Here is a 56636-nt window from a genome sequence, read left to right on the forward strand (position 1 = left end):
GCGCGTGGTGCTGCGGCACCTGCCGGAGGGCGAAGAGCCGGCGCAGGTGCAGGACTTGACGGAGATTCCGGAGATGATCGGCGAGCGAATGGAGCGGTGGAAGCAGCAATTGCTGCAGCAAGGCATCGAGCAGGGCATCGAACGCGGCATCGAGCGCGGCATCGAGCGCGCCCAGGCAGAGATGCTGAGCCGGCTCCTGAAAGGCCGCTTCGGCGAGCTGTCGGAGGCCGTGCAAGCGCAGATCGCCGGCGCGCATCCGCAGCAACTGAGGCAATGGTTCGACCGGGCGATCGACGCCCCCACTCTCGAGGCGGTGTTCGGACTGCACTGACGCCTCTGGACTGGCAGTCACTCTGCCGGATAGAGCCCGCCTGGCCAGGCTCGTCCGATCCGTCGAGCGACGCGAGGGCGTCTGGGCCGAGCGCGATTCGATGGTCGCATGCCCGATCGGCAAAGGCGCGCGGCCTACAATCGGCCGCTATGCACGAAGACCGGCCCGAGTCCACTCCGCAACAGGGCATCGTCCTGCGCAAGCGCAGGAAGGGGATCTACATCCTGCCCAATCTCTTCACGCTGGCTGCGCTCTTCGGCGGCTTCTATGCGGTGGTGATGGCGATGAACCAGCGCTTCGACCTTGCGGCGGGCGGCGTCTTCGTCGCGATGGTGCTCGACAGCCTGGATGGCCGCGTCGCGCGCATGACGAATACGCAAAGCGCTTTCGGCGAGCAGATGGATTCGCTCTCGGACATGGTCTCCTTCGGGGCGGCGCCCGCTCTCATCTCCTACGAATGGGCGCTCAGGCCGCTTGGTCGCTGGGGATGGATTGCGGCTTTCGTCTACTGTGCTTGCGCGGCACTGCGGCTCGCGCGCTTCAATGTGAATACCGGCGTCGTCGACAAACGCTATTTCCAGGGCCTGCCGTCGCCGGCCGCGGCAGCGCTCGTGACCGGCTTCATCTGGCTCATGAACGACATGGGCTTGAAGGGCTACGACAACAGCTGGATCATGTTCTGCGTGGCGCTCTACGCGGGGCTCACGATGGTGACGAACGTGCCGTTCTACAGCTTCAAGGACGTGCAGATGAAAAAGAGCGTCCCCTTCGCGGTGATCGTGCTCATCGCCCTCATCATCGCCGTCATCAACATCCACCCGCAGATCGTCCTCTTCGCGATCTTCGTGATCTACGGTGTCTCCGGCTATGCGGTCTACGGCTGGCGGCGCTTCAAGGGACAGCAGACGAGCGTGATCAGCACGTCGACCGACGAACCCGACGAGCGGGGTCTGCACCGGTAGGCATCCGCAGGGAGGGAACCAAAGCGCGGCGGGCGTTACTGATGAGCTGGACTCATCGGAGGAACGCTCATGCCGCCTGGCGACCTTGCACTGGCGAACAGTACCCCATCGTGGACCGTGTCAGATGCGCCGCATGCGGCGCGTCCCGCCGTCGATGGATCGCACACCGTCCGGCGTTCGCAGCCCGAGGACCCGAGCGTTCATGCTCCGCGCAAGCCGCGAAGCTTTCGCGTCGCGAACCCGCAGGAATCCGCGGCTGCATTCGCGTCGGCCGTGGATGCCGTGAAGGCATCGAAGGCAGACCCGTCGAAGCTCGTCGCAACCGTGCTCGCGGCCGAGAGTGCTTTCAGGACGCACGAAGCGGACTGCCGGACGAGTCGAGTCGCTCTCCAAAGAGATGTGACGGACAGGATGGACGAATTGAGGAGGTGGCTGGAAGCCCACGTCGCCGCCGGTGCGCCCCCGTTGAACAAGCAAGGGCAAACGAGCCTCACGACACTGCAAGGCGCATTCACGTCCCTGCGGTGCGGCTCCGGCGTCCGGGCGATCGGCGAGGAGCGGACTCTGTTGCAAGAGTCCTTTGACCGGAGCTGGCGGATATTCGACAAGGTGGGGCTGGACGGCATGGACTTCGCGCAGCTGAGGGAATTCCAGGAGACCCTCCAGAGGATGGAAATCACACCGGGAATTCTGGTGCAACTCGATCGGGAACTTCGAGACCCCGGCTGCCAGCCCGGCTGACGTTGCGGGCCGCCGATCCTGTGCTACATTCGCACCCATGACCTCCATTTCGCTGGCGCTACTGCTAATCCCCCACGGGCGGAGACGGTAGCGCACGCGCGAAATTCCCGGATCACGGCCCGTATGCACCCGCAGCGGGCCGTTTTGTTTTGGGGCTGCGGGTTCACCACCCACCTGGAAGACTAGAGATGCCGATGTTGAAGAACCCCGCCGCCAAGTACCGCACCTTCGCGCCGGTCGGCCTGAAGGATCGCACCTGGCCCGACGCCGTTCTCTCGAAGCCCCCCGTCTGGTGCAGCGTCGACCTGCGCGACGGCAACCAGGCGCTCATCGAGCCGATGGACATCCCCCGCAAGCTGCGGATGTTCGAGGAGCTGGTGGCGATCGGCTTCAAGGAGATCGAGGTCGGCTTTCCCTCGGCGTCGCAGGTCGAGTGGGACTTCGTGCGCAAGCTGATCGAGGAAGACCTGGTCCCGCGCGACGTCACGATCCAGGTCCTCACGCAGGCGCGCGAGGAGCTGATCCGCCGCACGTTCGAATCCCTGCGAGGCGCGCGCCGCGCGATCGTGCACCTGTACAACGCGACCGCACCCGTCATGCGGCGAGTCGTGCTCGGACTCGACGAAGACGGCATCGTCGAACTCGCGACCTCGCAGGCGCGCCTGTTCCAGGACCTCGCGGCCAGGCAACCCGGGACCGAGTGGGTCTTCCAGTACTCGCCCGAGATGTTTTCCGGCACCGAACTCGCGTTTTCCAAGCGAGTCGTCGATGCCGTGACCGGCGTGTGGCAACCCACGCCCGAGCGCAAGTGCATCGTGAACCTGCCCTCGACCGTGGAGCATTCCACGCCGAACGTATTCGCGGACATGATCGAGTGGATGCACCGCAATCTCGCGCGGCGCGATTCGATCGTGCTTTCCGTGCATCCGCACAACGACCGCGGCACCGGCACCGCCGCCGGCGAGTTCGCGGTGATGGCGGGGGCCGACCGGCTCGAAGGATGCCTCTTCGGCAACGGCGAACGCACGGGCAACCTCGACCTCGTGAACGTTGCGCTGAACCTGTACAGCCAGGGTGTGGACCCGGGCCTCGACTTCTCGGACATCGATGACATCCGCCGCACCGTCGAACACTGCAACCAGATCCCGGTGCATCCGCGGCACCCGTACGTGGGCGACCTCGTGTACACGTCGTTCTCCGGCTCGCACCAGGACGCGATCAGGAAGGCGTTCGCCGCGCGCAAGGACGACGACCACTGGGACATGCCGTACCTCCCGCTCGATCCCAAGGACCTGGGCCGCAGCTACGAAGCGGTGATTCGCGTGAACAGCCAGTCGGGCAAGGGCGGCATCTCGTACCTGCTGGAATCCGAATTCGGGCTGGAGCTGCCGCGGCGCCTGCAGATCGAGTTCAGCCAGGTCGTGCAAGGCGTGATGGACGCGAACGGCAAGGAACTCACGGCGCTGGACCTCTGGCAGATCTTCGAACAGGAGTACGAGCTGAAGACGACCGCCGTGCCGCAGCATCAGGTGATCGAGGAGCAGCAGGGCGTTCAGGACGCGGGCGTCGTCCTCGCCGCGCAGGTGCGCATGGGCGGTCGCGCATTCGGCGTGCGCGGCGTGGGCAACGGTCCGATCGACGCCTTCGTGGAAGGCCTGCAGCAGGCCACGGGCCAGGCGATCCGCGTGCTCGACTACCATGAGCACGCGATCGCGTCCGGCGCCGATGCGCGCGCGGTCGCCTATCTGGAACTGCGCGTGGGCGAGCGAACGCTCTTCGGCGTCGGCATGGACTCGAACATCGTGTCGGCCTCGCTGAAGGCGATCGTCTCGGGTGTGCAGCGCGCGATGGCCGGCAACAAGGAGCGCCAATGGCAGACAAGCTGATCATCTTCGACACGACCCTGCGCGACGGCGAACAGTCGCCCGGCGCCTCCATGACGAAGGACGAGAAGCTGCGCATCGCGCGCCAGCTCGAACGCCTGAAGGTGGACGTGATCGAGGCGGGATTCGCGGCGAGCTCCAACGGCGACTTCGATGCGGTCCACGCGATCGCGCAGGCGGTGAAGGATTCGACGGTGTGCTCGCTCGCGCGCGCGAACGACCGCGACATCTCGCGCGCGGCCGAGGCGCTGAAGGGCGCGAACCGCGCGCGCATCCACACCTTCATCGCGACGTCGCCGCTGCACATGGAAAAGAAGCTGCGCATGTCGCCCGAACAGGTGCTGGAGCAGTCGAGACTTTCGGTGCGGTTCGCGCGCAACCTGTGCGGCGACATCGAGTTCTCGCCGGAGGACGGCTATCGCAGCGAAATGGACTTTCTCTGCCGCGTGCTGGAGACGGTCATCGCGGAAGGCGCCACGACGATCAACGTGCCCGACACGGTGGGCTATGCGGTGCCGGAGCTGTACGGCAATTTCATCCGCGAACTGCGCGAACGCGTGCCCAATTCCGACAAGGCGATCTGGTCCGTGCATTGCCACAACGACCTCGGCATGGCGGTGGCCAATTCGCTGGCCGGGGTGAAGATCGGAGGCGCGCGCCAGGTGGAGTGCACGATCAACGGCCTCGGCGAGCGCGCGGGCAACTGCTCGCTCGAGGAGATCGTGATGGCGGTGAAGACGCGCCGCGACTACTTCGGCCTGGACGTCGCGGTCGACACGAAGCATATCGTGCCCGCTTCGCGCATGGTGAGCCAGACGACCGGCTTCGTCGTGCAGCCGAACAAGGCCGTGGTGGGTGCGAACGCGTTCGCGCACGCGAGCGGCATCCACCAGGACGGCGTGCTGAAGGCACGCGACACGTACGAGATCATGCGCGCCGAAGACGTGGGCTGGAGCGCGAACAAGATCGTGCTCGGCAAGCTCTCGGGCCGCAACGCGTTCAAGCAGCGGCTGCAGGAACTGGGCGTGCAGATGGAAAGCGAAGCGGACGTCAACGCCGCGTTCGCGAAGTTCAAGGAACTCGCCGACCGCAAGAGCGACATCTTCGACGAGGACATCCTCGCGCTCGTGAGCGACGAGAGCCTCGCGCACGAGCCCGACACCTACCACCTGGTCTCGCTCAAGCAGCAGAGCGAAACGGGCGAGCGGCCGCACGCGGTGGTCGTCTTCACCGCCGACGGACGCGAAGTGCGCGGCGAATCCGACGGCAACGGCCCGGTCGATGCGTCGCTGAAGGCCATCGAAGGCCAGGTGAGAAGCGGCGCGGAGATGGTGCTGTATTCGGTGAACGCGATCAGCGGCTCCACCGAAAGCCAGGGGGAGGTGACTGTCCGGCTGCAGAACTCGGGCCGGGTCGTGAACGGCGTCGGCGCCGATCCCGACATCGTCGTCGCGTCGGCCAAGGCATATTTGAGTGCCCTCAACAAGTTGCAAAGCAAATCTGATCGCGTGGCCGCACAAGGCTAGGGTTATCACCTACTTTGGTATGTAGGGATTCAGGTTACTTCCCTAAGTGTTTGAAATCGTGTAACTTTCAGACCCAGCAGTGCACGGGCGAGCGGGGTGCCGCGTTCTGTGGTTCTCCCCGAACCTGGCTGGCCGTTGGAGTTAGACGAGCTTGAACCGATTCCTACACACTGTTGCAGTGGGCGCCCTCATTGTCGGGCTGCTGCCGGCTGCGCCCGCCTTCGCCGCAGGCCACAAGCAAGTGGCCAAGCGCCACACGCATTCGAGTGTGGGCAAGCCCACGCGCGTGAGCCGCACCTTCCTTGCGAAGCACCGTTCCGTCATCCGATCCGCGCCGCCCAAGCCGTCGTTCGGCGAACTGGCGGGGCTGCACGGCCTGTCGGACCCGCTGGACCTGAAGTCGAGCGTCGCCCTCGTGGTGGATCAGGACACGCGTGAAGTGCTGTTCAGCAAGAACGATTCGGCCGTGCTGCCGATCGCTTCGCTCACCAAGCTGATGACCGGCACGATCATCAGCGAGGCGAAGCTCGCGATGGACGAGCCGATCACGATCACCGAAGAAGACATCGATACCGAGAAGCACTCGAGCTCGCGCCTGAAGCCCGGCACCACGCTGCCGCGCAGCGAGATGCTGCACCTCGCCCTGATGTCGAGCGAAAACCGCGCGGCGCATGCGCTCGGCCGCACCTACCCCGGCGGCATGAATGCCTTCGTCGAGGCAATGAACGCGAAAGCGCGCCTGCTCGGGATGATGGACACGCGCTACGTGGAGCCCACGGGCCTCTCGAGCCGCAACCAGTCGAGCGCGCAGGACCTCGCGAAGCTCGTGAGCGCGGCGTCGCGCGACCCGCTGCTGCGCGAGCTCACCACCTCTCCCGGCTACGAGGTGGAAGTCGGCAACCGACTGCTGAAATACAACAACACGAACCGCCTGGTGAAGAACCCCGAATGGGATATCGGCGTGCAAAAGACCGGCTTCATCAACGAAGCGGGTCAGTGCCTCGTGATGCAGGCGAAGATCGCCGGGCGCAAGCTCATCATGGTGTTCCTCGATTCCGCGGGCAAGTTGAGCCGCATCGGCGATGCGGAACGCGTGCGCAAATGGGTCGAGAACCTGCGCGAGACGGGAACCACCCCGCAGGGCAATACCGTCATTCGGCAAGTGAACGGCTGAGGCGAGCCCCTCAGGCCGCGAGCCGTTGCGGCGGCGGCTTGTGACCCAGGGCGGTCGAGATTTCGTTGGCGGTCGCCTGCAGCTTCGCAAGCCAGCTCTCGTCCAGCCGGTCGGCCGGCGCGGAAATCGACAGACCCGCCACGAGCTTGCTCTGGTCGTCGTAGATGCCGGCTGCCATGCAGCGCACGCCCAGCTCCAGTTCCTCGTTGTCGCGCGCGATGCCGTACTGCCTTGCCTTGGCCAGTTCGCGTTCGAGCACCGGCAGTTGCGTGATGCTGTTGCGCGTGTGGCCCGCGAGGCCTGTGCGCGTGGCGTAGGCGCGCACCCGCTGCGGGTCGTCGGCGGCGAGGAACAGCTTGCCCGTGGAGGTGAGGTGAAGCGGGGCGCGGCCGCCGATGGCCCGCACCACCTGCATGCCCGAGCGCTCGCTGTAGGCGCGTTCGACGTACACGATCTCGTCGCCTTGACGCACGCTCAGGTTCACGGGCTGCTGAATCTGCTTGTGCAGTTCGCGCATGGGCACGAGAGCCGCGTCGCGCACGTTCAGCCGGGCCTTCACGAGGTTGCCGAGTTCGAGGAGCCGCATGCCGAGCCGATAGCTGCCGGCCTCCGGCCGGTCGACGAAGCGGCCGGTGGCGAGGTCGTTCAGGATGCGGTGCGTGGTCGAGGGGTGCAGACCGGTCTTTTCGCTGATTTCCTTCAGCGACACGGCGTCCTCGCGGGAGGCCAGGACATCGATCAGCGCGAACATGCGCTCGATCACCTGGATGGTGGGCGTGGGGGTGACGTTCGGGTCCGACTTTCTCATGGCGCTCTGTTCGATCCAGGCGCCATTTTACCTTGTGAAAAGAAAACCGGGGCGCGCTTCAGGGCAGGGCGCAGTTGCCGGCCCGCCATTCGCCGTCGATCAGGATCTCGTGCGGATTGAAGCGGGCTTTGTAGCTCATCTTGGGGCTCTCGCCGATCCAGTAGCCGAGGTAGACGTGGGGCAGCTTCAGCTTTCGCGCCTGTTCGATCTGCCACAGGACGCTGTAGGTGCCGTAGCTTGCCACGGGGTCGGGCTCGTAGAACGTGTAGACCGCGGAGATGCCGTCGTTCAGCACGTCGAGGATCGAGACCATGCGCAGAGCTCCGGCGCTGCCGCCCGGCAGCGTCTCGCGGAATTCCACGAGACGCGAGTTCACGCGGCTTTGCAGCAGGAACTGCGTGTACTGGTCGATGCTGTCGTGATCCATGCCGCCGCCCGCGTGGCGGCCGTTCTGGTAGCGAAGGTAGAGGTGGTAGTGCTCCGGCACGAAGCAAAGCTTGAGCACCCGGGCCTGCAGGTTCGCGTGCTGAGCCCAGGCACGTCGCTGGCTGCGATTCGGCTTGTGGCGCTCCGCCATGACGCGCAGGGGCACGCAGGCGCGGCAGCCGTCGCAATACGGCCGGTAGGTGAACATGCCGCTTCTGCGAAAGCCGCTCGTCACCAGGTCGGAGTACGCGTCGTTGTGGATCAAGTGGCTGGGCGTGGCAACCTGCGAGCGCGCCTGCCTGCCCGGCAGGTAGCTGCACGGATACGGTGCCGTCGCATAGAACTGCAGCGTCTGGAGCGGTAGATCCTTGAGGTGCGTCACGCCGTGGTCCTGGGGCGCAGAAGTGCGTTCCAGTATACGGGGTCGAATCGCCAGTGCGCAGCGGCTTCGCGCGACTCGCGTGCGACTTGTTGCACGAAAACCGAGCGCGGAATCTCGCGCGCGCCGAGCGAGGCGAGGTGGCGCGTGTTCTGCTGGCAGTCGATCAGTGCGATTCCGTTGGCAAGGCAGAACGAAACCAGGCCGGCCAGGGCGATCTTGGAGGCATCCGGGGTCCGGGTGAACATCGACTCGCCGAAAACCGCGCGCCCGATGCCGACGCAGTACAGGCCGCCCGCGAGATCGCCGTCGATCCAGGTCTCGAAGCTGTGGGCGTATCCCGCGCGATGGAACGCCTGGTAGGCGCGCACCATCGCCGGCACGATCCAGGTGCCCGATTGGCCGGCACGCGGTGTGGCCGCACAGGCGCGGATCACGGTGTCGAAGTGGGAGTCCACGCGCAGTTCGCAGTGCGGGTCGGCTGCGAACTTCCGCAGCGTCTTGCGCAGGGACCTGTGCAGCTTGAATGCGGCCGTGGGCAGCACCATGCGCGGGTCCGTGCTCCACCAGAGGATCGGCTGGCCTTCGCTGAACCAGGGGAAGATGCCGGCCGAATAGGCGCGGTAAAGCGTTTCCACGTCGAGTGCGCCGCCCGCGGCGAGGAGGCCCGGCGCAGGCTGCGATTCGTCCCAGGCCTGCGACGCGTCGGGGAACGGGTCACCGGGGTGGAGCCAGGGGAGATGCATCGAGCGCATTGCGGCAGGAGAAAGCTCTGGGGAAATGCCAGCCCTGACTTTAGCGCGATCACCTTGAAGCGTCGGCCGGGAACGGAGCCGGGCAGTGTTCGCGTGAGCGACCAGAGGCCTTTGGCCGAGTCGCAGTGATCCAGATGTCCAGCAGAGTTTCGCCTCGGCGATGCTCAGTGTTTCGCGGCGAGTCCGCGAAGAGGACGGATGAAGGATCTGGCTCCCCAACCTGGGCTCGAACCAGGGACCTACGGATTAACAGTCCGGCGCTCTACCAACTGAGCTATTGGGGAACAGCCCACGATTATATCGTCATTCCTCGCGTGCTCAGAGCGCGGCCGTGAGCCCGATTCGGAAAGTCCGCGGCTGTCCGGGGTACAGATACACGTGCCCGAACTCGAAGGGCGACTCGCGCCAATACCGGCTGTCGAAGACGTTCGTCACGCCCACGGTCCACGTCGTGTCCACCGCGCCGATGCGACGCTTGTAGCGCAGCGCGGCGTCCATCCTCGTCCATGACGGGATCGACAGCGACCCGTCCGACAGCACGTTGCGCTCGCCCTCGTGCGAGACATGCCCCTCGAGCTCCAGCGGCAACGCGGGCACACGATAGGTCGCCGTCGCGCGCAGCGTGTGGTCGGGCACGTTCGGCGGATGCTGTCCATTGGCCGCGGGCTCGTACACACTGTCCCTGCGCTTCGCATCGAGCAGCGTCGCACTCGCCGAAATCTTCCATGGCCCATGCGTCCACTGCCCGCTGGCTTCGATGCCGCGATGCACGGCTCGGCCGTCGTACTCGCCGACGGTGCAAGCGAACGTGCGCAGGCAGTAGTCGAAGTTGGTCATCGGACGGATGATCTGGAACACCGCCACGTCCCAGGCCAGTTCCGCATTCGAGCCCTTCACGCCGAGCTCCACCTGCCGCGACTTCGCCGAGGGCAACACCTGGCCCGCATTCGCAAGCGCATAGACCGGGTCCGTCGTCACCTGCCATGACTCGACGCCTTCCCCCCAGCTCGCATACGCGAGCGCGTCGCCGAGCTTGTAGCTCAACGCGGCCCAGGGCGTGGTGAGCGATTGCGTGTAGGCGCGGTGGATGCGCGTGTGGCGCAGCCCGAGCCACGCCGTGAAGCGCGGCGTGACATGCATCGCATCGTTCACCGACAGTTCGACCGAGCGTTCGTGCTTGTCCGGCACGATCGTCGCCTGGGTCGGGTCCGGGGGCAACACGGCGGTGCCCGCGATGTTGCCGGTGCCCACATAGTTGTACGCCTGCGGCTGGAAGCGATCGCTCGCGCGGCTCATGAGCCAACCCAGCGACACATCGTGCCGGATCGAACCCGTGTCGAGCCGCCCGTGCAGGTCGAGCAACGCGGCGTCCCGCCTGCGGCGCTCGTCCTCGCTGCGATAGTCGTACAGGTCGAACGTGCCGTCGCTGCAGAACCGGTCGTAGTTGCCTTCCGCGCCGCAGCCGAAGGGGAACGCGGTGTAGTCGTTGCTCTTCAGCTGCTGCGTGCCCAGCCGCATCGACGCATACCAGTCGCGGCTGAATGCATGCGAATAGCGCAGGGTCCCCGTCGCGGCATCGAACCTCGACGGCTGCGACCACGGCTGGTTGTTGAGGTTCAGCCGCGGATCGGGCTCGGGCGGCAGCACGGGGCCGAGCAGGCTGAAGCCCACTGCACTCGGCTGGCGGTGCGTGCTCCACTCGAACTCGCCTTCGAGCAAGTCGTCGCTCGTGAAGCGCCAGTCGGCGGCAAAGGCGAGCAGGCTCCGGTCGCCGTCGAGGTTGTGGATTTGGGGCCTCAGGGATTCGTGGGCCGCGTTGATCCGCCAGCCGATCGCGCCATCGCTGCCGAAGCGGCCGCCCAGGTCCACGGCCGCGAGCATGCTCGCGCGTTGCGTGAACTCGAGCTTCACTTCGCGCAGCTCGCTCAGGGGCGGCCGCTTCACGACGTAGTTCACGAGTCCTCCAGGCGCGCTCGTGCCGGCCTGGATGCCGCTCGTGCCGCGCAGGATCTCGACGCGTTCCTTGTTGTCCAGGGGAATCGTCGTCTCCGCGCTGATCGGCAATCCTTCGCGCCGGAAGTTGAAGCGGTTGTCCAGGATGAAGCCGCGGATCGTGAGGAAGTCCCAATAGCCCGGCGCGTTGTACGCGTCGCTCACCGACGCATCGAACCGCGCGAGGTCCGCGAGGCGCCGCGCGCCCGCGGCATCGATGTCGCGGCTCGTGACGACGTTTGCCGAAGCCGGCACTTCCCTCAGCGGGATGTCACCGAATCCGGTGACATCGGCCGCCGGCGGGAAGGGCTTCTCGGTGACGGTGACGGGGGGCAGCGCGCCGCTGGTCTGCGCATGCGCGAGGCCAGCCGCGAACAAGGCGGCTGCAAGATACGTTGGCTTCGATGGCGCCACGATTTTTCCTTTCGGGAAAGTTCATGGCAGGAAAGGCACGCCTGGGCAATGCTTGCTTCCCTGCGCGAGGATTACCTCAGTCAGGTTCAAAGGGACTTTCTCAGTCGCCGCGCGAACCGCGCGCGGCAACACCCCTAGCGGAAGTGCCCGGATGGGCACGCGTGCATTGTACGTTGCGGCCTTCCGGGCCGCGCCGAGCTCAGTCGAACACCGGCGATTCGACCCCGAGCACCTTGTGCAGCTTCGGCGACGTCGTCGTGTACTGCAGCATGACGCGCTTTTCGGGGAAGACGAAGGGCGCCGCACCGAAAGCGGCGAGGGCGCATTCGTGGAAGCCGGAGAGGATCAGTTTCTTCTTGCCCGGATAGGTGTTGATGTCGCCCACGGCGAAGATGCCCGGCACGCTCGTGGAGAATTTCTCGGTGTCCACCTTCAGCTGCTTGCGCTCGATGTCGAGCCCCCACTGCGCGATCGGCCCGAGCTTGGGCGACAGGCCGAAGAAGACGAGCAGCACGTCCAGCGGAACGACGCGCGTGATGGCATCCGACCCCGTCACCTTCACGGCCGTGAGGCGGCCCGCAGTCTCCTCGAACCCCGTGATCTGTCCGACCACGAACTGCATCTCCTGCGCATCGCAAAGTTCCTGCATCTTCGCGACCGACGCCGGCGCACCGCGAAAGCCGTCGCGGCGGTGCAGCAGGATCACGCTTTCGGCCTTGTGCGGGCTGCCGTCCGCGTTGCCCGCGCAGAAGTTGAGCGCCCAGTCGAGCGCGGAGTCGCCGCCGCCCACGACGACGAGGTTCCTGCCCGCGAAGTCCGCGGGATTGCGCACGCGGTAGAAAAGCTGTGTGCCCTCGAATTTCTCGATGCCCTCGACCTTGAGCGGGCGTGGCTGGAACGCGCCGACACCGGCTGCGATGAAGATCGTCTTCGCAAGGAACTGCGTGCCCTTGGAGGTCGCGACGAAGAAGCGGCCGTCGTCGCGTTTTTGCACCGTGGTCACTTCCTGACCGAAGTGGAACGTGGCGCCGAACGGTTCGATCTGCTTCAGCAGGTTGTCCGTGAGTTCCTGGCCCGTGCAGACGGGCACGGCGGGGATGTCGTAGATCGGCTTGTCGGGGTACAGCTCCACGCACTGGCCGCCCGGGTAGGGCAGCGAATCCACCACGTGCGCCTTGATTTCCAGCAGGCCCAGCTCGAACACCTGGAAAAGGCCCACCGGCCCCGCGCCGACGACGACCGCATCGGTCTCGATGGGGCCTTCGTGCGCCGCCGCCGTCCTGAGCACCTCCGAATTCAGCTGCGGATCCATTCCCCTGCTCAGCGGATCAGCTCGTCGAGCTTGTTCGGCTTGTCCTTCCACTCGTCGGCGTCGGGCAGCGCGGGCTTGCGCTTGGTGATGCTCTTCCACCCCGGCGCCTTGGAGAGGTCGGCGTTGAGCTTGATGAACTGCACCTGTTCGGCGGGAACGTCTTCCTCGGCGTAGATCGCGTTCACCGGGCACTCGGGGATGCAGACGGCGCAGTCGATGCACTCGTCGGGATCGATGGCGAGGAAGTTCGGGCCTTCGCGAAAGCAGTCGACGGGACACACGTCCACGCAGTCGGTGTACTTGCAGCGGATACAGGATTCGGTGACGACGTGGGTCATTTTTCGGCAGTCGGCCATCGGGGGCCGGTCCAGGGCAGAGCCCTCGATTCTATTGAACAATCATTGTGGCCCCTGCGCCGTAGCCGTACAGCCGCCGGGGCCTTGACACGCTTGACCGGCGTCAACGAACGAGCACGGCGCCCGAGGTCTTGTGCGTGGCCGTATCGACGAGGACGAGCGAGCCGAGCGTGCGCGAGCGCGCGAAGGGCAGCGTCGCCAGAGGCTCCTGCAGCGCGAGCTCCACGTGGCCGATGCCGTTGGGCTCGATCTGGCGAGCCGGCTCTTCGGCAAGCGTATTCACGTCCAGCTTGTGCACGATGGCGCGGACCTTCGCCTTGACCCAGCGGTGGCCGTGCAGCGCCCAGTACACCCGGCCGGCCTCGAGCGGCTCGTCGTCCAGCCACGCGACGGTCGCCGAGAGCTCGCGGCTCGGCTCGAAGGCGTCCGCCGCGAGCAGCCAGTCGCCGCGCGAGACATCCACTTCGCGGTCGAGGACGATGCCCGCGCTGTGCCGCGCGGGCACGGCCTGCGGCTCGCGCACGTGGTTCAGGACCCGCGCGACGGTTGCCGTCTGTCCGCCCGGAAGCACCCGGACGGTGTCGCCCGGCTCGATCGTGCCCGTGGCCACCCGGCCCCAGAAGACGCGGCGTCCCTGCGACGTATCGGAGGAAGACGAGAACTTCTCGACCCACTGCACCGGAAAGGCGAAGGCCTCTTGCGTCTCGGCGGGCGTCACGTCGAGCTGCTCCAGCACCTGCAGCAGCGACAGGCCGTGGTAGTCGCACCAGCCCGGCTGCGCCTCCACGACGTTGTGGCCCTTCAGCGCCGAGATCGGGACGATGGCCCGGGCCTCGATCTTCGCGGCGGCCGTGAACGCCTGCAGCGCCACGCGGATGTTGCGAAAGGCCGCCACCGGGTCTTCCACGGCGTCGAGCTTGTTCACCGCGAACACGATCGAGGGCACGCGCAGCAGGTTCGCGAGCAGCGTGTGCCGGCGTGTCTGGGGCAGCAGTTCGACCCGCGCGTCGCGCCACCCGAGCTTGGTCGCGTCGACCAGCACCACCGCCGCGTCGGCGGACGAGGCCGCGGTCACCATGTTGCGCGTGTACTGCTCGTGGCCCGGTGCGTCGCCGATGATGAACTTGCGAGCGGGCGTGGCGAAGTAGCGGTACGCGACGTCGATCGTGATGCCCTGTTCGCGTTCGGCGGACAGACCGTCGGTGAGCAGCGCGAGGTCGGTCTGCCCGGACTTCGACACGCTCGCGAGCTGGTCGGCCAGCACCGCGCGGCTGTCCACGAGGAGCCGCCCGATCAGCGTGCTCTTGCCGTCGTCCACCGAGCCGCAGGTGATGAAGCGCAGGGCCGCGGCGTGGTCATGCTGCGCGGCGGCGCAGAGGGCCAGGGTTTCAGCCGTGGTCATCAGAAATATCCGTCCTTCTTGCGCTTTTCCATCGATGCGTCCGACGTCTTGTCGTCCATGCGGGTCGCCCCGCGCTCGCTCACTTCGGCTCGCAGCGTCTCGGCCACCACTTCGCTCGCGTTCGACGCGGGGCTTTCCACCGGGCACGTGCAGGTGATGTCGCCCACCGTGCGAAAGCGCACGGTGCGGGTCACGGCTTCTTCGTTCTCCTTCGGCGGCGTGAGCTCGGTCACGGGGACCAGCAGGCCGCGGCGCTCGATCACCTGGCGGCGATGCGCGTAGTAGAGCGCGGGCAGCTCGATGTTCTCGCGCTCGATGTACTGCCACACGTCGAGCTCGGTCCAGTTGGAAATCGGGAACACGCGGAAGTGTTCCCCGGGCGCGAGGCGCGTGTTGAAGAGCGTCCAGAGTTCAGGCCGCTGCGCCTTCGGCTGCCATTGGCCGAAGCCGTCGCGGTGGGAGAAGATGCGTTCCTTCGCGCGGGCTTTTTCCTCGTCGCGGCGCGCGCCGCCGATGAGCGCATCGAAGCGGAATTCCTCGATCGCTTCGAGGAGCGTCACCGACTGGTGGGCGTTGCGGCTTTCGTCGGGGCGCGCGAGGCGCACCGTGCCGCGCTTCATCGAATCCTCCACGCTGCGCACGATCAGTTCGGCGCCGAGCTGCTTCGCGCGGAAGTCGCGAAACGCCGTGACCTCGGGGAAGTTGTGCCCCGTGTCGATCATGAGGAGCGGGTAAGGGATGCGTCCCGTGCCGAAGGCTTTCTCGGCGCACTTGAGCAGCACGAGCGAGTCCTTCCCGCCGGAAAAAAGCAGCGTGGGGCGCTCGAAGGCGCCGGCCACTTCGCGCAGGACGAAGATCGCTTCTTCCTCGAGCGCGTCGAGGTGGCGGTTGCTGATCTGCGCGAGCAGCCGCGGTTCGGTCCTTGCGTTCATGCGGAAATCTCTTCGCCCTTCTGTTCGTTGTCTTCTTCGTCGCCCGATTCGCGGGCGGCGTCTTCGCTCTTCACGTGCAGCCCGCATTCCTTCGCGGACTCGTCCTCCCACCACCAGCGGCCCGCGCGGAAGTCCTCGCCGAGCGCGATCGCTCGCGTGCAGGGCGCGCAGCCGATGCTCGGGTAGAACTTGTCGTGCAGCGGGTTGTAGTCCACGCCATTCAGCCGGATGTAGTGCCACACGTCGCCCCACGTCCAGTCGGCGAGCGGGTTGAACTTCACGCGCTCGGCGCTCGCGTCCAGCAGCGGCACTTCCGCTCGCGCCGCCGACTGCTCGCGGCGCAGCCCGGTGATCCAGGCCTTCTTGCCCGCGAGCGCGCGTTCCAGCGGCTCCACCTTGCGGATGTGGCAGCAGCCCTTGCGCAGTTCGATGCTGCGGTACATCGCGTCCTTGCCTTCGCTCGCGACGAAATGGATCACGGATTCCTGCACGGGCCGGTACACGTTCACCGGCGCGCGCGACGATGCCCGGGTGCGCTCCAGAAGCGCCAGCGTCTCCTCGTGCAGCATGCCGGTGTCGAGCACGAACACGGGGATGTCGAGCCCGAGGGAGTTGATGAGGTGCGTGATCACCACGTCTTCCGCGCCGAGGCTGGAGGCCTGCGTCACCGGCGAGAATTCGTGCGCCGCGCGGCGCAGCACCTCCTGGGTCGCGGCAAGCTTCGATTCGAAATCCTTCGAGGCGCGGGCGTGCAGCTGGATCGCGTTCATCACGCCGTCCTCCGGTAGCGGGGCATCTGCTTCACCGCGTCGCCCTGGTAGAAGTCGGCGAAGCGCACGAACTGGCGCGGGACGTCCGCGGGGTCCTGGCCCTCGGCGAGCACCGCGCTCGAGAAGCCGCAGCGCTCCATGTGCACGAGCTGGTCCACGAGCACGTTGCCCGTGGCGCGGATGTCGCCTGCGAACCCGCGGCGCTGGCGCAGGAGCACGGCCTGCGTGTAGGCACGCCCGTCGGTGAACTTCGGAAAATTCAGCTCGATGCGGTCCACGCCTTCGAGCGGCACGTCGTGCACGTCCGCGTCGTTCGCGAGCACGAGCACGTTCGCGTCCTCCCCGTCACCGTTCGCGGCCGGGGTGGCGATCAACTGCAGCGTCATGCGATCTCCCTTTCGTTCTTCTCGGTGAAGCGCGCGCCGTTGGCCGCGGCCTTGAACGGCTCGATGCCCACGCGCCGCAGCGTGGCGATGAAGGGTTCCACCTTGCCCTCCACCGTCGTGCGCTCGGCCCGGTACGTGCGCAGCACGGCCTCGATCACCTCGGGCACTTCGGCCGCGCTGAAAGAGGGGCCGACCACCTTGCCCGGCGTCGCGGGGCCCGACAGATGGGAGCCATCCGCGCCACCGAGCGTGACCTGGTACCACTCCTTGCCGTCCTTGTCGACGCCGAGGATACCGATGTGGCCCGCGTGGTGGTGGCCGCACGAATTGATGCAGCCGGAGATGTTGAGGTCGATTTCGCCGATGTCCCATTCCTCGTCGAGGTCCTGGTAGCGCTGCGTGATCGCCTCGGCGATCGGCAGCGACCGCGCGTTGGCGAGCGAGCAGAAGTCGCCGCCCGGGCAGGCGATCATGTCCGTGAGCAGGCCGATGTTCGGGCGCGCGAGCCCGAGCTTGCGCGCCGCCGCGAAGAGTTCGGGCAGGTCGTCGCGATGCACCCAGGGCAGCAGGAGGTTCTGTTCGTGCGTGACGCGGGCCTCGCCGCATGAGAAGCGGTCCGCGAGTTCGGCCGCCGCTTCCAGCTGTTGCGCATCCGCGTCACCGGGCGCCTGGCCCAGGCGCTTGAAGGACAGCGTGACCGCGCGCAGCTGCGGGTTGCGGTGCGCGAGCACGTTGCGCTGCAGCCAGCGGTGATAGCTCGGGTCCGCTTCGGCGTCGGCGCGCACGATCTCGTGCAGCCGCTGGTCGGCGCCGGTGCGCACGCGCGAGACCGATGGCGCGACGAAGTGGGCCGCGACGCGGTCGTACTCGGCCTGCGTGATGGTGTGCGGCCCGCCGTCGCGCTCGACGATCGCCTTGAATTCTTCCTCCACGCGGTCGATGTAGCGCTGGCCCTCGCTCTTCACGAGAATCTTGATGCGCGCCTTCCACGCGTTGTCGCGGCGGCCGTAGCTGTTGTACACGCGGATGCACGCCGTGATGTAGTTGAGCATCTGGTTCCACGGCAGGAACTCGCGCACCACGGTGCCGATGATGGGCGTGCGGCCCATGCCGCCGCCCACCTGCACGCGAAAGCCCAGCTCTGCCGCCTCGCCCCGCACGATCTGCAGCGCGATGTCGTACCAGCCGAGCGCGGCGCGGTCTTCCTTCGCGCCGTTGAGGGCGATCTTGAACTTGCGCGGAAGGAAGGCGAATTCGGGGTGCAGCGCGCCCCACTGGCGCAGGATTTCCGCGAAGGGGCGGGGGTCCGCGATCTCGTCGGGCGCGATGCCGGCGAGCGCATCGGTCGTGATGTTGCGCACGCAGTTGCCGCTCGTCTGGATCCCGTGCATGTCGACGCCGGCGAGCAGCTCCATCACGTCCGCGCTCTTTGCGAGCGGCACCCAGTTGAACTGCACGTTGGTGCGCGTGGTGAAGTGGCCGTAGCCGAATTTCAGGCGGGTTGCGACCGGCTGGCCGCCGGGCACCGGCACTTCGCCCAGGGCGAGCTGCTTTTCCTGCGCCTCGCGCAGCAGCTCGGGGTCGGGCTGGTCGTACTGGCGCGCGATGGTCGCGAGCGCGCGCAGCTGCGTGCCGGAAATCTCGCCGTAGGGCACGGAAATGCGCAGCATCGGCGCGTAGCGCTGGATGTACCAGCCGTTTTGCAGCCGAAGCGGCCGGAACTCCTCCTCGCTCAGCTTGCCGGCGAGATGGCGCTCGAGCTGGTCGCGGTACTGCGCGGCGCGCGCGTGGACGAAATGCCTGTCGAATTCTGTGTATTGGTACATGGCTTGGCGCGGCCGGCCCTCGAAAAGGGGCGCTGGCGCATGCCCGCACTTTAGGGAGCACCCTTATGGATCCAAACGATTTTTTCGTCCGGGTCATATCCGGATAAGCTTATGCGCCAAGGCTGGCAAGGCCTGCCGGCTCATTTGAGGGGCGACGCGGATAAGGGAGAAAAAGCGCTCGCTGCCGCGATAATCGCTGCCAAACGGCAAAAGAGAACCACGAGCATGCCGCAACAGGTCTTCGTCAAGGTCGTCGGCTTCAGCGATGTGGAGCGCCATGCGCTCGACGCGGTGCTTCGCCTGTCGCGCGAGCGGCCGACGAACTATCTGTTGTGGGCCGAGGGCGCGACGGCGATGCCTGCGCTCGCGTTGCTGGATGGCCAGAGCAACGAGGCCCGGCTCGAAGCCGGGAAGCCGAACGGCGGCATGAAGCTCGTCTGGGTCGGCGAAGACCCGCCCGCGGGCGTCTGGCGGACGTTTTCACGGCCGGTCTCCTGGGCCGACGTGGTGTCCGCGATGGACGAGGAGTTCGCATCCCACGCGTCCGTCGAATTCGACCTGGACCTGACGGGCGTGCAGGACGAGCCCGCGACCCTGCCGCCCGACGAAGTGCCCGAGGAGCCCGTGCCGCGGCGGGCCCTGATCGCCAATGCCGATCTCGCCGAACGCCTGTACCTGCGGGCGAAGCTCGCGCTGAATCACATGACCATCGCCGACGAGGCCGAGACGGCGGCGCAAGCTCTGGAGCTCGTGCGCGCGCGCAAGTACATGCTGGCGCTCGTGGACATGGGCCTGCCGGGGGGCGACGGCTGGGAGTTCGTGCGCCGGCTCACGAAGGGCGATGCGCCGATCCCGCACGTGATCGTCACGCAACAGCAGCCGTCGCTCGGCGAACGGCTTCGCGCGAGGTTCGCGGGCGTCGATGCCTTGATGCGCAAGCCCCCCGACCCCGAACGTCTGCAGGAACTGCTTCAGAAGCTTCACTAAAGCGCCCCCCGCGGACGGGTTGCGGCGCTTGCTCCCTCTCCCGCTTGCGGGAGAGGGTTGGGGTGAGGGTTCCGCGCAAGATCGAGCGCATCGGCCAGCTTGCGCTCCAGCGGCAGCGGCTCCCCATGCAGTCGCGCCGCCAGCAGCTGCGCGCACAGGCTTGCAAAGGTGAGCCCGCGCGACCCCATCGCGGTGCTGACCCACAAGCCTTCCTCGATGCGCCCCACGAGCGGCCTGCGGTCAGTAGACGTGCAACGGACGCCCGCCCAGGCGCGGACTTCGCCTCGCTCGAACCGGGGCGCGAGCGATTCGGCGATGCGGGGTGCGAGCACGCGCAGGCGCTGCAGGTTGGCCGCGTGGTCTGCCTGTCGTTCGCTGCAGTCGTTCTCGCCGCGGCCGTAGGTCGACCCGGTGAGCCACGCGAGCTTCCCCCCGATCGGCACGCGCGGCAGAAAGTGCCCGTTGCCGTTCAGCGGGAAGGGCGGCAGGCCCGGCGCTTCGGCGTCCGACCATGAAACCTGGCCGCGCACCGGATGAAGCGCAAGTCGGCCGGAAAGCAACGCCGCGCTCGCATGCGCCGCCGCGACGACCACGCAGTCGAAGGGGCCGGTGTCGTCGAGCCACCACACGTCGTCCTGCCTGCGGATCGCCTGGACCCCGACGCCGCCACGCCATTCGATGCCCGGTTCGCCCAGCCACGCCCGCACGAGCGCGGCGGGACGAATCCAGGCCGCGGCTTCGTGCCACCATGCGTTCGCGGACGCGTCGAGCAATGCTTCGGACTTGAGCGCCGCCGGCGCGGGGCGGCTCCAGATCGCCGCGGCCTCGTCGCTATGCGGGGGCGCGCGCGAGTCGTCGATGCGCAACTCCAGCGCGCCGCAGCGTGCCCAGTCCTCGCCTTCGCCGAGGAGGCGCGCCGCTTCCTGCAGCGTGTGGCGAATGCCCGCGCGCGTGAGACGCGAGAGCAGGTTGTCGTCCGGCGATTGATGCGGCGCCATGAGGCCTGCCGGCAGCGCGGAGGCGCCGGCCGCGGGCTGCGCAGCGGCATCGTGGACTGCCACGCTCCAGCCGCGTTGCGCGAGCGCCGCCGCCACGGCTGCCCCCGACAGGCCCCCGCCGATCACGGCGCAGCGCCCGGGGCGCACTGGCACGGGCTTGATCGAGCCCTTCGGTTGCCAAGGCGGGTCGTAAGTGCCGTGCAGGCAGTGGCGCTTCGGCGGCAGACCGTCGCGCTTTTCCACCTGGAAGCCCGCCTCGGCCAAGGCTCGGCGCACGTCGCCCGCGACCGTCCAGGTCGCGACGCGCGCGCCGCGCCGGGCATGGCGCGCCAGTGCCTTCATCACCTTCGCATCCCACATCGCCGGATTGCGCTGCGGCTCGAAGCCGTCGAGGAACACGGCGTCCGCGTGAAAGGGCGCAAGCCTGCCCAGCACGTCGTGAACGTCGCCGACGGCGAGTGTGAGCAGCACACGGCCGTGCTCGAAGGAGAATCGATGCACTCCCGCAAGCAGTCCGAACCACTGCGCGGCCAGTTGCCGCGCAAGCGGTGGCAGGCCGTCGTGGTCCGCCGCGCTGCGCAGCAGGTCCTCCGCGCTCACGGGCCATGCTTCCACGGAGACGAAGTGCAGCATGCGCGGACGCTTCGTGTCGTCCAGCCAGGCGCGCCACGCGGCCAGAAAATTCAGCCCGAGTCCGAAGCCTGTTTCCAGGATCGTCCACGCCGGCGCTGCGGCCCACGCATGAGGCAGGCCGCATCCGCCGAGGAACACGTGTCGCGCCTGCCCGAGGCCGTGCCCCGCGGGGCGGTAGATGTCGTCGAATCGCGGGCTGCGCGGCGTGCCGTCGGCGCCCCACTCGACGGTGGCCATGGGTGCCGGGTCTACTTCTTCTCGTCGGCGGGCGGCACGTAGCCTGTCGCGACGTCGGCGCCCTGGCCGAAGAAGTGCTGCTCCATCTGGCGCTTCAGGTATTCGCGAGCGCGTTGATCGGCGAGGTTCAGGCGGTTCTCGTTCACGAGCATCGTCTGGTGCTTCAGCCACTGCGCCCAGGCTTCCTTGCTCACCTGTTCGTAGATGCGCTTGCCGAGCTCGCCGGGGTAGGGCGGGAAGTCGAGGCCTTCGGCTTCACGGCCGAGCTTGATGCAGTGGATGGTGCGGGCCATGGGGCGAGACCTCTTGTCTGAGCTTATGCGGATTTGCTGATGAAAACTCTGTCGTTCCGTTCGTGCGGGCCGGTCCGCAGAATGCCTTCACCCAACGAACCGAGAAACGAATGAAATGAACCTTCGCCGCGACTTTATCAAGATTCCCCTGGCCGCCGGCCTCGGCGCCGCTTTGTCCCTTGCTTTCGGCGGCACGGCAACGGCCCAGCCGCCCGTGCAACTGCTGAACGTCTCCTACGACCCGACGCGCGAGCTCTACGTCGACTTCAACCAGGCGTTCGCGAAGTACTGGAAGGCGAAGACGGGGCAGGACGTGACGATCAAGCAATCGCATGGCGGCTCGGGCAAGCAGGCGCGCTCCATCGTCGATGGCCTGGAAGCCGACGTCGCCACGCTCGCGCTCGCGGCAGACACCGATGCGCTCGTGAAGAACGGCGGCTGGGTGGCTCCCGACTGGCAAAAGCGCCTGCCGCACAACGCGTCTCCATACGTCTCCACGATCGTCCTGGTCGTGCGCAAGGGCAATCCGAAGGGCATCCGGGATTGGGACGATCTCGTGAAGCCCGGCGTCGGCGTGATCACGCCGAATCCCAAGACTTCCGGCGGCGCGCGCTGGAACTACCTGGCGGCCTGGGAATTCGCGAGACGCAAGTACGGCGGCGATGCGAAGGCGAAGGAATTCGTCGCAAAGCTCTACGGCAACGTGCCCGTGCTCGACACGGGCGCGCGCGGCTCGACCATCACCTTCGCGCAGCGGGCGCAGGGCGACGTGCTGATCGCATGGGAGAACGAGGCCTTCCTGCTCGAAAAGGAATTCGGCGCGAATTTCGAAGTGATCGCGCCGTCGCTCAGCATTCTGGCCGAGCCGGCCGTGGCGGTGGTCGACCGCAACGTCGACCGCAAGGGCACGCGCGCGGTCGCGGAGGAATACCTGAAGTACCTCTACACCGAGGAAGGGCAGGACATCATCGGGCGCAATTTCTACCGCCCCGCGGTCTCGCAGAAGGCGCAGGCGAAGTATGCGAAGCAGTTCCCGAAGATCGAACTCTTCACCATCGACAAGGCCTTCGGCGGCTGGACCGTTGCCGACAAGGCGCACTTCGCCGATGGCGGGACGTTCGATCAGATCTACGCGCGCAAGTAAGCCGAGCCTTCGCCGCCGGCGGTAGTCCGTCTCCCACACCGTGTCGCGCCCGCGCCTCGTGCTGCGGCAGCGGACTCTTTCCTCAAGATGGGTGGATTCCAGAAAAAGGAGATCGGACATGAGCTATCGCATCGCCGTCGTCGTGGGCAGCCTTCGCCGCGACTCGTACAACAAGCGGCTGGCCCAGGCGCTGAAGGGTCTCGCGCCGGACGAATTCGAGTTCGAGATGGTCCGCATCGACGACCTGCCGCTTTACAACCAGGACGATGACGCCCACCCGGCGCCGCAGGTGAAGCGGCTGAAGGGCGAGATCGCCAATGCGCAGGGCGTGATCTTCGTGACGCCCGAGTACAACCGGTCGATCCCGGGCGTGCTGAAGAACGCGATCGATCACGCGTCACGTCCTTACGGACAGAGCGCGTGGGCGGGCAAGCCGGCGGGTGTGATCGGGATGTCGGGCGGCGCGATCGGCACGGCGCTGGCCCAGCAGCACCTGCGCAACATCCTCGCCTATCTCGACGTGCCCACGCTCGGCCAGCCGGAAGCATTCGTGCAATACAAGGAAGGCTTCTTCAACGCGGACGGCAGCGTGGGCGAGGCGAGCCGCAAGTTCCTGCAGACCTGGATGGACCGGTTCGCGGACTTCGTGAAGCACCACGCGGACGCTGTAGCGACCGCGTAGTGCCGTCTGCTCTGCGGTACCGTTGTCAGGAAATTCCGAGCCTGGACTTTTCAGCCGTGATTTCGGATTGGGTGCGCTCGATGCACTCGTCGACTTCGCGCAAGTCTGCGTAGGCGTAGTGCTCCCCGGGCTTCCTATCCTTGTAGTCCAGCAGTTCCAGTTGATAGCGCTCGAGCTTGACCAGCAGCCTGCGCAAGTTTGCAGCTTCATGCGTCAAGTAAGCCTCGGGCTCGACGCGATGGTCCGTCGCGATGGCGGTCTGAAGTGCGGTTCTCTCGCTTTGCAAAGCGTTGATCCGGCGCTGGATGAACGGCTTGTCCCCGACCACGCTGAGTAGTCCGGCGATTTGTGCCTCGACCCCCGCCAGAAGGTCTCTCCTGGGATTCCAATTCCGCGCGACAGCGAGGGCCGAGTTCTGGCCGGTAACTTCCTGAGCTGCTGGAGCTGCTGGAGCTGCTGGAGTGGCCTGTGTCGGAAGTTCGCCGGCATCGATCGAGCGGCGTCGCTGAGACTGCTCGACGGAAGGCGTCCTGGGTCTGTGGGTCACGCCAGGCTCGACGGGGGCGGGGCTCACCGCCCTCGACGGGTTGGGCGGTGGCGGGGCCACCGCACCGCCCGAAGCCGGGGGCACCGGCGCATACGCCTGCAAGGGGTTGACTGATGCCGCTGCTTCCATCATTTCTGCTCTGTGAATCCAAGTCACCGCAAAATTGCGGCAACCTGCTCAGTAACGGGAAGCGAAGGCGAGTTCCGCGCGCCGCTTCATGCGGCGATCAAGGCGGACGCCTGGTTCGCGGCCGGCGTCGCAGGTGAAGCGGCTGAAGAGCGAAATCGCCAACGGCGACGCGAGCCGCAAGTTCCTGCAGACCTGGATGCACCGATTCGCGAAATTCGTGAAGCACCCGCGGACGCCGTAGCGACCGCGTAGTGCGTGTGGTGCCCTTTACGGAGCGGGTCGCGAGGAAATCCCGAGCCTCGAGATTTCAGCCCAGATTTCCGCTTTGGTTTCCCGGATGTTCTCGTTGATTCGGCGCAGCTCTTCGTACGCGTAGTGACCCTCGTCCCGCTTGGGTGGGTCCTCATACCCCAAGAGTTCCAATTGATACCCCTCGAGCCTTACCAGCAGTTCACGCAATGCTCCGGCGTGCGTTGTCCGGCAAGCAGGCGGTGCGGTGAAGGGGGCACTCTCTATGGCTTGTGAGAGTGCGTGTATCTTGCGTATCTCGAGCTGGATCAGACTTGGCACCGACGGAGCCGGGATCGCAGAGTATCTGGCGATGGCATCGATCGCACGCGTAAGTTGCTCTTTCCTGGGATCCCAATCCGGCGGGACAACGAACTGCGAGTCGGCGCAGAAGCCTTCCTGGGCTGGTTGAGCTTCCGGCGCCCGGGTTTCGCCAGCTTCGCCCGAACGAGGATGCGGAGGCTGATCGACCGAAGGCGTCCGGGGTCTCCGGGGAATGGCCGGTTCCATGGAGGCGGAGCTCGTCGACCTTCGCGGGCTGGGCGGTTGGGCGGCGGGCTCCGCACCGTTCGGCGCCGCGGTTTGCGTCGTGTACGCCTCCAAGGAGTTGGCCGTCATTCCTGCTTCTATCATTTCGCCTCTGTGAATCCGGGTCACCGCAAAATTGCGGCAACCTGCTCAGTAACGGGAAGCGAAGGCGAGTTCCAGGCGTAGGTTCATGCGGCGATCGAGGCGGACGCCTGGTTCGCCGCCGGCGTCGCATGCGCGCGGATGTCCGCGGCGGCGGACTCGAGCGCACGGCCGCGCGCCTCGTCGCCCATGGCCAGCCCTTCGGCTCGGACAAAGCGAACGTCCGTGACGCCGAAGAAGCCGAGCACCACTTTCAGGTAGCTTTCCTGATGGTCGAGCGCGGGCATCGCCGCGTAGCTGCCGCCGCGCGTGGAAGCCACGATCACCGTCTTGCCGCCCGCGAGCCCTTGCGGTCCCTTCTCCGTGTACTTGAACGTGCGTCCCGCCTGCGCCACGCGGTCGATCCAGGCCTTCAGTTGCGTCGGTACCGAGAAGTTGTACATCGGCGCGCCGATCACGACCACGTCGGCCGCGAGGAACTGACTCACCAGCCGCTCGGAAACTTCGTTCTGCCGGCGTTGCGAGTCCGTGAGGTCCGCCGCGTCGATGCCCAGCCGGAATCCGAGCGAGTCCATGTCGAGGTGCGAGGGCGCATTCCGCGCGAGGTCGAGATACTCGACCGTGGTGCCGGCGTGGTTGGCCGTCCATTGTTCGACGATGCGCCGGGTGAGCTGGCGCGAAACCGAGTTGGCGGCAAGCGGGCTGGAATCGATGTGAAGCAGCTTCATGATGGACCTTTCTCCTGTGTGGGTCGGAGGGCAACCTCCTCGCAACTAATTCTGGGGATGGGTCGATCGTTTGATAAGTCGCCGATTTCGGGATAGATTGTCCTGCCGATAGGTCGAATCACGCCCCGCCATGCAGGATCTCAACGACATGCTCTACTTCGCCGAAGTGGTGGACGCGGGCGGCTTCGCGGCGGCGAGCCGGGCGCTCGCGATTCCGAAGTCGAAGCTCTCGCGGCGCGTGGCGGAGCTCGAATCGCGCCTGGGCGTGCGGCTTCTGCAGCGCACGACGCGCAAGCTGTCTCTCACGCAGGCCGGCGAGCTCTATCACCGTTACTGCGTGGCGATGCGCGAGCAGGCCGAAGCGGCGAACGAAGCGGTGCTGCGCGTGCAAAGCGAGCCGCGCGGCACGGTGCGCGTCTCATGCCCCGTGACGCTCGCGCAGACTTCCATCGGCGCGCTCGTGCCGCGCTTTCTCGCGCAGCATCCGCAGGTGCGCATCGAAATGCTCGTGACCAACCGGGTGATCGATCTCGTGCAGGAAGGCATCGACGTGGCGCTGCGGGTGCGCGCCACGCTGGACGACAGCGGCACGCTCGTCATCAAGAACCTGGGTCCGACCTACGGCATCCTCGTCGCGAGTCCGCAGTTGTTGCAGCGCCAGGGCGCGCCGCAGGGGCCGGAGGCGTTGAAGCATCTGCCGACCGTGGCGATGAATTCCGCCGACGGACGCTCGACGTGGCGATTGCGCGGCCCCGACGGGCGCGAGTTCGAGTGGCAGCATCACCCGGTGCTCACGGCGGACGATCTGCTCACGCTCAAGTTCGCGGTGATGCATGGCGTGGGCGCGTGCATGCTGCCGGACTATCTGTGCACGGAGGAATTGCGTGAAGGCACGCTCGCTCCGGTGCTCCCCGGCTGGTCGCCCGCGCCCGCGATGGTGCTGGCCGTGTTCCCTTCGCGCCGCGGGATGGTGCCCGCGGTGCGGCGCTTCCTCGATTTCCTCGGGGACAACCTCGTGGGCGAGCGGATCGTGCGGACGCAATGAGTGGGCCCGGGGGCGTCTTCGCGGTCTGTGCCGCGAAGGTCCCTGGGTCTCATGCTCCTCGAGGAGTGCGCGCAGTTCAGGTCGCAGATGCGCGCCGGGTCAGTTCCTGGACCGCGAGTTGGTGAAACGTATGGATCAAAGCCCAGGTGTTTCTCTCAGACTGGAAAACGGTGTCGCTGCCGCCAGGGACTTCGTGCGAGGCTTGAAAAAGATAGTGGACCAATCGGGCGATATCGGACGGCGTCATTTTCCTCAGTTCCTCACTGGCCGTCTCCATACGCACGTCCCAGGGACGAGGCTCGTCACTGGCAAGTGGCTGCCAGGAAGCTGCAAAGTAAAGCAGGCGCGCTGCGGCTGCGGGATCGTGTTTTTCCTTGGCAGCCGTCACGAATCCGCGAAACGCTTCCGACATTTTCTCGCGCTCGGTTTGGAGCTGTTCAGCTCGCCACGCTGGAATCGTGGTCGGAGCGCTCGATCGTTCCTCGAAGTCATGCTTTCCCTCCCGGGAGCGGGCTTCGTCGGCCCGTACTTGTGTCACGCCCTTTTTCGTGGTGGGCGTCACGCCTTGTTCAGGGGCGAGCACGCCTTGTTCAGGGACGAGCACGCCTGCATCTCTTTGAGCGGTTGCCAATGATGCGCTTTCCATAACATTCTCCTTTTAAGTGGGGGCGAGGGTGAGTAACACCGCTCGGCGTTCGGTTCCCGATGTCTTGGCCCGGCCACGCCATCCCACTGGATACTTCGAGGTTCCGGTGCGGCGGGGTGCCTTGCCTGCCCCATCGCACCGTGCGGAGGAACCGAAGTCAATGCGTGTGGCGATCCGGTGCCGTGCCCGTCGTGACCCCGATGGATCGCATCGCGCGCTCGTAGACCTCCGCATACTGCGCCGCGCTCTCGTCCCACCCGAAGTGCCGTGCCATGCCGTTGCCCTGGATGCGCCGCCACCGCGCCGGCTCGCGCCAAGCCGCGACCGCACGCCGCAACGCGTCGTCGAACCCCGCCGCATCCACGCTTCGCATGACGAACCCCGTGCCGTGCGCCGGGTCGCGCGTCGCATCGGTCACCGAATCGGCGAGTCCTCCCACCGCCGTCACGATGGGTGGCGTGCCGTACGCCTGGCTGTACATCTGGTTCAGCCCGCAAGGCTCGAAGCGCGAAGGCATGAGGAACACGTCCGCGCCGGCTTCGATCCGATGCGCGAGCGCTTCGTCGAAGCCGAACGTCACCGACACCTGCGACGGATGCGCGCGCGCGAGCTCCGCGAGCGACGCATGCAACCCCGCCTCCCCCTGGCCCAGCACCGCGAGCTGCGCGCCCTGCGCCAACAGGCCGGGCAACCCTTGCAGCACGAGGTCGATCCCCTTTTGCGACGTGAGCCGGCTCACCACGCCGAAGAGCATCGCCCGCGGGTCGGGCTTCAGCCCGCACTGCGATTGCAGCGCCCCCTTGTCGAGCGTCTTGCCCGCGAGGTCCGCCCGCGAGTAGCGATGCGCGATGAGCTTGTCGTGCGCCGGGTTCCATGCACGCGTATCGATGCCGTTGAGGATACCCGTGAGCTTGTGCGATTGCGCGCGCAGCACGCCGTCCAGCCCCGCGCCGAATTCCGGCGTCTGGATTTCGCGCGCATAACTCGGGCTCACGGTGGTGATGCGATCGGCGAACTGCAAGCCCGCCTTCAGCATCGAAAGCTGCCCCCAGAATTCGACGCCGTCGATCCCGCGCCAGTGCGGCGCGATACCCAGGAGATCAGCCGTCTCCATCGGAAACACGCCCTGGAACGCGAGGTTGTGAATCGTGAGCACGCTCGCTGCGATGCTCGCGAACGGTTGCGCGGCGCGCGCCTGCGCGAGGTAGAGCGGCGCGAGCGCGCACGGCCAGTCGTTCGCATGCACGACGTCGGCTCGCCACGGCGCGCAAGGCGACGCGGGCGTGCCCAGCTGCGCGGCGACGCGCGCGAGAAATCCGAAACGCAAGGGGTTGTCGCCGTAGTCGTGCCCGGACTGATCCACGTACGGTCCCCCCGCGCGTTGATAGAGGCCGGGGCATGCGAGCAAGAAGAGCGTGAGGCCGCTTTCCGTGCGCACGGGCAGCAGCTGCGCCGCGGGCCAGGGGCCTTGCGGCGGCAGGTCCACCGAATCGCCCACGACACCCGCGACCTTCATGCCGCGATACGCGGGCAGCAGCACGCGCACGTCGTGGCCCATCGATGCGAGCATCGCGGGCAGCGCGGCGCTCACGTCGCCCAGGCCGCCCGTCTTCACGTACGGCGCGCATTCGGGCGTGGCGAAGAGGATGTTCACGAGCGGCCGTCCTCGGCGAGGAGCACGACGAAGGGGAGGGCACCCGCATCGGCGAAGAGCGCTTCGAGCTCGAGTCCGCCTTCCTCCGCGTCGGCGGCCATCACGCGCGCGCCGGTCATCCAGTTGCGCCAGGCGCGAGCGCGGCGAAGGCTCGCCGTGTCCGCATTCCACCGCGCGCGCGTCCCGCGCCAGAGCACCGGTGCCCAGTGGCGAGCCTCGCCTCCGCACAGCGTGTAAAGAAGGCGCGCCGCGACCACGAGCACCACCGGCTCGTCTTCGTGCACGCGGGCGAACGCAACGGCATGGTCCGCCGCCGGTCCTTCGAGCGTGACGATCGCGTAGTGGCCATCGCGGAAGAGCCGTTCGTGATCCCGCCGCAGCCGCAGCAGCCGCCAGGTGACGAGCTGCTTGATGCGGCCGTCGGCGATGCTTTCGTGCAGCTCGTGCCATTGCTCGGGCGACGGGTGCGCGCCGGCCTGCATCGCTTCGAGCGATTGCAGGTCGCGCGCGAGGCGTTCGAAATCGGCGCCGCGCCGGTTGTCCGGGTCGACCAGACTGAAGCTCCACTGCTCGCAGCCCTGGTAGATGTCGGGGACGCCCGGCACGGTGAACTTGAGCGCGAGCTGCGCGAGGCTCGTCATGAAGCCGAACGGCGCGATGCGCGCGGCGAAGCGCTGCAACTCGTCGGCGAACGGATTCGGCCCGGCGCGCAGGATGGCATCGACGTACTTCGCGAGGGCTTCCTCATAGGAGGTGACGGGGCAGTGCCAGTTCGTGTGCTGCTTGGCTTCCCGCACGGCCTTCAGCATGTAGGCCTGCATGCGCTCGCGAATCGATTCGCGCTCTTCATCGCCGGGCGGGGTGATGGGCCAGAGGCCCACGAGCGTCTGGAAGAGCAGCCACACGTCGTTGCGCGACGGCATCGGCTCCTTGTCGCCGCGCGTGAGGTACATCTCGGCCCAGCCCGCGAGACGCTGCAGCATTTCGCGCCACGTGAAGGGGTCTTCCGACAGCACGCCGATGCGCGCACGCAGGTCTTCCGACCGCTTGCTGTCGTGGGTGGAAGTGGCAAGCAGGCCGTGTGGGCGGTAGCGCTGGCGGCCGAGATTGGCCGCGTGGAAAGCCGCCACCGACATGCCGAAGCTGCGCGGGTCCGAGCCGACTTCGTTCAGCGACACGAGTCGCAGCCACCGGTAGAACGCGGTGTCTTCCATCGACTTCGCCATGACCGGCGCGGTGAACTGCTGCCAGCGCGCGACGAAGCGGTCTCTGAGCTCCGCGGCCGCGTCCGCCGCTTCGCCTTCGCCGAGCAGCACTTCGCGCACGTGATCGAGCACCGTCGCTTCGGCCCCGCCCAGCCTGCGCTTGGCCGCGGCCACCGCCCAGTCGGTGTGCTGCCGGTCCATCGCGCTCGCGGCCGCGCCGGGCCGGAGATACGTGCGATAGACGGGGAAGTTGGCCGCCACCTCCGCGAGCGCGATGCGAAGCCGGTTGCGCGTGAAGTCGCGCCGCCGGCGATTCGCGCGCGTGATGCGATGCAGCGCCTGCGTGAGCCATTCGAGCTCCGAAAAGAGCGAAGTCTCGATGATGAGCTTCTTGCAGCCGTAGACCACCTCGTCGAAATCGCGCCACTCGCCCGTGAAGCCGCGATAGGCGGCACTCATTTCGTGTTCGTTGCGCGCATCGACGAAGAGCGCCCCCACGAGGCTTGCGAAGCGGTAGCCGGTGTGGCCGTGCACACGCCAGGCCTCGGGCAATTGCTCGTGCTCGGCGAGAATCTTCTCCACGACGAGGTAGAGCGCGCGCGGCTCGGCGCCTGCCACCATCGCCTGCCGCGCGTAGTGCGATTGCAGTTCGAGAAAGTACGCCTCGGGGTCGCTCAGGCCGTCCGGATGGTCGATGCGCAGGCCCGAGAGCCACCCGTCCTGCAGCCACTGCAGGATGCGCCGGTGCGTCGCCTCGAACACTTCGGGCCGCTCCATGCGCAGCGCAGCGAGCGTGTTCACGTCGAAGAAGCGGCGGTAATTCACGTCGTCGCTCGCCACTCGCCAGTCCGCGAGGCGATACGCCTGTGCGGAGATGAGCCGGTCGAGTTCGTCGAAGCTGGCGGCTTCGCCGGGGCGGCCGTTCAGCCGGTTCAGGCACGCCTCGATCCAGTGGGCGAGCCACTCGTGCCTCGCGACGAGCCGGGCCAGCGTGCGCTTGTACACGCCGCTGTCGCGCGCGCGGCGTTCGGCCTCCTCGGGCGCGTCGCGCGTGGGCAGCCGGCCGAAAGCGTCGAGCAGTGCGCTCACGACCGCATGGCTGTCGGTTTCGGTTTCGTCGCGCGCAGGCGGCGCGGGCAGCGCGGCGAAGATGTCGGGATAGCGCTGCGGATCGACGGGGAAACGATGCGCCCAGTAGCGCAGCCCGAACTCGCCTTGCTGCGCGTCGAAGCCGAGGCGAATCTCGCCTGCCTCGAGCACGCGCCCGTAGTGATCGCCGAGCACGGGCAGCAGCACACGGCCCTGCATCTCGGGCGCGGCCGGCGACCATTCGATGTCGAACGTGTTCGCATGCCGCGACGCGCGGCCGTGCTCCAGCACGTCGAGCCACCAGGCGTTGTCGGCTTCGAGCACGCCCATGTGGTTGGGAACGATGTCCAGTATCTGTCCCATGCCGTGGCGGCGCAGGGCCTGGCAGAAGCGCTCGTGCCGCACGGCGTCGCCCACTTCCGGGTTCACCTCGGCGTGATCCACGATGTCGTAGCCGTGCGTGCTGCCGGGCCGCGCCTTCAGGTAGGGCGAGCTGTAGAGATGGGACACGCCCAGCGCATGCAGGTAGGGGATCGCGCGCGCGGCATCGTCGAAAGTGAATCCCCGGTGGAACTGCACCCGGTACGTGGCGCGCGGGACATTGGCCGTGGCGAGCGGCGGCAGCGCATCGTGCGCGAGTTCGGCCGGCACCGGGCCGCTGCGCTCGCGCTTCAGCACGGCGGCGACGCGCGCCCACCGCGGCTCGCTCGCGAGCTCGCCCACGCTCACCGCGAGCTTGCGGCGCCAGTTGGGGAAGCGGTCCTCGGTCGTGCCCGGCACGTTCACGTGCAGCACCTGCCCCGTGAGGTCCTCGAGCTGAACGCCCACGAGCCAAGAAGGCGTGCGCGCGAGGTACGCGTACACGGCTTCGACGAATGCGGGCGTCGCATCCGGCATCGAAGTCGGCTGCACCGTCATGCCTTCGGGCAGCAGCGATTCGCGTTCGAGCGCGATGAGGAGGTGCGCGCGGTCCTGCGCGCGCTGCAGCACCTGCCGCTCGCGCGTGGCGTCGTCGGGGTAGAGCGACAAGGCGGCGGCGAGTTCGATGTCTTCGCCGAGCCAGAACCCGCGCAGCGTCGGCAGGTCGTGCGTGCTCACGACGGCGAGTGCCTGCGGCTGCCACTGCGCGGGCGGCTTGAAGCCGCCGTCGTCGCTGCGCTCGAAAAGAAGCGGCCGGTAGGAGAGCATGCGGCGTTCCCGCATCGCTTCCCGCATGCGCGGCGCGACCGTGCCGAGGTCCTCCCCGATCACCATGCAGCGGTGCCGGTGGCTTTCGAGCGCGAGGATGCCCATCAGGTCCGCGAGCGGATAGCTCACGTACGTGCCGCCCTGCGGCCCGGTCCAGAAGAGGCGCATCAGCGCCATCGCGTGATCGAGCCTGAGCGCGCCGCAGTGCCGCATGTTGGCGCGCAGCATGTCGATGAAGGGCTGGTAGCGCGCGGCCTTCAGGCGCCGCGGATTCCACGGCGGCAGGCCCCAGTCCTGCCCGAGCACGTTCAGCGCATCGGGCGGCGCGCCCGCGTGCATGCCAAGCGCGAAGACGTCGGTGTGAACCCAGGTATCGGAGCCGCCGCCGTTCACGCCCACGGCGAGATCGCAGTACAGGCCGATGCCCATGCCGCGCGAGCGCGCGTAGCGCTGCACCGATTCGAGCTGCCGTTCCGTGAGCCACTGCAGCCAGAAGCGGAAGCGCACCTCGTCCGCGTGCTCGCGCGCGAATTCGCGCACGGCCTGGCCGTCGGGGTCGCGGTATTCCTCGGGCCACGCGGGCCAGCCCCAAACCGACGGGTCGGCGGACCACAGGTGAGCCTGCAACGCTTCGAAGAGCGCGTGGCGACCCGTCGTGTTCTCGCGTTCGCGCACGTATGCGTCGAACTGCGCGACGCGCGGATCGTCCGCGCGCAGTGCGAAGTCGCGCCACAGCAGGCGCAGGATTTCCTCCTTGGCCGCGGCGGCGCCGGCGTAGTCCACGAGTTCGCACTCGCGCAGCGCGCGAAGCCGTTCCTGGAACGATTCGGACTGCAGCCGCTCGCCGACGCGCGGGCTGGATGCGAATTCCGCGAGCGTCTGCACATCGAGGTAGATCGGATTGAAGGCCGTGCGGCTGGAGGGGCTGTAGGGACTCGCCGAGCCGGGGTTGTGCGGGAAGAGGGCATGCAGCGGACTCAGGCCGATGAACGACGCACCCTGGCGCGCGGCCGTGTCGACGAGCCGGCGCAGATCGCCGAAGTCGCCGATGCCCCAGTTGCGCGACGACCGCAACGCATAGAGCTGCACCGTGCAGCCCCACCAGCGTTGGGCCGATTCCAGCGGCTCGGCACACCAGCAGCGTGGGGGCGCGATGACGAGCCGGCAGACGCCCGCGCCCGCCTGCAGCGTGTAGTAGCCGGGTGCGAGGGCTTCGGTGATACGGATGACGCAGTGTCCTCCATCGGGCTCGACGTGGCCGTGCGACAGGACCTGCGTCTCGCCTTCGGCCGACACCTGCCACGCCTGCCCGGCTTCTTCGTGGCCGGCCCAGCGCACTTCGCAAGGCTCGTCCCGACCGACCACGTGCACGGGCGGAAAGCCCTCGTGCTCCCAGGCTTCGCTTTCCGGATCGAGCCCCATCGCGCTCAGCGCGGCGCGCAGCACGGCATCGGTCACCGCCTGCTCTTCGCCCCAGAAGCTGTGGTAGCGGTCCGCGACGCCGTGGCGCGCCGCGCGTTCGGCGAGGCTCATCATCGCGCGATCTCCCGATCTGCGACGACGGTGGCCGCGGCGATGGGCCGCACCGGGCAATGCTTCACGTCGGTCCTCGACACACGCACTGCGTGAGCAGCGCCATCGAATGCGACACGAGCTCCAGCTTCGCCTGCGCCGCGTAGCGCCGAGCGCTCTCGGAGTCGAAATGGCCCTCGGCCGTGTACACGCGAAGGCGCCACTCGCCCTCATGCCCGGGCACTTCCGGCAACGTGAAAGTCACTTCCTCGGCGGTCGCGTTGAAGACGAGCATCGCCGACACGCCCGGGCCGCCGCAGCGCTCGGGAACGAAGCGGCCGTCGAGCATCATCGCCACGCACCGCACGGCCGGATTCGTCCATTCCTCTTCGGTCATGGGCAGGCCCCACACGCTGTACCACGCCGCGTCGCGCCGATCTTGCGCGTCGGGCTCGCCCGTGAGCCATGCATCCACGCGCAGCACGGGCAGCTCGCGGCGCAGCGCGATCACGGCGCGCGTGAATTCGAGCAGGGGGTCGCTTCGGCGCGCTTCGCTCCAGTCGAACCAGCTCACCGCGTTGTCCTGGCAGTACGCGTTGTTGTTGCCGCCTTGCGTGCGGCTCATCTCGTCGCCGCCCAGGAGCAGCGGCACGCCGCGCGAGGCAAAGAGCGTGGTGAGGAAGTTGCGCTTCTGCCGCTCGCGCAGCCCGATCACCTCATAGTCTTCCGTCGGCCCCTCGGCGCCGCAGTTCCAGCTTCTGTTGTGGCTTTCGCCGTCGCGGTTGTCCTCGGCGTTGGCTTCGTTGTGCTTGTCGTTGTAGCTCACGAGATCGGCGAGCGTGAAGCCGTCGTGCACGGTGATCACGTTCACGCTCGCGCAGGCCTTGCGCCCCGAGGGCGCATAGATGTCCTGCGAGCCCGCCAGCCGCGCGGCGAACTCCGGCAGGCTTCCCTCCGAGCCGCGCCAGAAGTCGCGCACGCAGTCGCGGTAGCGCCCGTTCCACTCCGACCAGGCTCGCGGAAAGCCTCCCACCTGATAGCCGTTGTCGCCGATGTCCCAGGGCTCGGCGACGAGCTTCACGCGCGCGAGCACCGGGTCCTGCGCGACCGCGCAGAGGAAGGGCGAGAAGTGATCGAAGCTCCCGAGAGGATTGCGCGACACCGCCGGCGCGAGGTCGAAGCGGAAGCCGTCCACGTGCATTTCCTCCACCCAGTAGCGCAGGCTGTCCATGATCGTGCGCAGCACGCCATGCTTGCTCGAATCGATGGTGTTGCCCGTGCCGGTGAAGTCGAGGTAGTAGCGGTTGTCCTCCGCGAGCCGGTAGTAGCCGCGGTTGTCGAGGCCCTTGAAGCACAGCGTGGGGCCGAGATGGTTGCCTTCGCAGCTGTGGTTGAAGACGACGTCGAGGATCACCTCGATCCCCGCGCGATGCAGCGCGCGCACCATCTGCCGGAATTCGGTGACCGCATCGCCCGTCGCGCAGTAGCGCGGATCGGGCGCGAAGAACGCGATCGAGTTGTAGCCCCAATAGTTCGCGAGCCCCAGGTCCACGAGGCGGCGCTCGTCGTTGAACGCATGCACGGGCAGCAATTCCACGGCCGTCACGCCCAGGCGCTGAAGGTGCGCGATGGCCGCTTCGCTCGCGAAGCCGGCATAGGTGCCGCGCAGCGGCTGCGGCACGTCGGGCATCTGCTGCGTGAAGCCGCGCACGTGCACTTCGTAGAAGACGGTGTCTTCCCACGGCGTGCGCGGCGGCGCGTCGTCCTCCCAGTCGAAGCTGCCGTCGACCACCACGCACTTGGCCGCGTGCGGCGCGTTGTCGGTGGCGTCCAGGCGGCGGTCCTGCTCGGGGTTGCCGAGCTTGTACGCGTACTGCCACGCGGCGCCGCGCAGCGGCCGGTCGAGCGCGCGCGCGTACGGGTCCAGCAGAACCTTGTTCGCGTTGAAACGCTGGCCCGCGAGGGGGTCGTACGGACCGTGCGCACGCAGGCCGTAGCGCGTCCCCGGGCCGATGCCCGGCACGAATCCGTGCCACACGCCGTGCGTGCACGCGGGCAGCGCGACGCGATTCACTTCGCGAGTGCCCTCGGCATCGAACAGGCACAGCTCGATCGATTCGGCCGAAGACGACCACACCGCGAAGTTCACGCCGCCTTCGCGCGGCGTCGCGCCGAGCGGCCACGCCTGCCCCGCCTCGATGGTGAGAGGAGGCGGCGCGGGTGGCGCGGCCGGTGTGGCCAAGGAGCCCTGGGGCTTGGTTTCAACGACGGCCGATGCCGTCATGCGGGCACCTCCATGCGCGGGCGCGCCTCGCCGAACGCCGGTTCGTACACCTGCGCGAGGAAGGGCGAGCCGGACTTCCTCGCCGGGAAGAATCCCGCGGGCACGACGACGATGCCGCTCGGTGTGACCGGAAAGCGCCTGCGATCCGCTTCGAGGTCGTAGCCGATGCGCTCGCCCGGGGGCACGTCGTTGTCCTGATCGATGATGCAGCGGCGCACGTGCGCTCCGTGGCCGATGCGCGAGCGCTCCATCACGATGCAGTGGGCAAGCCTCGCCTTGCGCTCCACGAGCACCGAGCGGCGCAGCATCGCGTGGTCGAGCGTCGCGCCGTCGATGATGCTGCCCGAGCCCACGATCGAATGGTTGATGACCCCGTTTTCGATCTGCGCGCACTCCGCCTGGTCCGGGCTCGCGTAGATCGGCCAGTGCCGGTTGGTCATGCGAAAGCGCGGTGCCGCACCCAGCGTGTCGAAGTGCGCGTCGAAGTAGGCGTCGATGGTGCCGACGTCGCGCCAGTAGGCGTGTTCCTCGTACGGCTCGACGCCGGGGATGTCGTTGGCCGCGAAGTCGTAGGCCACGAGGCGGTGCGTCTTCACCATGCCCGGCAGCATGTGCTTGCCGAAATCGGTGTCGCCGCTTTCGTGCATGCGCTTCAGCTGCGCGAGGAGCACGTCGGCGTCGAAGATGTAGTTGCCCATCGAGGCGAGCGCGTGCGTGCGGCTGCCCGGCATCGGGCGCGCCGTCTTCGGCTTCTCGCGAAAATCGGCGATGCGGTGATCCGCGTCGGTTTCCACGATGCCGAACTGCTCCGACTGCGCAAGCGGCACCGGCAGCGTGGCGACCGTCGCGTGAGCCCGCGAAGCCACGTGGAAGTCGATCATCTGCCGCACGTCCATGCGGTACACGTGGTCCGCGCCGAACACGGCCACGATGTCGGGCTGAAAGCTCTGGATCAGGTGGATGTTCTGGAAGACCGCGTCGGCCGTACCCTGGAACCACGCGGGCCCATGGCGCATCTGCGGCGGCACGACGGTGATGAACTGCTGCGGGATGAAGCGCGCGAGCGTCCACGAGTTGCGCACGTGCTCGATGAGCGACTGCGACTTGTACTGCACGAGCAGGTAGATCGAGTAGATCTCCGAGTTCACGAGGTTGGACAGCACGAAGTCGACGATGCGGTGTTTGCCGTTGAAAGGCACGGCGGGCTTGCAGCGGTTGGCCGTGAGCGGATGCAGGCGCGAGCCCTCGCCGCCGGCCATGACGAAGGCGAGCACGTTCCTAGTGGCGGGCATGGGGTGGGACCTCGAATGTGGATGGATGCCGGTTGGAAAGAATCAGCGTCGCGAGCGGCGGCACGGTGACGCCCGCGCTCGCCGGCATGCCGCCGAGCGGTTCGGGGGCCGCTTCGACGCGGCCCAGGTTGCCGACGCCGCTGCCGCCGTAGGCGGCCGCGTCGCTGTTGAGAAGTTCATGCCAGGTGCCGGCCGCGGGCAGGCCGATCGGCAAGCCCTGCCGCACTTCGGGCGTCATGTTGTGAATGCACGCGAGCATCGTGCCGTCCTCGTCCGACGAGCGCAGCCACGCGAGGATCGTCGGCTCGTGGTGGGCCAAGGGCAGCCACGCGAAGCCGCGGCTGTCGAAGTCGCTTGCATGCAGCGCGGGGAGCTTGCGATAAAGCGCATTGAGATCGGCCACCCACCGCGCCATGGACGCATGAAGCGGCCGCGCCCAGAGGTACCAGTCGAGCGTGCGTTCGTGGTGCCACTCCTCGAACTGCGCGAATTCGCCTCCCATGAAAAGCAGCTTCTTGCCGGGATGCGTCCACATCATTCCGTAGAGCGCGCGCAGTCCCGCGAAGCGTTGCCAGTCGTCGCCGGGCATGCGTCCGACGAGGCTGCCCTTGCCGTAGACCACCTCGTCGTGCGACAGCGGCAGGATGAAGTTCTCGTGGAACGCGTAGACCGACGAAAAGCGGATGTCGTCGCCGTGCCAGGCCCGGTAGAAGTGCGGCCGCTGCATGTAGCGCAGCGTGTCGTTCATCCAGCCCATGTTCCACTTCATGCCGAAGCCGAGGCCGCCCCATTCGACGGGACGCGAAACGGCGGGCCAGGCGGTGGACTCCTCCGCGATCATGTGCACGTCGGCAAAGTGGGCGTACACCGAGGTGTTCAGGTCCTGCAGGAAGCGCACCGCGTCGTGATTGCGGTTGTCGCCGTGCGGGCCCGGGATCCACTCGCCGGGCTTCCGCGCGAAGTCGAGATAGAGCATCGACGCGACCGCGTCCACGCGCAGCCCGTCGAAGTGATACTTCTCCAGCCAGAAGATCGCGTTGCTGATCAGGAAGTCGCGGACTTCGTAGCGGCCGTAGTTGAAGATGAGGCTGTTCCACTGCGGATGGAAGCCCTGGCGCGGGTCCGCGTGCTCGTAGAGCGCCGTGCCGTCGAAGCCGGCGAGCCCGTGCGGGTCGGCCGGGAAGTGCGATGCGACCCAGTCGAGGATCACGCCGATGCCGTGCTGGTGCAGCGTGTCCACGAGCACCATCAGGTCCTGCGGCGTTCCGTAGCGCGCGCTCGGCGCGAAGTAGCCCGTGCACTGGTAGCCCCACGAACCGTAGAACGGATGCTCGGCGATGGGCAGCAGTTCCACGTGCGTGAAGCCCATCGCCTCGCAGTGCGCAGCCAGGCGCGTGCCGAGGTCGCGGTAGTTCAGCAGCCGCCCGTCTTCCTCGCGCTGCCATGAGCCCAGGTGCACTTCGTAGATCGAGATCGGCGCGCGCTGCGACTGCCGCCGCCAGCGCGTGGCCATCCACTCGCGGTCGCCCCACGGGTGCGCGTCGTCGATGTTCCAGATGACCGAGGCCGTGCGCGGCGGCTCCTCGCAGCGAAACGCGTAAGGGTCGGCCTTGTCCATCCAGTGGCCGTGGGCGCTTTCGATGCGGTACTTGTAGCAGTCGCCGGGGCGTGCGTTCGCGACGCGGCCGCTGAAGCGTCCCGAGCCGTCGTCGATGCGCTCGAGCGGCTGGCCGTGCCAGTCGTTGAAGGTGCCGATCACGCACACGTTGCGCGCGTTGGGCGCCCAGACGGTGAAGTGCGTGCCGCCGTTCGCATCGGGGTGCGCGCCCATCACTTCGAACTGGCGATGGTGATGGCTGGGTGCGCGGCTGCGTGCCGGGGTTGAGCTCGCCCCCTCGCGGGCGCTTCCGTTTCCTGTCGTCTCCATCACCGACCGCTGCGGCATCCTGGCCTTCGTATGTTTTCCGAGCGAGCCATTGTTGTCGCCGGACAGTGCGGCGCGTGAAGGATGCGCTGACCATGGCGCGTAGGTCGCGGCCTACGCGCAGAGGGGACTCGTTCGCGCAGGACGGACGGCCCTTGCGCCGACGACGAGCAAAGCCGCTTCAGACGCCGAGGTACTGCTCGAGCAGAGCCGGGTTTTCGCGCAGCTCGCCGGACGTGCCGGCATAGGCGATCTCGCCCTTCACGAGGATCACGTTGCGATCCGTGACCTGGGTGACGTGTTTCCAGTTCTTGTCCACGATCACGCTGGAGATGCCACTGGCCCGGATGAGCTCGCAGATGCGCCAGATCTCGCGCGCGACGAGGGGGGCGAGACCTTCGGTCGCTTCGTCGAGGATGAGCAGGTCGGGGTTGGTCATCAGTGCGCGGCCGATGGTGAGCATCTGCTGCTCGCCGCCCGACAGTTGCTGGCCGCCGTGGCCCAGGCGTTCGCGCAATCGCGGGAAAGTGTCGAGCACGCGTTCGTAAGTCCAGTCGCACTGGCCCCGCGTGCCCGGCCGTGCGGCCATGACGAGGTTTTCCTTCACGCTCAGGTTGGCGAAGATGCCGCGGCCTTCGGGCACGTAGGCGATGCCCATCCGCGCGATTTCGTAAGGTGCGCGGCCTGTCGTGTCGCGGCCGGCGATGGCGATGCGGCCCGAGCGTGGCTTCACGAGGCCCACGAGCGTTTTCAGCAGCGTGCTCTTGCCCATGCCGTTGCGGCCCATGAGGCCGATCGTTTCGCCGCGGGCGACGGCGAAGTCGATGCCGCGCAGGATGTGGCTTGCGCCGTAGTAGGTGTGGAGGGCTCGCGCCTCGAGGAGGAGGTCAGGCATGGCGGCGGCACCGCTTGAAGACGCTGGATTCTCGCGTCCGCGGGAATGACGGGAAACGGGCGTGCGTCGCACGCTTCGTCATCCCAGCGCAAGCGGGGAGCCAGGGGCTCAAGACTCTTCTCCCAGATAGGCCGACTGCACGCCCGCATCCGCGCGCACTTCGTTCGGCACACCGCTTGCGATCACCTGGCCGTTCACCATCACCGTCAGATGATCCGCCAGCGCGAACACCGCATCCATGTCGTGTTCCACCAGCAGCATCGCGTGACCCCGCTTCAGTTTCAGCAGCAGCTCCACCATGCGCTCGGCTTCCGCCGCGCCCATCCCGGCGAGCGGCTCGTCGAGCAGCATCACACGCGGATCGGTCGCGAGCGTCATCGCGATCTCGAGCTGGCGCTGCTCGCCGTGGCTCACCGTGCCCGCGACGGCGTCGCGGCGCGACTGCAGCCCCGTGAGCTCCAGCGCGCGCTGCGCTCGCTCGTTCGTCTCGCGCACGGAAGAAGCAAGCGCCAGCCACCGCGCCGCATGCGGCGTGCGCGACTGCGCGGCGAGCCGCACGTTCTCCCAGACCGTGAAGGGCAGGAAGATGTTTGTCTTCTGGTAGCTGCGCCCGAGCCCCGCGCGCGAGAGCTTCTCCGGCTTCGAGCCGGTCACGTCGCGCCCTGCGAGCGTCACCTTGCCGGCCGTCGGCGCGACGTCGCCCGCGAGCAGATTGGCCAGCGTCGACTTGCCCGCCCCATTCGGCCCGATCACGGCGTGGATGCGATCCCGCCACAGATCGAGCGACACGTCGTTCACCGCCGCGAGCCCGCCGAAGCGCTTGGTCAGGTGCTTCGCCGAAAGGATCGCCTCATTCATCGCCGTCCATCATCGCTGTCCATCATCGCCGCCACTCTTGCGCAGGATGCGCTCCACGATGCCGAGAAGCCCCCGCGGCGCCACGACGACCACGGCCACCATGAAAAGGCCGATCCAGAGCTGCCAGTGCTTGCCCGCGTTGAACGCGCCGAGCTCGGGCAGCGCCTTGAACTGGTCGAGCAGCCACTCGAACGTGAAGGCGCCGAGGATCGCCCCCGCGAAATTGCCCATGCCGCCCAGGATCACCATCATGATCGCGTCGGCGCTCATGTGAAAGCCCATGAGCTCGGGATTCACGAATCCGGTCTGCGCGCCCCACAGATACCCCGCGAGCCCGGCGAGCGCGCCCGCGAGCGTGAACGCCGCGAGCTTGTACCCGAAAGTGCCGAAGCCCATCGCGCGCATGCGGTGCTCGTTCACGCGGATGCCCGCGAGCGCCCGCCCGAAGGGGCTGAAGAGCAGGCGCCTCAGGAACACGTAGACCGCGAGCAGCACGGCGAGCGTGAAGTAGTAGAAGACGACCTTGTTCTCGAGATCGAAGAAGCCCGCGTCCGGCTTGAAGTTGATGTAGACGCCGTCGGAGCCGCCCAGCACCTTGTTGTCGAAGAAGAGGTAGAACACCATCTGCGCGAACGCCATGGTGACCATGATGAAGTAGATGCCCTGCGTGCGCACGACGAAAAAGCCGATCACGAGCGCGGCGAGCGCCGATGCACCGACGGCGACGGGCAGCGTCCACCACAGGCTCACCGCCTCGCCTTGCGGCGTGAGGAAGGCGAGCGCATAGCCCGCGAGCCCGAAGTACGCGGCGTGGCCGAGCGAGACGAGCCCCGCGACGCCTTGCAGCAGGTCGAGGCTCATCGCGAAGATCGCGAGGATCATCATGCGAGCGACCATCTGCGCATAGAAGTCGGCCGCGAAGAAAGGCACGAGCGCGAGCGCGAGGAGCGCAAGCGCGAGCGCGATCTGCAAGCCGCGCGGGAGCGTTTCGAGGCGGGTCGTCGCGGCGTTCACTGCCTGAAGAGCCCTTGCGGCTTCCACAGCAGCACCGCCGCCATCAGCATGTAGACGAGCATGCCCGCGACCGAGGGCACGAGCACCTTGCCGAACGTGTCGACGGTGCCCACGAGGAGGGACGCGATGAGCGCGCCGCGCACCGAGCCGATGCCCCCGATCACGACCACCACGAAGCACATGATGAGCACCTGCGAGCCCATGTTGGGATACACGCTCGCGATGGGCGCGGCGATCATTCCGGCTAACATGGCGAGCGCGACGCCGAGCGCGAACACTGTCGCGTGGATGCGCTCGATGTCGACGCCGAGCGCTTCGGTCATTTGCCGGTTGAAGGCGCCCGCGCGGATCTTCATGCCCAGGCGCGTCTTCGAGATGAGGAGATAGAGGCCCGCCGCGAGCACGATGCACACGGCCGACATGAAGAGGCGATAGACGGGGTACGAGAGCGTGTCCGTGAGCGGAATCGAAGCGCCGAGCAGTTCGGGCACGTTCACGCCGTGCACGTCGTCGCCCCAGAGGATCGAGCGCAGTTCCTCGAAGACGTAGATGAGGCCGAACGTGAGCAGCACCTGGTCGAGGTGATCGCGATCATAGAAGTGGCGAAAGAGAAGGCGTTCCAGCGCGAGCCCGAACACGATCGAAAGCGCCGCGCCGCCGGCCATCGCGATGGCGAGACTTCCCGAGAGCGACGCGAGCCACCACGCGAGGTACGCCCCGAGCATGTAGAAGCTGCCGTGCGCGAGGTTCACGATGCCCATGATCCCGAAGACGAGCGTGAGGCCCGCGGCCAGCATGAACAGCAGCAGCCCGTACTGCACGCTGTTCAGGAGCTGGATCAGGAAGTTCGCGAGTGTCATCAGGCGTGCCGCCGCGAGAGCAGCAGCAGGCCGCCCAGCAACGCGAAGAGCCCGCCGCAGATGCGGTTGATCCAGCGCACCGCGCGCGCATCCTTCAGGCGCGGCGCGAGGCGCCCCACGCCGATGGCGCAGGCGAGCATCATGAGGAAGTCACCGACGACGAACGTGCCCGCGAGCAGCGCGAACTGCGGCGCGAGCGGCCGCGCGGGGTCGATGAACTGCGGGAAGAACGCGGCGAAGAAGATGAGCGCCTTCGGGTTGCTCGCGCCGACCAGCAAGCCCTGCACATAGAGCGAATGGCGCCGCGCCGGCGCATCGCCTTCGAGCCGGAAGCCGCCGCCGCTGCGAAACGTGCGCACGCCCAGCCAGATGAGGTATGCGGCGCCGATCACCTTGAGGGTGGTGAAGGCCGCCTCGGAGGCGGCGAGCACCGCGCCGAGCCCGAGCGCGGACAGCGCCATGGCGAGCGTGCTGGCGGTGAGCGCGCCCGTGACCGACGCCATCGCACGCGCCGTCCCGTGGTTGATGGCATTCGTCATGCACATCAACAGGGTCGGCCCGGGCGTGACGATGAGGAGCGTGACGGCGGCGAGGTAGAGGAGGTAGGTCGAGAGTGTCACTACGCCATTTTGCAGCCGGCGCCCGAATCGGCCAGCGCCTTCGCCGCGATGCCGATCACCTTGTTTTCCTTGTTCTCCACGCGGCGCAGGTAGATGTCCTGGATCGGGTTGTGGGACTTGCTCATGGTCCACTTGCCGCGCGGGCTGTCGATGGCCGCGGTTTCCATCGCCTTGTAGAGGGCCTGCCTGTTCGCGAAGTCGCCCTTCACGGCGGCCATGCCGAGCGCGAGCAGCAGGCCGCTGTCGTAGCCCTGCACCGCGTACACGTCGGGCTGCAGGCGGAAGGTCTTCGCGTAATCGAGCCGGAACTGCCTGTTCCTCGGCGTGTCGAGCGAGTCGCTGTAGTGCATCGTCGTCATGACGCCTTCGGCCGCCGGCCCGGCGGCATCGAGCACGCCTTCGGTGAGGAAGCCCGAGCCCCAGAGCTGAATCTTGTCCTTCAGGCCCGCGGCCGCGTAATCGCGCATGAATTTCGCCGCGGGCGGGCCCGCGAAGAAGCAGGCGACGGCGTCGGGCTTGAGCGAGGCGATCTCGGTGAGCAGCGCCTGGAATTCGACGTTGGGAAACGGCAGGCCGAGTTCCTTCACGATCGTGCCGCCCGCTTTCGTGTAGCTGTCCCTGAAGCCCTCGAAGGCTTCGTCGCCTGCCGCGTACTTCCACGTGATCCACGCCGCGCGCTTCAGGCCCTTGTCCATCATGGGCTTGCCGAGCGCGAGCGTCGGCTGCGAATTGGTGAAGGAGGTGCGGAACACGTTGGGCGCGCACAGCGCCCGAGTGGCCGCGTGCACGCCCGCGTTGGGGATGATGTTCAGCACGCCGGCTTCGCGCACGACCTTCTGGATACCCATCTGAACCCCGGAGTGGACGGTGCCGATCAGCACGTCGACCTTGTCGCGCTGCACGAGGCGGCTCGCGTTCTCGACGCCCTTGGAGGGTTCGGATTCGTCGTCCAGCTTGAACCAGTCGATCTCGCGGCCACCCAGCTTGCCGCCCTTTTCGTTCAGGGCCATGCGCACGCCGTTCTCGATTGCCACGCCGAGCGGCGCGTAGGCGCCGGTATAGGGCAGCATGAAGCCGACGCGGATGCGGCTCGATTGCGCGCGCGCGATCTGCGGCAGCAGCAAACCGGTGGAAGCGGCGCCGACGACGGCGGCCGAGCGAACCAGGACAACTCTTCGTGTGGTCATGAAATCTCCTTCGGGGCGCATTCTAGACGTGGGTCTTTCTATCCGAAGCGAGGGCCCTGCGCCATCGGGTCTTCGCCGGGATCGGGCGCGGCGCCACATGAGACGTTGGTATGGAGGGTTGCGTCGCGGGCGCCGATAGACTCCGCGACCGTCGAGACTCGATCCACAAGGAGACCCTCCATGAATTCCGATTCGCAGCCCCTTGGACGTACGTTCTCCCACCGGTTCGAGCCATGGCAACTCGGGCAGGCGCGAGCACCGCAACCGCAAGTCCCGCAGTCGCAAGTCCCGCGATCGCAAGCTCCGGATGCGCAAGCCGTCCGCCCCGATCCGCCCCGGGCGATGGCCGTCGATCCCGCGCGAGCCGAGGCGGCCGACCGCAGCGTCCGGCGCAAATTGACGGCCGACTTTCCCCAGCTGCGCCACGAGGCGATCATCATGGTCGACCCGAAGGTTCTCGACCGGTTCTCGGTCATGGACGCCGAGACGGTCGGCCGTCCCGTCGGCATCGGCCCGGGACAGGCGCTGACGCTTTCGGGAGTCGGCGCGGACTATGCCCTGTGCGCGATCGGCCGCACGGAGCGGGGGACGACCCTCGCCGCCGCGAAGCGCATTTCGTTCAATCGGGACTCCGAGAGCGACCACGCCGGCACGGCGAATTCGTGCGTGGAAGGCATGGTCGAGGCAATGCTCGGGGCCGGGGCCAGGGACGTGAGCCTCTTCGTCGTTGGGGGACGGTTTTCCCGGGACCCGGGCAGCGATCCGCGGCCGGATTGCGGCTGCGGCACTTCGATCGCCGAAGCGCGGTTCCTGGTGGAGGCTGCGATCGCCGCGGGCACGCGCAATTCCGCCTGCCGGTTCCAGTGCGGGCGCATCGGCGTCGCGCAGGAAAGGGGCGAAGGCACGGCCGTGGCGCAGGAGGGCGAACGCTCGGAGTCGGTCACGGTCGCCGTCACCGAACATGGCGTGTTCTATGTGCCCGCCCTGGCCGGTCCGCAACCGCGAGTTCATGGCCGGCGGTGCGCCCGGCCCGTGTCCGCGCTCACGCTGTTTCCGCATTTCTGCTAGAGACCGGGCGGCGCGAAGCACCGGCACGCCCGGGACATCGGGATGGATGCGCCGCGGCGCGCGTGGCCGGACCCGCGCCGCATCAGCCCTTGTCGATCGCGTCCTGGGTGCTCGGGCCGGGCGAGTTCTCCAGCGCCCGCAGCTTGAACCGCTGGATCTTGCCCGTCGCCGTCTTCGGCAATTCAGGCACGAACTCGATCCAGCGCGGGTACTTGTAGGGAGCCAGCTTCGTCTTCACGTGCTCCTGCAGGACTTCCGCCGCGACCTGCTGCCCCGCCTTGAGTACCACGTAAGCCTTGGGCTTGGTGAGGCCTTCGCTGTCGTTCACGCCGATCACCGCGGCTTCGAGCACGGCGGCGTGCGTCATGAGGCACGCCTCCACCTCGAACGGCGACACGTAGATGCCGCCCACCTTCAGCATGTCGTCCGTGCGCCCGCCGTAGGTGTAGAAGCCGTCGGCGTCGCGCGTGTACTTGTCGCCGCTTTTCGTCCACTCGCCCGCGAAGGTCGACTTCGTCTTCGCGCGGTTGTTCCAGTACATGAGGGCCGCGCTCGGTCCCCTGATCTGCAGCTCGCCGATCTCGCCGTCCGCGCATTCGCGCCCGTCGTCGCCGACGATGCGCAGCTCGTAGCCGGGCACGGGCCGCCCCGTGGTGCCGTAGCGGACTTCGCCCGGCCGGTTCGACAGGAAGATGTGCAGCATCTCGGTGGAGCCGATGCCGTCGAGGATCTCGCAGCCGTATTCGGCCGTCCACCGCTTGCCGATCTCCGCGGGCAGCGCCTCGCCGGCACTCGCGCAGACGCGCAAGGCGACCTCGTCCCGCTTCGGCCGGTTCGCATCGGCGAGCAGGGCCGCGAAGAGCGTGGGCACGCCGCAGAAGATCGTGGGCTGGAATCGCTTCAGCACGCCGAACACGTCGCCGGGCGTGGGGCGCGTCGGCAACAGCACGGTGGTCGCGCCCACGCTCATCGGGAACGTGAGCGCGTTGCCGAGGCCGTAGGCGAAGAACAGCTTCGCGGCGGAGTAGACGACGTCGTCCTCGCGGATGCCGAGGATCGGCTTCGCATACAGTTCCGCCGTCTGGATGAGATGGCTTTGCAGATGCACCGTGCCCTTGGGCGTGCCGGTGGAGCCGCTGGAATAGAGCCAGAAGCACACGTCGTCGCAGCACGTGGCCGCGACCGCATGTTCGCCCGTGCCCGAACCGATGAGTGCGGCGACGCTGTGCTCGCCTTCCTCTCCCGCGACGAACATCTCGCGCAGCGAGGAGATACTGCCGGCCAGCGGCTCGAATGCCGCCACGAGGGGCTTGGACACGAACACCGCCCGCGCTCGCGAATCGCGCAGCATGAATTCGAAATCCTTCGTCGTGAGCAGCGTGTTGGCCGCGATCGGCACGACGCCCGCGAGGATGCATCCGAGGAACACGACCGGCCATTCGAGCGTGTCGAGCATCGCGATCATCACGCGCGACTCGGGCGCGAAGCCGCGGGCGCGCAACGCGTTCGCGAAGCGGTGCGCCTGCTCGGTGAGCTCGCCGTAGGTGAGTTGCGCGCCGCTTGCGGCATCGACGTAGGCGACTTTGTCCGCGCGCGCGGCGTTGCGCTGAAGGAGGTCGTGCGCCGCGTTGTAGTCGCGCGGAATGTCCACGCTCGGTGCGCTCTTGCTGGTGTCCGTGCGGCTCGGGTGCATGCGAGCTCCTTCGTTCGCGTTGTTCAGGCCGTGACCCGCATGGCCGCGAGCGCCTGCGGCAGCCACTCCCGGCACCAGGCGGTGCCGAGTTCCTCCGGCATGGTCCCCTCGCTCGCATCGTGGATGAAGAGCTCGCCGATGCGCCGCGCGCCCAGCCCCTGCAGGCGCTCGTCGAACTTGCGCCCGCCGAAGGCGAAGGTCTGCGCGTAGGTGCGGTCGCCGAGCGCGATCACGCCGTAGCGCACCGCGCCCAGATACTTCGGTTGCAGCTCGAGCGAATCGTAGAGATTGCGCGCGTTGTCCGGCACGTCGCCCGAGCCATAGGTCGACGTGCAGATGAGATATAGCGCATCCTCATCGAACACGCCGATGTCGAGGCCATCCATCATCGCGATCTCGATCTCGTCCACGAGATCCGCGCAATCCATCTGAATCGCCTGAGCGACGTACTCGGCCGTGTTGGTCATCGTGCCGACGAGAATCTTGAGCTTCATGAATGCAGTAAAGTGCTTGACGATGTCACTGAAGGCAGTATACTGCAATCTTGATCCAGCGCAAGACTTTCGCGGAGAAATCCTGATCCCATGCAATCGATGACCGAGAAGGAATCGAAGGCGACCCTCGCCGAACTCGGCGCCCGGGTGCGCGCCTGGCGAGCGCGGCGCGGCATGACGCGCAAGCAGCTCGCCGCCGATTCGGGGCTGTCCGAACGCTTCCTCGCCGATGTCGAAAGCGGCAGGGGCAACGTCTCCATCAATTCGCTCGAAGGTGCGGCGCGCGCCCTCAACCTCAGTCTGCTCGACTTGCTGCAGGATGCGCCCCGGCCCGCGCTCGCACGCGCGCAGGGGCTGCTCGCGCGCCTGGACGATGCGCAGCTCGATCGGGCCTGCAGCCTGCTCGCGTCCACTTTCGGGCTGGCGGACGCGCAGGGGCGCGAGCGCCGCATCGCGCTCATCGGCCTGCGCGGCGCGGGCAAGACGACGCTCGGCGCGCAGCTCGCGGCGCAGCGTGGCGTGGCTTTCGTCGAGCTCGACCGCGAGATCGAACGCGAAGCCGGCACGAGCATGAACGAAATCCTGCTGCTGCACGGGCAGTCGGGCTATCGCCGCTACGAGCGCCGCGCGCTGCTTCGCATCGCGGATCAGCACGCGCAAGGCGTGGTGATGACCACGGGCGGCAGCATCGTGAGCGAGCGCGAAACCTTCGACCTGCTGCAAAGCCATTTCTACTGCGTGTGGGTGAAGGCCAATCCCGAGGAGCACATGAGCCGCGTCGTCGCGCAGGGCGACATGCGGCCCTTCGATACGACGCGCGGAGCGACCGCGGAAGCGCTGGACGACATCAAGCGCATCCTCGCGAGCCGCGAAGCGCTCTACGCGCGCGCGGATGCGGTGATCGACACCGCCGCGCGCTCGGTGAAACAGTCCCTGAAAGACCTGCAGCGGGCCGTGCCCGCTTTCGAAACCATCAAGGAAGCCGCATGAATGCGATGACGGAGCCGCTATTGTTCACGCGGACGATCGCGGGGGAGGCGCGCGAGCTCGTGAGCTTCGCGACGCACCCCTCGCGCTACCGCCACTGGAAACTCGACGTGCAGGGCGACGTCGCCCGGCTCACGCTCGACATCGACGAGGACGGCGGCCTGAAGCCGGGCTACAAGCTCAAGCTGAACAGCTACGACCTGGGCGTGGACATCGAACTCCACGACGCGTTGAACCGCATCCGCTTCGAGCATCCGGCCGTGAAGGTGGTCGTCTTCGAAAGCGCGAAGGATCGCATCTGGTGCTCCGGCGCGAACATCTACATGCTCGGGCTTTCCACGCACGCATGGAAGGTGAACTTCTGCAAGTTCACCAACGAGACGCGCAACGGCCTGGAGGATTCGTCGCGGCACGAAGGGCTGAAGTCGCTCGCCGCGGTGACGGGAGCCTGCGCGGGCGGCGGCTACGAACTCGCGCTCGCGTGCGACCGCATCGCGATGGTCGATGACCGCTCCTCCACGGTGTCCCTGCCGGAGGTGCCGCTTCTGGGCGTGCTGCCCGGCACGGGCGGGCTCACGCGAGTCACCGACAAGCGCAAGGTCCGCCGCGACCTGGCGGACATCTTCTGCACGACGAGCGAAGGCGTGCGGGCGGATCGCGCGAAGGCGTGGAAGCTGATCGATTCGCATGCCAAGCCGCAGCAGTTCGCGCAACTCGTGGAAACCGAAGCGTCCGCGCTGAAGGCCCTGTCGACGCGTGCGGGCCCCGTTCGCGGCATCGAGCTTGCGCCCGTGCGGCTGGACATCGACGAAGAGGGCTACCACTACGAGACGGTGGACGTGCGGATCGACCGCGTCGCGCGCGTCGCCACCTTCACGATGAGCGCCCCGAAATCGGCCGTCGAGGCCACGCCGGAGGCGATCGTCGAAGCCGGCGTGAACTGGTGGCCGCTGCAGTTCGCGCGCGAACTGGACGACGCGATCCTCAACCTGCGCACGAACGAGCTCGAGATCGGCACCTGGGTGATCCGCACGCAAGGCGATGCGCGGTGCGTGCTGCAGGCCGATGCCGTGCTCGAAGCGCACAAGGACCACTGGCTCGTGCGCGAGACGATCGGCCTCACGCGCCGCGCGCTCGCGCGGCTGGACGTGACGAGCCGTTCGCTGATCGCGCTCGTGGACGAGGGCTCGTGCTTCGCCGGCACGTTCTACGAACTCGCGCTCGCGTGCGACCGCATCTACATGCTGGACCTGCCGGATGTACCCGATGACGCACCCGATGCCGCACCCGCGCTGCAACTGAGCGCGGCCAACTTCGGCCGCTATCCCGAGGTGAACGGGCTCACGCGCCTGCAGACGCGCTTCAACGAAGACGCCGGCACGATCGCGCGGCTGCGGGCGCTGGGCGACGCGAAGCTCGCAGCCGGCGAAGCGCTGGCACTCGGGCTCGTCACGCTCGCGCCCGACGACATCGACTGGCCCGATGAGATTCGCCTGATGCTGGAAGAGCGCGCCTCGCTCTCGCCCGATGCGTTGACCGGCATGGAAGCGTCGCTGCGTTTCCCCGGCCGGGAGACGATGGAGACGCGCGTCTTCGGGCGCCTTTCGGCGTGGCAGAACTGGATTTTCATCCGCCCCAATGCCGTGGGCGAAGAGGGTGCCCTGAAGCTGTTCGGCACCGGCAGGAAAGCGAAATTCGACTGGAAGAGAGTGTGACCGTGACTGCCATCGACCTGCAAGCCAAGATCCCCAACAACGTCCAGCTCGCGGACAACCGCCAGCTGCAGCGCGCGCTCGAACACTGGCAGCCCGCGTTCCTCGAGTGGTGGGACGAGATGGGCCCGAGCGACTTCCGGGCCAACGACGTTTATCTGCGCACCGCGGTGGGCGTGGACGCGCAGGGCTGGGCGCAATACGGCTACACGGCCATGCCCGACTATCGCTGGGGCATCTTCCTCGCCGACCGGCAGGCCGACCGCAAGATCGGCTTCGGCGACTTCATGGGCCAGGACGCGTGGCAGGAAGTGCCGGGCGAATTCCGCTCCACGTTCCGCCGACTCATCGTCACGCAAGGCGACACCGAGCCGGCTTCTGTGGAACAGCAGCGCATGCTGGGCCACACGGCGCCTTCGCTCTACGACCTGCGCAACCTCTTCCAGGTGAACGTGGAAGAAGGCCGCCACCTGTGGGCGATGGTGTACCTGCTGCACGCCTACTTCGGCCGCGACGGCCGCGAGGAGGCGGAGGAACTGCTCGAACGCCACAGCGGCGACCCGGACAAGCCGCGCATCCTCGGCACCTTCAACGAGCCGATGGACAACTGGCTGTCGTTTTTCATGTTCACGTACTTCACCGACCGCGACGGCAAGTTCCAGCTGAAGTCGCTGGCCGAAAGCGCGTTCGATCCGCTGTCGCGCAGCTGCCAGTTCATGCTGACCGAAGAGGCGCACCACATGTTCGTGGGGGAGACGGGTGTCGGCCGCGTGATCCGGCGCTCGCTGGAAGTGATGAAGGAACTGGACACCGACGACTGGAAGAAGGTGCGCGAGCACGGCGCGATCGACCTGCCGACGATCCAGCGGTTCCTCAACTACTGGTTCACGAGTTCGCTGGACCTGTTCGGCTCGGAGTCGTCGTCCAACGCGGCGAACTACTTCAGCAACGGCATCAAGGGCCGCCCCGACGAGGCGCGCTTCGCCGACCACGTGGAAGCCGGCACGTCGATGACGATTCAGGTGCCCGACGGCCAGGGCGGCGTGCGCGAGGAATCGATCGCCGTGCGCAACGGCATCAACGAGATCACGCGGCTCGAGTACGCGAAGGACTGCGCGATCGGCGTGGCGCGCTGGAACATGACGATCAGGCGCGCGGGCGTTCCTTTCGAGATGAAGCTGCCTTCCACGCGCTTTCGCCGGCAGGTGGGCGCGTGGGCGGGCCTGCATACCGATCCCGAAGGAAGGCCGATCGGCGAAGCCGAGTTCGAGGCGCGCAGGAACGAGTGGCTGCCGAGCGCGGAGGACATCGCGTTCGTGAAGAGCCTCATGAGGCCGGTGACCGAGCCCGGAAAGATCGCGGGCTGGATCGCGCCGCCGGACCGCGGCATCAACGCGCAGCCGGTCGACTACGAATACGTTCGGCTCTGACGCGCGCTCCTACGCCGCGGGCCAATGCGTCGCGGCTGGTGCATCGTGCGCTATTGCGTCGCAGGCTCCGCGGCGCTCGCGTCGTCGGCCGGCGGCGTGGACATCTCTCGCATCTGGCGAACGAGATCTTCTTCCGACACCGCCGGTTTCGCTGCCGATGCTTCGCGCGGGGCTTCGTCGAGCCAGTGCACGGCGCGCGGCGAGACGAACACCATCGCCATCACCACGAGCAGTGCCATGACGTAAGGCGCGAGCGCGGGAGCGAGTTCACGCATGCGCGCCGGCGGGAGGCCCGATTGCGCACGGGCCATCAACACGGCATATCCCATCGGCGGCAGCAGGAAGCCCGCCTGCAGCACGAGCAGCAGCAGCACGGAGACCTGCTGCGCATCGGCCAGCTGCATCACCAGCAGCGGCGCGACGATGGGAACGATCACGAAGATCATCTCGAATGCATCGAGCACCCATCCGCATACGGCCGTCGCGGCCAGGACCAGCAGAGCAGTCGCAGTCGCGGAGAGCGGAGACGAAAGCACCGCCTCGGCGATCCATCGGTCGGTGCCGAAGAGGCGGAAGACGAGGCTGAAGGTGGTGGCCCCCGCGAGCAGCGCGAAGAGGGCGCCGCTCAGATCGAGCGTGTCCATCAGCACGGCCGACCATTGTGCGCGATCGAGCGCGCGGGTGACCGCGGTGTGGATCGCGAGCAGGCAGCCGCCGGTGGCCGCCGCTTCGACGGCGAAGAGGTGCCCCGTGAACACGCCCGCGAGCAGAACGAGGATCGCCAGCGCCGTCACGCCTGCGGTGAGCCATGCCTTCGCGCTCACCGGACTTGCGCGCGTCATGGCGCCGCGCCTGCCCTGCGCCCAGGCCACGACGGACCACAGGACGAGCATGGAAAGCGCCGGCACGAGCGCTGCGCGCAGCACGTCCTGAGTGTTCACGATGCGCTGCGACCCGAGCGTGTAGCCGGGGAGATTGCTCGCTTCCGTGTGCGCCCGCATCATCGCGTCGCCGAGCAGGATCAGCACGAGAGACGGCGGGACGACCAGGCCGACCGTCGCGCCGGCGCTCACGAGCGCAAGTGCCTTCGCGGACGCGAGCCCCTTCAGGCGCGGCGCCACGAGACGCGCGAGGAGCGCCGAGCTCGAGGCGACGGAGCCGTTCATGGGCGCGACGAGCGCGCCCACGGCGAGCCCGGCGAGCGACGGCGCGGCGCGCGTGATGCGCAGCGCGCGGGCCGCGCAATCGAAGAGCGCATCGCCGATGGCCGTGCGCTGCAGCAGCACGCCGATGAACACGTACAGCGGCATCGCCTGCAGCAGGTCGTGGTCCAGGAGGTTGATCAGGCGCGTCGGCAAGGCCGAGAGCACCGGCGCATCGAACGCGCCGAGCGCGAGGCCGAAAGCCGCGAAGGCGCTCGCCACCGCGATCAGCAGCGCCCATACGGGAAGGCCCGTGACGACGGTGGCCGTCCCGAGGACGAGCAGCATCCAGAGGCCGGCGCTACGCATGGGGCGGCGCTCGTCGCGGCGCCGCGAGGCCCTCCAGCAGGACGAGGACGGCGAGCAGCCAGAGCGCGAGCCGCACGATGAAGTAGCCCGGGTTGAACGTCTCGGGAAAATGCTCCAGCTGCGAGACGGACTGGATCACGGTGGGAAACGAACTCCACACGACGAAGGCGGCCCAGGGCGCGGTGCAGGCAAGGAGAATCCAGGCGCGGATTCGTCCGGGCGGATGCGATGCGCGGCTCACGGCCAGATGGCTTCCGGCCCGGCTGGCGGCCGTCACGGCGCAGGCCATGTAGAGGGCGAACAGCACCTGGGCCGCGTCGTTGGCCTGGCGGGAGCCCCATTGGACGACGTCCCGAAGCGGCCACTGCGCGAAGAGCAGCACGGCGAGCGGCAACACGAGCAGCGAGGCGAGGCGCATCATCCGTTCGGACATGGCCGCGAGTGTACGGTTGCCGAGGGCCGTCCCCCGCGTAGAATCGGCGGCGTCGGAGCGTAGCGCAGTCTGGTAGCGCATCTGCTTTGGGAGCAGAGGGTCGGAGGTTCGAATCCTCTCGCTCCGACCAAGGTCATCTTCCCCGAGGAAGCTGTCTGCCCGTAGCTCAGCTGGATAGAGCAACAGCCTTCTAAGCTGTGGGTCGGGGGTTCGAGCCCCTCCGGGCAGGCCAGAGACATCACGCCCCGTGGGCGACTCGAGAGCAGCAGCGAGGCGCGAGCCGCGAAGCAATCGCGGCGTGCGACGCGCCGCGGCCATGCATTCGTGAAGTATTGCCGCGCGCCCCCGCCGATTCGGTGGGCCCGTTTGACACCCAATCCACGAGGACCTACTCTGCGCCCTGCAACGATAGCGGATCGATATCTTGCGGCAGTACCGGCACGGTCCGATGACTACGGAGAATTTGATGTCGCTGAAAGCCATGCAGGACTTCATGAATATGGTGGCGGACACCGAAGCGCTGCACGCAAAGGCCGTCGATGCCTGGGCCCGCGGGGGCATGGATGCCGTGCTGGCCCTGGGCAAGGAACACGGGTACGAATTCACGCCCGAGGAAGTGATCGCGGTGCGCGATGCCCCCAAGCCCGGCGCGAGTCCCGCTCTCGTGGCCCTGGGGGACAAGCTCAATGGCGCGATGCTTGCGCGGCAGAACGCCGAGCTCACGGACGATGAGCTCGAAGCTGTCTCCGGCGGTTCCTGCATCGGGCCGCAGCCTGCGCCGACAGGTCCGCTGAAAGGCACTTGAAGCAATCGGCCGTCGATGCGCATGCATCGCGGCCAGGTCGTCGACGCGTTTCGATCTTGCATAGCCAGTTGAGCGCGATGTTCCGCATCGCGCCGCTGACCGCCGGCTTCCTGGGGCGCGCGGCCGGCGAATTCGAATCCTTCACCTATCCACGTCTGCGTCCGCTGCTGGCCCGCGCCGGGCAGAGCACGAGCGCTGCCGGATGCATTGCCGTCGGCGTGTGGATGGGTGAGCAGCCGGCGGGTCTTGCCTTGTATTCGGAGCCATGGGCCTTGCCGCCGGAGGGCGCCGCTGCAGCAAGTCTTCCGCCAGGCATCGATTCGGCCGATGCCGCGGACAGCGCTCGGTCGCCCGAGGCAACCCCACCGAAGGACAGGCGCAGGTTGCTCTCGGTGATGGTGCACCCGCTGGCGCGCCGAAGCGGCCTCGGGATGCGTCTGCTCGCGTCGGGCGAAGCGCTGGCTCGCGAGAGCGGCACACGCAGGCTCGTGGCGGTGCATTCCAGCCGCATGCAGGCGCGGCAGGCTTTCGAGCGGCTGCTCGCCGTCTGCGGGTGGAGGCCGCCGCAAGAACTCGAGTTTCGCCTGGCCGGCCGCGCTGCATGGGCCGAGCGGGCGAAGCACGACTGGGCAGGCTTCCTGCAACGGCTCGCGGATCGCGGCTTCGGCACGACGAGCTGGAGGGACATGGACGATGCCGAGTGGGCGAAGGCCAGGCGCGTCGCGCATGAGCTGCCCGAGGCCGATCGCGCGTTCGATCCTTTCTCGCGGAACATCGGGGTGACGCCGCTTGCGGACCTGTCGATCGTGTTGCGGCGCGAAGAACGCATCGTCGGCTGGATCGTCGGCTCGCGCGGCGCGCTCGCGGACTCCTTCCACTACAGCCAGGGCTACGCGCTGCCCGAAGTGCGGCGCCTGGGCTGGCTCGCGGCGGGCGCGCGCGACGTCTGCGAGCGCCAGGCTAAGCTGCACGGCGCCGCGAGCCTGAGCGTTTTCGAAACGTCGCAAGGCAACACGGCGATGCGGCGCTTCATGGAACGCCAGCTCGAGCCCTACAGCGAATGGACGGACTCCCGCTACGTGAGCGAAAAAGAGCTTCAGCCCTGAAGCAGCCACGCGAGGACCGCGGCCGACAGCGCCAGCGCGATACCGAGCGCCGGCAGCCCCGCGCGCCGAGGCGCGAGCATCTCCGGCGTGTCGGCCTGAACGGGCTGCGAATACCGCAGGACCGCCGCGCGGCGGAAAATGCCGATCCTTGCCTCGCCGTCCTCGGCGCTTTCGCCGCGTTCGCCGCGTTTGCCGCGTTCGCCATCCTCGCCATCTTCGCCATCCGAGCGGTGCGTCGTCATGCATGGCCCTCCTGCCGCTGCGACCGCAGCATCTCGAGCAGCCGCGGCTCGCCGCGCAGCCGCGAAGGCGGGCCGTCCCACGCCACGCGTCCGCGCTCCATCACCAGCACGCGGTCCATCAGCATCAGCGCCGACTCGCGATGCGTCACCAGCACGCAGGCAATGCCCAGCCGCCGCAGACGCTCGATCAGTTCGGCTTGCATCGCATCGG

The 56636-nt window shown here is 67.5% G+C and carries 48 protein-coding genes, 3 tRNA genes, 1 pseudogene and 1 riboswitch (1 of these 53 running past the window's edge); of the genes and pseudogenes, 18 read left to right on the top strand and 34 right to left on the bottom strand.

Annotated features, from left to right (window positions below):
* The 6 genes and pseudogenes from VHA82_RS07880 to pbpG form a co-directional block, all read left to right on the top strand.
* Nucleotides 1-331, top strand: a pseudogene (locus VHA82_RS07880) (hypothetical protein); the annotation flags it as partial.
* 149 nt (nucleotides 332-480) lie between these two features.
* Entirely contained in the window at nucleotides 481-1293 is an 813-nt protein-coding gene (gene pssA, locus VHA82_RS07885) for a CDP-diacylglycerol--serine O-phosphatidyltransferase (protein ID WP_325542219.1), read from the top strand.
* 69 nt (nucleotides 1294-1362) lie between these two features.
* The gene (locus tag VHA82_RS07890) at nucleotides 1363-2034 is read left to right on the top strand and encodes a hypothetical protein (protein ID WP_325542221.1); all 672 of its coding nucleotides are present in this window, start codon (nucleotides 1363-1365) and stop codon (nucleotides 2032-2034) included.
* 194 nt (nucleotides 2035-2228) lie between these two features.
* A complete protein-coding gene (gene leuA / locus VHA82_RS07895) occupies nucleotides 2229-3920 on the top strand; it encodes a 2-isopropylmalate synthase (protein WP_325542223.1) in 1692 nt (563 codons plus the stop codon).
* On the top strand, nucleotides 3905-5443 hold the full coding sequence (locus VHA82_RS07900) for a 2-isopropylmalate synthase (protein WP_325542225.1): 1539 nt from the start codon (nucleotides 3905-3907) through the stop codon (nucleotides 5441-5443). The genes leuA and VHA82_RS07900 overlap by 16 nt, the downstream gene beginning before the upstream one ends.
* 178 nt (nucleotides 5444-5621) lie before the next feature.
* Entirely contained in the window at nucleotides 5622-6617 is a 996-nt protein-coding gene (gene pbpG, locus VHA82_RS07905) for a D-alanyl-D-alanine endopeptidase (RefSeq protein ID WP_325542227.1), read from the top strand.
* A gap of 10 nt (nucleotides 6618-6627) precedes the next feature.
* On the opposite strand, the gene VHA82_RS07910 is transcribed toward pbpG, so the two are convergent.
* The 12 genes from VHA82_RS07910 to VHA82_RS07965 form a co-directional block, all read right to left on the bottom strand.
* Entirely contained in the window at nucleotides 6628-7425 is a 798-nt protein-coding gene (locus VHA82_RS07910) for an IclR family transcriptional regulator (RefSeq protein ID WP_325542230.1), read from the bottom strand.
* Nucleotides 7426-7483: 58 nt separating this feature from the next.
* The gene (locus VHA82_RS07915) at nucleotides 7484-8233 is read right to left on the bottom strand and encodes an arginyltransferase (RefSeq protein ID WP_325542233.1); all 750 of its coding nucleotides are present in this window, start codon (nucleotides 8231-8233) and stop codon (nucleotides 7484-7486) included.
* Nucleotides 8230-8985: a leucyl/phenylalanyl-tRNA--protein transferase gene (gene aat / locus VHA82_RS07920; RefSeq protein ID WP_325542235.1), complete on the bottom strand. Its 756-nt coding sequence runs from the start codon at nucleotides 8983-8985 to the stop codon at nucleotides 8230-8232. Before aat ends, VHA82_RS07915 begins: the two co-directional genes overlap by 4 nt.
* A gap of 208 nt (nucleotides 8986-9193) precedes the next feature.
* A tRNA-Asn gene (locus tag VHA82_RS07925) sits at nucleotides 9194-9269 on the bottom strand.
* Between the two features lie 34 nt (nucleotides 9270-9303).
* Nucleotides 9304-11391, bottom strand: a complete 2088-nt coding sequence (locus VHA82_RS07930) for a TonB-dependent siderophore receptor (RefSeq protein WP_325542237.1) — start codon at nucleotides 11389-11391, stop codon at nucleotides 9304-9306.
* Between the two features lie 40 nt (nucleotides 11392-11431).
* A riboswitch (TPP riboswitch) is annotated at nucleotides 11432-11537 on the bottom strand.
* Between the two features lie 53 nt (nucleotides 11538-11590).
* Complete coding sequence (locus tag VHA82_RS07935; protein ID WP_325542239.1) at nucleotides 11591-12703, bottom strand: NAD(P)/FAD-dependent oxidoreductase; 1113 nt, start codon at nucleotides 12701-12703, stop codon at nucleotides 11591-11593.
* Between the two features lie 8 nt (nucleotides 12704-12711).
* Complete coding sequence (gene fdxA / locus VHA82_RS07940) at nucleotides 12712-13041, bottom strand: ferredoxin FdxA (protein ID WP_325542241.1); 330 nt, start codon at nucleotides 13039-13041, stop codon at nucleotides 12712-12714.
* 121 nt (nucleotides 13042-13162) lie between these two features.
* Nucleotides 13163-14461, bottom strand: coding sequence for a sulfate adenylyltransferase subunit 1 (locus VHA82_RS07945; protein WP_325542243.1), 1299 nt, complete (start codon nucleotides 14459-14461; stop codon nucleotides 13163-13165).
* The gene (gene cysD, locus VHA82_RS07950) at nucleotides 14461-15393 is read right to left on the bottom strand and encodes a sulfate adenylyltransferase subunit CysD (RefSeq protein WP_325542245.1); all 933 of its coding nucleotides are present in this window, start codon (nucleotides 15391-15393) and stop codon (nucleotides 14461-14463) included. The genes VHA82_RS07945 and cysD overlap by 1 nt, the downstream gene beginning before the upstream one ends.
* Nucleotides 15390-16163, bottom strand: a complete 774-nt coding sequence (locus tag VHA82_RS07955; RefSeq protein ID WP_325542247.1) for a phosphoadenylyl-sulfate reductase — start codon at nucleotides 16161-16163, stop codon at nucleotides 15390-15392. Before VHA82_RS07955 ends, cysD begins: the two co-directional genes overlap by 4 nt.
* Nucleotides 16163-16549 carry a DUF934 domain-containing protein gene (locus VHA82_RS07960; RefSeq protein WP_325542249.1) on the bottom strand — a complete coding sequence of 129 codons (387 nt, stop codon included), beginning with the start codon at nucleotides 16547-16549 and terminating at the stop codon, nucleotides 16163-16165. The genes VHA82_RS07955 and VHA82_RS07960 overlap by 1 nt, the downstream gene beginning before the upstream one ends.
* Nucleotides 16546-18375, bottom strand: a complete 1830-nt coding sequence (locus VHA82_RS07965) for a nitrite/sulfite reductase (RefSeq protein ID WP_325542251.1) — start codon at nucleotides 18373-18375, stop codon at nucleotides 16546-16548. The genes VHA82_RS07960 and VHA82_RS07965 overlap by 4 nt, the downstream gene beginning before the upstream one ends.
* Nucleotides 18376-18600: 225 nt before the next feature.
* On the opposite strand from VHA82_RS07965, the gene VHA82_RS07970 reads away from it, so the two are divergent.
* Complete coding sequence (locus tag VHA82_RS07970; protein ID WP_325542253.1) at nucleotides 18601-19362, top strand: response regulator; 762 nt, start codon at nucleotides 18601-18603, stop codon at nucleotides 19360-19362.
* Here VHA82_RS07970 and mnmC read toward each other — a convergent pair.
* Both mnmC and VHA82_RS07980 read right to left on the bottom strand, forming a co-directional pair.
* Complete coding sequence (gene mnmC / locus VHA82_RS07975; protein ID WP_325542255.1) at nucleotides 19359-21230, bottom strand: FAD-dependent 5-carboxymethylaminomethyl-2-thiouridine(34) oxidoreductase MnmC; 1872 nt, start codon at nucleotides 21228-21230, stop codon at nucleotides 19359-19361. The genes VHA82_RS07970 and mnmC overlap by 4 nt on opposite strands.
* Nucleotides 21231-21241: 11 nt before the next feature.
* Complete coding sequence (locus VHA82_RS07980) at nucleotides 21242-21523, bottom strand: oxidative damage protection protein (RefSeq protein ID WP_325542257.1); 282 nt, start codon at nucleotides 21521-21523, stop codon at nucleotides 21242-21244.
* Between the two features lie 115 nt (nucleotides 21524-21638).
* On the opposite strand from VHA82_RS07980, the gene VHA82_RS07985 reads away from it, so the two are divergent.
* Together VHA82_RS07985 and VHA82_RS07990 are read left to right on the top strand one after the other, a co-directional pair.
* On the top strand, nucleotides 21639-22667 hold the full coding sequence (locus VHA82_RS07985; protein WP_325542260.1) for a sulfate ABC transporter substrate-binding protein: 1029 nt from the start codon (nucleotides 21639-21641) through the stop codon (nucleotides 22665-22667).
* A 118-nt stretch (nucleotides 22668-22785) separates the two neighbouring features.
* Nucleotides 22786-23349, top strand: coding sequence for an NAD(P)H-dependent oxidoreductase (locus VHA82_RS07990; protein WP_325542262.1), 564 nt, complete (start codon nucleotides 22786-22788; stop codon nucleotides 23347-23349).
* Nucleotides 23350-23374: 25 nt separating this feature from the next.
* On the opposite strand, the gene VHA82_RS07995 is transcribed toward VHA82_RS07990, so the two are convergent.
* Nucleotides 23375-23896, bottom strand: coding sequence for a hypothetical protein (locus VHA82_RS07995; protein ID WP_325542264.1), 522 nt, complete (start codon nucleotides 23894-23896; stop codon nucleotides 23375-23377).
* A gap of 1133 nt (nucleotides 23897-25029) precedes the next feature.
* Complete coding sequence (locus VHA82_RS08000) at nucleotides 25030-25671, bottom strand: FMN-dependent NADH-azoreductase (protein WP_325542266.1); 642 nt, start codon at nucleotides 25669-25671, stop codon at nucleotides 25030-25032.
* A gap of 130 nt (nucleotides 25672-25801) precedes the next feature.
* Between VHA82_RS08000 and VHA82_RS08005 the strand changes: the two genes are divergently transcribed.
* Complete coding sequence (locus tag VHA82_RS08005; RefSeq protein WP_325542269.1) at nucleotides 25802-26716, top strand: LysR substrate-binding domain-containing protein; 915 nt, start codon at nucleotides 25802-25804, stop codon at nucleotides 26714-26716.
* A 76-nt stretch (nucleotides 26717-26792) separates the two neighbouring features.
* Here VHA82_RS08005 and VHA82_RS08010 read toward each other — a convergent pair whose 3' ends face one another.
* The 12 genes from VHA82_RS08010 to VHA82_RS08065 form a co-directional block, all read right to left on the bottom strand.
* The gene (locus VHA82_RS08010; protein WP_325542271.1) at nucleotides 26793-27362 is read right to left on the bottom strand and encodes a hypothetical protein; all 570 of its coding nucleotides are present in this window, start codon (nucleotides 27360-27362) and stop codon (nucleotides 26793-26795) included.
* A 157-nt stretch (nucleotides 27363-27519) separates the two neighbouring features.
* Nucleotides 27520-29016, bottom strand: a complete 1497-nt coding sequence (gene glgA / locus VHA82_RS08015) for a glycogen synthase GlgA (RefSeq protein WP_325542274.1) — start codon at nucleotides 29014-29016, stop codon at nucleotides 27520-27522.
* Nucleotides 29013-34034 (bottom strand): malto-oligosyltrehalose synthase, encoded by a 5022-nt coding sequence (locus VHA82_RS08020; RefSeq protein ID WP_325542276.1) that lies wholly within the window; start codon nucleotides 34032-34034, stop codon nucleotides 29013-29015. The genes glgA and VHA82_RS08020 overlap by 4 nt, the downstream gene beginning before the upstream one ends.
* Nucleotides 34035-34095: 61 nt before the next feature.
* Nucleotides 34096-36294 (bottom strand): glycogen debranching protein GlgX, encoded by a 2199-nt coding sequence (gene glgX / locus VHA82_RS08025; RefSeq protein ID WP_325542278.1) that lies wholly within the window; start codon nucleotides 36292-36294, stop codon nucleotides 34096-34098.
* Entirely contained in the window at nucleotides 36291-37586 is a 1296-nt protein-coding gene (locus VHA82_RS08030; protein ID WP_325542280.1) for a glucose-1-phosphate adenylyltransferase, read from the bottom strand. Before VHA82_RS08030 ends, glgX begins: the two co-directional genes overlap by 4 nt.
* Nucleotides 37573-39531, bottom strand: coding sequence for a 1,4-alpha-glucan branching protein GlgB (gene glgB / locus VHA82_RS08035; protein ID WP_325542282.1), 1959 nt, complete (start codon nucleotides 39529-39531; stop codon nucleotides 37573-37575). The genes VHA82_RS08030 and glgB overlap by 14 nt, the downstream gene beginning before the upstream one ends.
* A 160-nt stretch (nucleotides 39532-39691) precedes the next feature.
* On the bottom strand, nucleotides 39692-40405 hold the full coding sequence (locus VHA82_RS08040) for an ABC transporter ATP-binding protein (RefSeq protein WP_325542285.1): 714 nt from the start codon (nucleotides 40403-40405) through the stop codon (nucleotides 39692-39694).
* Between the two features lie 108 nt (nucleotides 40406-40513).
* Nucleotides 40514-41263, bottom strand: coding sequence for an ABC transporter ATP-binding protein (locus VHA82_RS08045; protein ID WP_325542287.1), 750 nt, complete (start codon nucleotides 41261-41263; stop codon nucleotides 40514-40516).
* A gap of 9 nt (nucleotides 41264-41272) precedes the next feature.
* Nucleotides 41273-42277, bottom strand: a complete 1005-nt coding sequence (locus VHA82_RS08050; protein WP_325542289.1) for a branched-chain amino acid ABC transporter permease — start codon at nucleotides 42275-42277, stop codon at nucleotides 41273-41275.
* Complete coding sequence (locus VHA82_RS08055) at nucleotides 42274-43137, bottom strand: branched-chain amino acid ABC transporter permease (RefSeq protein ID WP_325542291.1); 864 nt, start codon at nucleotides 43135-43137, stop codon at nucleotides 42274-42276. The genes VHA82_RS08050 and VHA82_RS08055 overlap by 4 nt, the downstream gene beginning before the upstream one ends.
* Nucleotides 43137-43757: a LysE family translocator gene (locus tag VHA82_RS08060; protein WP_325542293.1), complete on the bottom strand. Its 621-nt coding sequence runs from the start codon at nucleotides 43755-43757 to the stop codon at nucleotides 43137-43139. Before VHA82_RS08060 ends, VHA82_RS08055 begins: the two co-directional genes overlap by 1 nt.
* On the bottom strand, nucleotides 43757-44944 hold the full coding sequence (locus VHA82_RS08065; RefSeq protein ID WP_325542295.1) for an ABC transporter substrate-binding protein: 1188 nt from the start codon (nucleotides 44942-44944) through the stop codon (nucleotides 43757-43759). The genes VHA82_RS08060 and VHA82_RS08065 overlap by 1 nt, the downstream gene beginning before the upstream one ends.
* Nucleotides 44945-45124: 180 nt before the next feature.
* On the opposite strand from VHA82_RS08065, the gene VHA82_RS08070 reads away from it, so the two are divergent.
* Nucleotides 45125-46012 carry a hypothetical protein gene (locus VHA82_RS08070; RefSeq protein WP_325542297.1) on the top strand — a complete coding sequence of 296 codons (888 nt, stop codon included), beginning with the start codon at nucleotides 45125-45127 and terminating at the stop codon, nucleotides 46010-46012.
* Nucleotides 46013-46094: 82 nt separating this feature from the next.
* Here the strand turns inward: VHA82_RS08070 and VHA82_RS08075 are convergent, their stop codons facing one another.
* Nucleotides 46095-47705, bottom strand: coding sequence for a benzoate-CoA ligase family protein (locus VHA82_RS08075; protein WP_325542299.1), 1611 nt, complete (start codon nucleotides 47703-47705; stop codon nucleotides 46095-46097).
* A gap of 23 nt (nucleotides 47706-47728) precedes the next feature.
* Entirely contained in the window at nucleotides 47729-48199 is a 471-nt protein-coding gene (locus VHA82_RS08080; RefSeq protein WP_325542301.1) for a flavodoxin domain-containing protein, read from the bottom strand.
* A 90-nt stretch (nucleotides 48200-48289) separates the two neighbouring features.
* Here VHA82_RS08080 and VHA82_RS08085 point away from each other — a divergent pair, with 90 nt between their 5' ends.
* From VHA82_RS08085 to boxB, 3 genes are read left to right on the top strand one after another with little or no spacing between them, the layout of a single operon-like run.
* Nucleotides 48290-49189 (top strand): helix-turn-helix transcriptional regulator, encoded by a 900-nt coding sequence (locus VHA82_RS08085; protein ID WP_325542303.1) that lies wholly within the window; start codon nucleotides 48290-48292, stop codon nucleotides 49187-49189.
* Nucleotides 49190-49194: 5 nt separating this feature from the next.
* A complete protein-coding gene (boxC, locus tag VHA82_RS08090) occupies nucleotides 49195-50901 on the top strand; it encodes a 2,3-epoxybenzoyl-CoA dihydrolase (RefSeq protein ID WP_325542345.1) in 1707 nt (568 codons plus the stop codon).
* Nucleotides 50902-50903: 2 nt separating this feature from the next.
* Nucleotides 50904-52328, top strand: coding sequence for a benzoyl-CoA 2,3-epoxidase subunit BoxB (gene boxB / locus VHA82_RS08095; RefSeq protein WP_325542305.1), 1425 nt, complete (start codon nucleotides 50904-50906; stop codon nucleotides 52326-52328).
* A 50-nt stretch (nucleotides 52329-52378) separates the two neighbouring features.
* Here boxB and VHA82_RS08100 read toward each other — a convergent pair whose 3' ends face one another.
* Nucleotides 52379-53839, bottom strand: a complete 1461-nt coding sequence (locus VHA82_RS08100) for a TRAP transporter large permease subunit (RefSeq protein WP_325542307.1) — start codon at nucleotides 53837-53839, stop codon at nucleotides 52379-52381.
* On the bottom strand, nucleotides 53832-54272 hold the full coding sequence (locus VHA82_RS08105; RefSeq protein WP_325542309.1) for a C4-dicarboxylate ABC transporter substrate-binding protein: 441 nt from the start codon (nucleotides 54270-54272) through the stop codon (nucleotides 53832-53834). The genes VHA82_RS08100 and VHA82_RS08105 overlap by 8 nt, the downstream gene beginning before the upstream one ends.
* A gap of 53 nt (nucleotides 54273-54325) precedes the next feature.
* Here VHA82_RS08105 and VHA82_RS08110 point away from each other — a divergent pair.
* The 4 genes from VHA82_RS08110 to VHA82_RS08125 all read left to right on the top strand — a co-directional run bounded on the left by VHA82_RS08110 (nucleotide 54326) and on the right by VHA82_RS08125 (nucleotide 56183).
* Nucleotides 54326-54402: transfer RNA gene (locus VHA82_RS08110), tRNA-Pro, on the top strand.
* A 25-nt stretch (nucleotides 54403-54427) separates the two neighbouring features.
* Nucleotides 54428-54504, top strand: a tRNA-Arg gene (locus tag VHA82_RS08115).
* A gap of 234 nt (nucleotides 54505-54738) precedes the next feature.
* Nucleotides 54739-55077 carry a Nif11-like leader peptide family natural product precursor gene (locus VHA82_RS08120; protein ID WP_325542311.1) on the top strand — a complete coding sequence of 113 codons (339 nt, stop codon included), beginning with the start codon at nucleotides 54739-54741 and terminating at the stop codon, nucleotides 55075-55077.
* 77 nt (nucleotides 55078-55154) lie between these two features.
* Entirely contained in the window at nucleotides 55155-56183 is a 1029-nt protein-coding gene (locus tag VHA82_RS08125) for a GNAT family N-acetyltransferase (protein ID WP_325542313.1), read from the top strand.
* Here VHA82_RS08125 and VHA82_RS08130 read toward each other — a convergent pair.
* Nucleotides 56174-56425 carry a hypothetical protein gene (locus VHA82_RS08130; RefSeq protein ID WP_325542315.1) on the bottom strand — a complete coding sequence of 84 codons (252 nt, stop codon included), beginning with the start codon at nucleotides 56423-56425 and terminating at the stop codon, nucleotides 56174-56176. The two genes, VHA82_RS08125 and VHA82_RS08130, sit on opposite strands and share 10 nt — an antisense overlap.
* Nucleotides 56422-56636: the final stretch of an ATP-binding cassette domain-containing protein gene (locus tag VHA82_RS08135; RefSeq protein WP_325542317.1), read on the bottom strand. 4009 nt of this gene lie beyond the right edge of the window; 215 of the gene's 4224 nt are visible here — the last part of the coding sequence; the start codon falls outside the window, past its right edge — the gene reads right to left on this strand; its stop codon occupies nucleotides 56422-56424. The genes VHA82_RS08130 and VHA82_RS08135 overlap by 4 nt, the downstream gene beginning before the upstream one ends.

The organism is Ramlibacter sp. (assembly GCF_035548915.1).
Taxonomy (GTDB): domain Bacteria; phylum Pseudomonadota; class Gammaproteobacteria; order Burkholderiales; family Burkholderiaceae_C; genus Ramlibacter.

Bases quoted from the DNA above. Each gene is read 5' to 3' on its own strand.
- VHA82_RS07980 (WP_325542257.1), bottom strand. From the start codon at position 21,523: ATGGCCCGCACCATCCACTGCATCAAGCTCGGCCGTGAAGCCGAAGGC.
- VHA82_RS08105 (WP_325542309.1), bottom strand. From the start codon at position 54,272: ATGTCCGAACGGATGATGCGCCTCGCCTCGCTGCTCGTGTTGCCGCTC.
- VHA82_RS08045 (WP_325542287.1), bottom strand. From the start codon at position 41,263: ATGAATGAGGCGATCCTTTCGGCGAAGCACCTGACCAAGCGCTTCGGC.
- VHA82_RS08030 (WP_325542280.1), bottom strand. From the start codon at position 37,586: ATGCCCGCCACTAGGAACGTGCTCGCCTTCGTCATGGCCGGCGGCGAG.
- VHA82_RS08065 (WP_325542295.1), bottom strand. From the start codon at position 44,944: ATGACCACACGAAGAGTTGTCCTGGTTCGCTCGGCCGCCGTCGTCGGC.
- VHA82_RS08100 (WP_325542307.1), bottom strand. From the start codon at position 53,839: ATGCGTAGCGCCGGCCTCTGGATGCTGCTCGTCCTCGGGACGGCCACC.
- VHA82_RS08075 (WP_325542299.1), bottom strand. From the start codon at position 47,705: ATGCACCCGAGCCGCACGGACACCAGCAAGAGCGCACCGAGCGTGGAC.
- VHA82_RS07990 (WP_325542262.1), top strand. From the start codon at position 22,786: ATGAGCTATCGCATCGCCGTCGTCGTGGGCAGCCTTCGCCGCGACTCG.
- VHA82_RS07970 (WP_325542253.1), top strand. From the start codon at position 18,601: ATGCCGCAACAGGTCTTCGTCAAGGTCGTCGGCTTCAGCGATGTGGAG.
- fdxA (WP_325542241.1), bottom strand. From the start codon at position 13,041: ATGACCCACGTCGTCACCGAATCCTGTATCCGCTGCAAGTACACCGAC.
- VHA82_RS08020 (WP_325542276.1), bottom strand. From the start codon at position 34,034: ATGATGAGCCTCGCCGAACGCGCGGCGCGCCACGGCGTCGCGGACCGC.
- VHA82_RS07965 (WP_325542251.1), bottom strand. From the start codon at position 18,375: ATGTACCAATACACAGAATTCGACAGGCATTTCGTCCACGCGCGCGCC.
- VHA82_RS07890 (WP_325542221.1), top strand. From the start codon at position 1,363: ATGCCGCCTGGCGACCTTGCACTGGCGAACAGTACCCCATCGTGGACC.
- VHA82_RS07900 (WP_325542225.1), top strand. From the start codon at position 3,905: ATGGCAGACAAGCTGATCATCTTCGACACGACCCTGCGCGACGGCGAA.
- VHA82_RS08070 (WP_325542297.1), top strand. From the start codon at position 45,125: ATGAATTCCGATTCGCAGCCCCTTGGACGTACGTTCTCCCACCGGTTC.
- VHA82_RS08000 (WP_325542266.1), bottom strand. From the start codon at position 25,671: ATGAAGCTGCTTCACATCGATTCCAGCCCGCTTGCCGCCAACTCGGTT.
- VHA82_RS08040 (WP_325542285.1), bottom strand. From the start codon at position 40,405: ATGCCTGACCTCCTCCTCGAGGCGCGAGCCCTCCACACCTACTACGGC.
- aat (WP_325542235.1), bottom strand. From the start codon at position 8,985: ATGCGCTCGATGCATCTCCCCTGGCTCCACCCCGGTGACCCGTTCCCC.
- VHA82_RS08080 (WP_325542301.1), bottom strand. From the start codon at position 48,199: ATGAAGCTCAAGATTCTCGTCGGCACGATGACCAACACGGCCGAGTAC.
- VHA82_RS07955 (WP_325542247.1), bottom strand. From the start codon at position 16,163: ATGAACGCGATCCAGCTGCACGCCCGCGCCTCGAAGGATTTCGAATCG.
- VHA82_RS08005 (WP_325542269.1), top strand. From the start codon at position 25,802: ATGCAGGATCTCAACGACATGCTCTACTTCGCCGAAGTGGTGGACGCG.
- VHA82_RS08055 (WP_325542291.1), bottom strand. From the start codon at position 43,137: ATGACACTCGCGAACTTCCTGATCCAGCTCCTGAACAGCGTGCAGTAC.
- boxC (WP_325542345.1), top strand. From the start codon at position 49,195: ATGACGGAGCCGCTATTGTTCACGCGGACGATCGCGGGGGAGGCGCGC.
- cysD (WP_325542245.1), bottom strand. From the start codon at position 15,393: ATGAACGCAAGGACCGAACCGCGGCTGCTCGCGCAGATCAGCAACCGC.
- glgX (WP_325542278.1), bottom strand. From the start codon at position 36,294: ATGACGGCATCGGCCGTCGTTGAAACCAAGCCCCAGGGCTCCTTGGCC.
- VHA82_RS08085 (WP_325542303.1), top strand. From the start codon at position 48,290: ATGCAATCGATGACCGAGAAGGAATCGAAGGCGACCCTCGCCGAACTC.
- pssA (WP_325542219.1), top strand. From the start codon at position 481: ATGCACGAAGACCGGCCCGAGTCCACTCCGCAACAGGGCATCGTCCTG.
- VHA82_RS08010 (WP_325542271.1), bottom strand. From the start codon at position 27,362: ATGGAAAGCGCATCATTGGCAACCGCTCAAAGAGATGCAGGCGTGCTC.
- VHA82_RS07945 (WP_325542243.1), bottom strand. From the start codon at position 14,461: ATGACCACGGCTGAAACCCTGGCCCTCTGCGCCGCCGCGCAGCATGAC.
- VHA82_RS07935 (WP_325542239.1), bottom strand. From the start codon at position 12,703: ATGGATCCGCAGCTGAATTCGGAGGTGCTCAGGACGGCGGCGGCGCAC.
- VHA82_RS07960 (WP_325542249.1), bottom strand. From the start codon at position 16,549: ATGACGCTGCAGTTGATCGCCACCCCGGCCGCGAACGGTGACGGGGAG.
- glgB (WP_325542282.1), bottom strand. From the start codon at position 39,531: ATGCCGCAGCGGTCGGTGATGGAGACGACAGGAAACGGAAGCGCCCGC.
- VHA82_RS07910 (WP_325542230.1), bottom strand. From the start codon at position 7,425: ATGAGAAAGTCGGACCCGAACGTCACCCCCACGCCCACCATCCAGGTG.
- VHA82_RS07985 (WP_325542260.1), top strand. From the start codon at position 21,639: ATGAACCTTCGCCGCGACTTTATCAAGATTCCCCTGGCCGCCGGCCTC.
- VHA82_RS08125 (WP_325542313.1), top strand. From the start codon at position 55,155: ATGTTCCGCATCGCGCCGCTGACCGCCGGCTTCCTGGGGCGCGCGGCC.
- VHA82_RS08120 (WP_325542311.1), top strand. From the start codon at position 54,739: ATGTCGCTGAAAGCCATGCAGGACTTCATGAATATGGTGGCGGACACC.
- mnmC (WP_325542255.1), bottom strand. From the start codon at position 21,230: ATGGCCACCGTCGAGTGGGGCGCCGACGGCACGCCGCGCAGCCCGCGA.
- VHA82_RS08130 (WP_325542315.1), bottom strand. From the start codon at position 56,425: ATGACGACGCACCGCTCGGATGGCGAAGATGGCGAGGATGGCGAACGC.
- leuA (WP_325542223.1), top strand. From the start codon at position 2,229: ATGTTGAAGAACCCCGCCGCCAAGTACCGCACCTTCGCGCCGGTCGGC.